At 63.8% G+C, this 56,853-nt stretch carries 53 protein-coding genes and 1 riboswitch (2 of these 54 only partly in view); of the genes, 25 read left to right on the plus strand and 28 right to left on the minus strand.

The window, feature by feature from the left end; translation table 11 throughout:
- On the plus strand, positions 1–86 hold the final stretch of the coding sequence (locus LB565_RS18905; protein ID WP_224586605.1) for a DUF2336 domain-containing protein. It extends 1,036 nt beyond the left edge of the window; only the last 86 of its 1,122 coding nucleotides appear in the window; its start codon lies beyond the left edge, outside the window; the stop codon is at positions 84–86.
- Positions 87–102: 16 nt separating this feature from the next.
- On the opposite strand, the gene LB565_RS18910 is transcribed toward LB565_RS18905, so the two are convergent.
- From LB565_RS18910 to parE, 3 genes are all read right to left on the minus strand, one after another.
- Positions 103–540 carry a VOC family protein gene (locus LB565_RS18910; RefSeq protein WP_224586607.1) on the minus strand — a complete coding sequence of 146 codons (438 nt, stop codon included), beginning with the start codon at positions 538–540 and terminating at the stop codon, positions 103–105.
- 81 nt (positions 541–621) lie between these two features.
- Positions 622–2,718 (minus strand): FUSC family protein, encoded by a 2,097-nt coding sequence (locus LB565_RS18915; protein ID WP_224586609.1) that lies wholly within the window; start codon positions 2,716–2,718, stop codon positions 622–624.
- 42 nt (positions 2,719–2,760) lie between these two features.
- Entirely contained in the window at positions 2,761–4,815 is a 2,055-nt protein-coding gene (gene parE / locus LB565_RS18920; protein WP_224586611.1) for a DNA topoisomerase IV subunit B, read from the minus strand.
- Between the two features lie 254 nt (positions 4,816–5,069).
- On the opposite strand from parE, the gene cpaB reads away from it, so the two are divergent.
- From cpaB to LB565_RS18965, 9 genes are all read left to right on the plus strand, one after another.
- Positions 5,070–5,990 carry a Flp pilus assembly protein CpaB gene (gene cpaB / locus LB565_RS18925; protein WP_224586613.1) on the plus strand — a complete coding sequence of 307 codons (921 nt, stop codon included), beginning with the start codon at positions 5,070–5,072 and terminating at the stop codon, positions 5,988–5,990.
- Positions 5,991–6,019: 29 nt separating this feature from the next.
- Positions 6,020–7,459, plus strand: a complete 1,440-nt coding sequence (locus tag LB565_RS18930; RefSeq protein WP_224586615.1) for a type II and III secretion system protein family protein — start codon at positions 6,020–6,022, stop codon at positions 7,457–7,459.
- Between the two features lie 3 nt (positions 7,460–7,462).
- Complete coding sequence (locus LB565_RS18935) at positions 7,463–7,735, plus strand: hypothetical protein (protein WP_224586617.1); 273 nt, start codon at positions 7,463–7,465, stop codon at positions 7,733–7,735.
- Positions 7,736–7,748: 13 nt separating this feature from the next.
- Positions 7,749–8,963, plus strand: coding sequence for a CpaE family protein (locus LB565_RS18940; protein ID WP_224586619.1), 1,215 nt, complete (start codon positions 7,749–7,751; stop codon positions 8,961–8,963).
- The gene (locus LB565_RS18945; RefSeq protein ID WP_224586621.1) at positions 8,960–10,381 is read left to right on the plus strand and encodes a CpaF family protein; all 1,422 of its coding nucleotides are present in this window, start codon (positions 8,960–8,962) and stop codon (positions 10,379–10,381) included. The genes LB565_RS18940 and LB565_RS18945 overlap by 4 nt, the downstream gene beginning before the upstream one ends.
- A 4-nt stretch (positions 10,382–10,385) precedes the next feature.
- A complete protein-coding gene (locus tag LB565_RS18950; RefSeq protein ID WP_224586623.1) occupies positions 10,386–11,351 on the plus strand; it encodes a type II secretion system F family protein in 966 nt (321 codons plus the stop codon).
- A 1-nt stretch (position 11,352) separates the two neighbouring features.
- Positions 11,353–12,315: a type II secretion system F family protein gene (locus tag LB565_RS18955; RefSeq protein WP_224586625.1), complete on the plus strand. Its 963-nt coding sequence runs from the start codon at positions 11,353–11,355 to the stop codon at positions 12,313–12,315.
- Positions 12,316–12,506: 191 nt separating this feature from the next.
- Positions 12,507–12,980 (plus strand): hypothetical protein, encoded by a 474-nt coding sequence (locus tag LB565_RS18960; RefSeq protein ID WP_224586627.1) that lies wholly within the window; start codon positions 12,507–12,509, stop codon positions 12,978–12,980.
- Positions 12,981–13,160: 180 nt separating this feature from the next.
- Positions 13,161–14,333, plus strand: a complete 1,173-nt coding sequence (locus LB565_RS18965) for a GGDEF domain-containing protein (RefSeq protein ID WP_224586629.1) — start codon at positions 13,161–13,163, stop codon at positions 14,331–14,333.
- Positions 14,334–14,340: 7 nt separating this feature from the next.
- On the opposite strand, the gene gcvP is transcribed toward LB565_RS18965, so the two are convergent.
- The 11 genes from gcvP to LB565_RS19015 all read right to left on the minus strand — a co-directional run bounded on the left by gcvP (position 14,341) and on the right by LB565_RS19015 (position 24,530).
- A complete protein-coding gene (gene gcvP, locus LB565_RS18970; RefSeq protein WP_224586631.1) occupies positions 14,341–17,151 on the minus strand; it encodes an aminomethyl-transferring glycine dehydrogenase in 2,811 nt (936 codons plus the stop codon).
- Between the two features lie 17 nt (positions 17,152–17,168).
- Complete coding sequence (gcvH, locus tag LB565_RS18975) at positions 17,169–17,537, minus strand: glycine cleavage system protein GcvH (protein WP_224586633.1); 369 nt, start codon at positions 17,535–17,537, stop codon at positions 17,169–17,171.
- 7 nt (positions 17,538–17,544) lie between these two features.
- Positions 17,545–18,645 (minus strand): glycine cleavage system aminomethyltransferase GcvT, encoded by a 1,101-nt coding sequence (gene gcvT / locus LB565_RS18980; RefSeq protein ID WP_224586635.1) that lies wholly within the window; start codon positions 18,643–18,645, stop codon positions 17,545–17,547.
- A gap of 149 nt (positions 18,646–18,794) precedes the next feature.
- Positions 18,795–18,881, minus strand: a riboswitch (glycine riboswitch).
- A gap of 73 nt (positions 18,882–18,954) precedes the next feature.
- Complete coding sequence (locus tag LB565_RS29865) at positions 18,955–19,089, minus strand: hypothetical protein (RefSeq protein WP_263488547.1); 135 nt, start codon at positions 19,087–19,089, stop codon at positions 18,955–18,957.
- Positions 19,086–19,553: a GNAT family N-acetyltransferase gene (locus LB565_RS18985; RefSeq protein WP_224586637.1), complete on the minus strand. Its 468-nt coding sequence runs from the start codon at positions 19,551–19,553 to the stop codon at positions 19,086–19,088. Before LB565_RS18985 ends, LB565_RS29865 begins: the two co-directional genes overlap by 4 nt.
- Positions 19,553–20,344, minus strand: coding sequence for a molybdopterin-binding protein (locus tag LB565_RS18990; RefSeq protein WP_224586638.1), 792 nt, complete (start codon positions 20,342–20,344; stop codon positions 19,553–19,555). The genes LB565_RS18985 and LB565_RS18990 overlap by 1 nt, the downstream gene beginning before the upstream one ends.
- 1 nt (position 20,345) lies before the next feature.
- A complete protein-coding gene (locus tag LB565_RS18995) occupies positions 20,346–21,218 on the minus strand; it encodes a cytochrome b/b6 domain-containing protein (RefSeq protein ID WP_224586640.1) in 873 nt (290 codons plus the stop codon).
- 99 nt (positions 21,219–21,317) lie between these two features.
- Positions 21,318–21,989, minus strand: a complete 672-nt coding sequence (locus LB565_RS19000) for a DUF1345 domain-containing protein (protein ID WP_224586642.1) — start codon at positions 21,987–21,989, stop codon at positions 21,318–21,320.
- A gap of 25 nt (positions 21,990–22,014) precedes the next feature.
- Complete coding sequence (locus LB565_RS19005) at positions 22,015–22,482, minus strand: YaiI/YqxD family protein (RefSeq protein WP_224586645.1); 468 nt, start codon at positions 22,480–22,482, stop codon at positions 22,015–22,017.
- A gap of 66 nt (positions 22,483–22,548) precedes the next feature.
- On the minus strand, positions 22,549–23,118 hold the full coding sequence (gfa, locus tag LB565_RS19010) for an S-(hydroxymethyl)glutathione synthase (protein ID WP_224586646.1): 570 nt from the start codon (positions 23,116–23,118) through the stop codon (positions 22,549–22,551).
- 284 nt (positions 23,119–23,402) lie between these two features.
- Positions 23,403–24,530 carry an S-(hydroxymethyl)glutathione dehydrogenase/class III alcohol dehydrogenase gene (locus LB565_RS19015; RefSeq protein WP_224586647.1) on the minus strand — a complete coding sequence of 376 codons (1,128 nt, stop codon included), beginning with the start codon at positions 24,528–24,530 and terminating at the stop codon, positions 23,403–23,405.
- Between the two features lie 248 nt (positions 24,531–24,778).
- On the opposite strand from LB565_RS19015, the gene LB565_RS19020 reads away from it, so the two are divergent.
- Both LB565_RS19020 and dnaE read left to right on the plus strand, forming a co-directional pair.
- The gene (locus LB565_RS19020; RefSeq protein ID WP_224586648.1) at positions 24,779–26,791 is read left to right on the plus strand and encodes an acetyl/propionyl/methylcrotonyl-CoA carboxylase subunit alpha; all 2,013 of its coding nucleotides are present in this window, start codon (positions 24,779–24,781) and stop codon (positions 26,789–26,791) included.
- Positions 26,792–26,913: 122 nt separating this feature from the next.
- The gene (dnaE, locus tag LB565_RS19025) at positions 26,914–30,438 is read left to right on the plus strand and encodes a DNA polymerase III subunit alpha (RefSeq protein ID WP_224586649.1); all 3,525 of its coding nucleotides are present in this window, start codon (positions 26,914–26,916) and stop codon (positions 30,436–30,438) included.
- A 1-nt stretch (position 30,439) separates the two neighbouring features.
- On the opposite strand, the gene LB565_RS19030 is transcribed toward dnaE, so the two are convergent.
- On the minus strand, positions 30,440–31,327 hold the full coding sequence (locus LB565_RS19030) for a DMT family transporter (RefSeq protein WP_224586650.1): 888 nt from the start codon (positions 31,325–31,327) through the stop codon (positions 30,440–30,442).
- Between the two features lie 226 nt (positions 31,328–31,553).
- Here LB565_RS19030 and LB565_RS19035 point away from each other — a divergent pair, with 226 nt between their 5' ends.
- Complete coding sequence (locus tag LB565_RS19035) at positions 31,554–32,057, plus strand: hypothetical protein (RefSeq protein WP_224586651.1); 504 nt, start codon at positions 31,554–31,556, stop codon at positions 32,055–32,057.
- A gap of 90 nt (positions 32,058–32,147) precedes the next feature.
- Here the strand turns inward: LB565_RS19035 and LB565_RS19040 are convergent, their stop codons facing one another.
- The gene (locus LB565_RS19040; RefSeq protein ID WP_224586652.1) at positions 32,148–33,476 is read right to left on the minus strand and encodes a DNA polymerase IV; all 1,329 of its coding nucleotides are present in this window, start codon (positions 33,474–33,476) and stop codon (positions 32,148–32,150) included.
- Positions 33,477–33,541: 65 nt separating this feature from the next.
- Between LB565_RS19040 and LB565_RS19045 the strand changes: the two genes are divergently transcribed.
- Together LB565_RS19045 and LB565_RS19050 are read left to right on the plus strand one after the other, a co-directional pair.
- Positions 33,542–34,117: a GNAT family N-acetyltransferase gene (locus LB565_RS19045; protein WP_224586653.1), complete on the plus strand. Its 576-nt coding sequence runs from the start codon at positions 33,542–33,544 to the stop codon at positions 34,115–34,117.
- Positions 34,118–34,215: 98 nt separating this feature from the next.
- The gene (locus tag LB565_RS19050; RefSeq protein ID WP_224586655.1) at positions 34,216–35,793 is read left to right on the plus strand and encodes a hypothetical protein; all 1,578 of its coding nucleotides are present in this window, start codon (positions 34,216–34,218) and stop codon (positions 35,791–35,793) included.
- Between the two features lie 112 nt (positions 35,794–35,905).
- On the opposite strand, the gene LB565_RS19055 is transcribed toward LB565_RS19050, so the two are convergent.
- Together LB565_RS19055 and LB565_RS19060 are read right to left on the minus strand one after the other, a co-directional pair.
- Positions 35,906–36,559 carry a hypothetical protein gene (locus LB565_RS19055; protein ID WP_224586657.1) on the minus strand — a complete coding sequence of 218 codons (654 nt, stop codon included), beginning with the start codon at positions 36,557–36,559 and terminating at the stop codon, positions 35,906–35,908.
- Positions 36,556–36,855 (minus strand): DUF3572 domain-containing protein, encoded by a 300-nt coding sequence (locus tag LB565_RS19060; RefSeq protein ID WP_040982364.1) that lies wholly within the window; start codon positions 36,853–36,855, stop codon positions 36,556–36,558. Before LB565_RS19060 ends, LB565_RS19055 begins: the two co-directional genes overlap by 4 nt.
- Before the next feature lie 240 nt (positions 36,856–37,095).
- On the opposite strand from LB565_RS19060, the gene LB565_RS19065 reads away from it, so the two are divergent.
- From LB565_RS19065 to LB565_RS19085, 5 genes are all read left to right on the plus strand, one after another.
- Positions 37,096–37,467 carry a response regulator gene (locus LB565_RS19065; protein WP_040995610.1) on the plus strand — a complete coding sequence of 124 codons (372 nt, stop codon included), beginning with the start codon at positions 37,096–37,098 and terminating at the stop codon, positions 37,465–37,467.
- Between the two features lie 31 nt (positions 37,468–37,498).
- The gene (locus LB565_RS19070; protein WP_224586659.1) at positions 37,499–38,872 is read left to right on the plus strand and encodes a PleD family two-component system response regulator; all 1,374 of its coding nucleotides are present in this window, start codon (positions 37,499–37,501) and stop codon (positions 38,870–38,872) included.
- Positions 38,873–39,863: 991 nt separating this feature from the next.
- Positions 39,864–40,118, plus strand: coding sequence for a hypothetical protein (locus tag LB565_RS19075; protein ID WP_224586661.1), 255 nt, complete (start codon positions 39,864–39,866; stop codon positions 40,116–40,118).
- 113 nt (positions 40,119–40,231) lie between these two features.
- Entirely contained in the window at positions 40,232–40,504 is a 273-nt protein-coding gene (locus LB565_RS19080) for a hypothetical protein (RefSeq protein ID WP_224586663.1), read from the plus strand.
- Between the two features lie 5 nt (positions 40,505–40,509).
- Positions 40,510–40,878 carry a hypothetical protein gene (locus LB565_RS19085; protein WP_224586665.1) on the plus strand — a complete coding sequence of 123 codons (369 nt, stop codon included), beginning with the start codon at positions 40,510–40,512 and terminating at the stop codon, positions 40,876–40,878.
- 100 nt (positions 40,879–40,978) lie between these two features.
- On the opposite strand, the gene rpmG is transcribed toward LB565_RS19085, so the two are convergent.
- The 8 genes from rpmG to LB565_RS19125 form a co-directional block, all read right to left on the minus strand.
- Positions 40,979–41,146 carry a 50S ribosomal protein L33 gene (gene rpmG / locus LB565_RS19090; protein WP_006201775.1) on the minus strand — a complete coding sequence of 56 codons (168 nt, stop codon included), beginning with the start codon at positions 41,144–41,146 and terminating at the stop codon, positions 40,979–40,981.
- Positions 41,147–41,320: 174 nt separating this feature from the next.
- Positions 41,321–41,779, minus strand: a complete 459-nt coding sequence (locus LB565_RS19095; protein ID WP_224586667.1) for a hypothetical protein — start codon at positions 41,777–41,779, stop codon at positions 41,321–41,323.
- 92 nt (positions 41,780–41,871) lie between these two features.
- The gene (locus tag LB565_RS19100; protein ID WP_095765107.1) at positions 41,872–43,047 is read right to left on the minus strand and encodes an MFS transporter; all 1,176 of its coding nucleotides are present in this window, start codon (positions 43,045–43,047) and stop codon (positions 41,872–41,874) included.
- A 20-nt stretch (positions 43,048–43,067) separates the two neighbouring features.
- Positions 43,068–43,808, minus strand: a complete 741-nt coding sequence (locus tag LB565_RS19105) for an NUDIX hydrolase (RefSeq protein WP_224586669.1) — start codon at positions 43,806–43,808, stop codon at positions 43,068–43,070.
- Between the two features lie 88 nt (positions 43,809–43,896).
- The gene (locus LB565_RS19110; protein ID WP_224586671.1) at positions 43,897–44,343 is read right to left on the minus strand and encodes a DUF983 domain-containing protein; all 447 of its coding nucleotides are present in this window, start codon (positions 44,341–44,343) and stop codon (positions 43,897–43,899) included.
- On the minus strand, positions 44,343–46,652 hold the full coding sequence (gene rnr / locus LB565_RS19115; RefSeq protein WP_411970670.1) for a ribonuclease R: 2,310 nt from the start codon (positions 46,650–46,652) through the stop codon (positions 44,343–44,345). The genes LB565_RS19110 and rnr overlap by 1 nt, the downstream gene beginning before the upstream one ends.
- Before the next feature lie 6 nt (positions 46,653–46,658).
- Entirely contained in the window at positions 46,659–49,226 is a 2,568-nt protein-coding gene (gene topA / locus LB565_RS19120; protein WP_224586673.1) for a type I DNA topoisomerase, read from the minus strand.
- Positions 49,227–49,505: 279 nt separating this feature from the next.
- Entirely contained in the window at positions 49,506–49,883 is a 378-nt protein-coding gene (locus LB565_RS19125) for a hypothetical protein (RefSeq protein ID WP_224586675.1), read from the minus strand.
- 165 nt (positions 49,884–50,048) lie between these two features.
- On the opposite strand from LB565_RS19125, the gene LB565_RS19130 reads away from it, so the two are divergent.
- The 3 genes from LB565_RS19130 to glmU all read left to right on the plus strand — a co-directional run bounded on the left by LB565_RS19130 (position 50,049) and on the right by glmU (position 52,827).
- Complete coding sequence (locus LB565_RS19130) at positions 50,049–50,795, plus strand: cytochrome c biogenesis CcdA family protein (protein ID WP_224586677.1); 747 nt, start codon at positions 50,049–50,051, stop codon at positions 50,793–50,795.
- 78 nt (positions 50,796–50,873) lie between these two features.
- Positions 50,874–51,311 (plus strand): nuclear transport factor 2 family protein, encoded by a 438-nt coding sequence (locus LB565_RS19135; RefSeq protein WP_224586679.1) that lies wholly within the window; start codon positions 50,874–50,876, stop codon positions 51,309–51,311.
- Between the two features lie 145 nt (positions 51,312–51,456).
- Positions 51,457–52,827, plus strand: coding sequence for a bifunctional UDP-N-acetylglucosamine diphosphorylase/glucosamine-1-phosphate N-acetyltransferase GlmU (glmU, locus tag LB565_RS19140; RefSeq protein ID WP_224586681.1), 1,371 nt, complete (start codon positions 51,457–51,459; stop codon positions 52,825–52,827).
- A 4-nt stretch (positions 52,828–52,831) separates the two neighbouring features.
- Here the strand turns inward: glmU and LB565_RS19145 are convergent, their stop codons facing one another.
- Positions 52,832–53,068 carry a hypothetical protein gene (locus LB565_RS19145; protein WP_224586683.1) on the minus strand — a complete coding sequence of 79 codons (237 nt, stop codon included), beginning with the start codon at positions 53,066–53,068 and terminating at the stop codon, positions 52,832–52,834.
- A gap of 117 nt (positions 53,069–53,185) precedes the next feature.
- Between LB565_RS19145 and glmS the strand changes: the two genes are divergently transcribed.
- Entirely contained in the window at positions 53,186–55,009 is a 1,824-nt protein-coding gene (glmS, locus tag LB565_RS19150) for a glutamine--fructose-6-phosphate transaminase (isomerizing) (RefSeq protein ID WP_224586685.1), read from the plus strand.
- A gap of 108 nt (positions 55,010–55,117) precedes the next feature.
- Positions 55,118–55,873 carry a DUF502 domain-containing protein gene (locus LB565_RS19155; RefSeq protein WP_224586687.1) on the plus strand — a complete coding sequence of 252 codons (756 nt, stop codon included), beginning with the start codon at positions 55,118–55,120 and terminating at the stop codon, positions 55,871–55,873.
- On the opposite strand, the gene recG is transcribed toward LB565_RS19155, so the two are convergent.
- A protein-coding gene (gene recG / locus LB565_RS19160; RefSeq protein ID WP_224586697.1) for an ATP-dependent DNA helicase RecG crosses the window boundary here: on the minus strand, positions 55,825–56,853 show its end. 1,080 nt of this gene lie beyond the right edge of the window; only the last 1,029 of its 2,109 coding nucleotides appear in the window; the start codon falls outside the window, past its right edge; its stop codon occupies positions 55,825–55,827. The two genes, LB565_RS19155 and recG, sit on opposite strands and share 49 nt — an antisense overlap.

The following is a 56,853-nucleotide window of genomic DNA, read 5'->3' on the forward strand; positions in this document are numbered from 1 at the left end:
ATCTCGCAGGGTTGGTGAAGTCGATCCATCTCGACGCGCTGCGTGAAAACGCGCGTGGGCACGCGCTGGCCATCGCCGCCGCCTAAGGACACGTATCACGTCTCAGCCGAGCTCCTGGGCGAGTCCGATAAGAAGCCCTTCAGGCCCACGGATGTAGCAAAGCCGATACGCGTCCTTATACCGGACCACTTCGCCGACGAGCTCGGCGCCGCGCTTGCGGAGCCTCTCCAGCGTGTCGTCGATGTCGTCCACGGCGAACATGACGCGGAGATAGCCCAATGCATTCACAGGGGCATTGCGGTGATCCGCCGCCACAGGGGGCGTGATGAAGCGGGACAGTTCGAGCCGGCTGTGGCCGTCGGGCGTGCGCATCATGGCGATCTCGACGTGCTGGTCGCCGAGTCCGGTGACACGCCCGGCCCATTCTCCTTCGATCGAGGCACGCCCTTCGAGTTCAAGACCGAGCTCGCGAAAGAAATCAACCGTGCTATCGAGGTCATCGACGACGATTCCGACGTTGTCCATCCGTTTGAGCGCCATGTGTCCAACCTAAAAGGTGTCGACGAGTCCAGCAAGGACCTATTCTCGGAAAGGGCCCAAACCAGACACGTCCCGAGGTGGTTAAGCGCGACCCTTCGCGAAGAAATCCGGGTAATCTTCCATCGCCGCGGCGATGATGCGCAGCGAGGCGGCGATCTGCAGTATTTCGAGCCGATCGCTGCGTTGGGCGATGCTGGCCGCGTATTGCCTCGCCACCGCGATGGTCGCGGTCTGCGGCTCGCCCGGTTGCCGAAACAGCAATTCGCGCGCCAGGCCGCGCAGGAAATTGCCGATGGACTCGACTGTTTCGTGCGGGACGGCGGAGTTCAGTTGCGCGTGGCGCAGCCGCAGCACTTCCAGCCCGACGGTGACGGCCGCGATGCTTCCGCCGAGAATGGGATCGCCCTTGCGGCCCGTCTGCTGCACCTGCGGCATCAACTGGTTGATCCGGTCATAGGCGAGGCTTTCGAAGGCCGAACGGCGGGGAATGCGCTCATGCAGGCAAAGCCGGGCCAGGTCCTCGCGCATCGCCTGCGAGATGCGCTCCATGGTGGCCCAGGGATCGGCCGGCAGCACGACGATGAAGACGCCGATGGCAATCAGGATGCCGACCAGGATCGAGGCTGAGCCGGCGAAGAACGGCCCGGGATCATAGACCATCTGCTGATGCGGGCTGAGGAAGGCGAGGAAGTTGATGGCGAAGGCGGTGGCGACGCCGACATGGCGCGGATTGGCCATGCCGAGCGCCGCGGGCACCAGGATCGGCACGACGAAAAGCGTGAACCAGCCGAAGCCCGGCAGCGCCGGCAGCGCGACCTGGCCGACAAGGAAGGCAAAAGGCAGCGCGATCAGCGTGCCGGTGAAAAAACCCCAGGCGGACTGCACGGGATCCGGGCGCGATGCGAACAGGCTGGAGACGACGGCGACCAGGATGACGGTGCCGGCCGCTTCTGACCATCTGGTCGTCAGCCAGAAGATCGCCACGAGCAACGTCGCCAGCGCCGCGCGCACGGCATTGCGCCATGCGGCCTGATAGTCGCGGTGGACAACCAGCGCCGGCTGGCCCCGCTCGCTCGATTTGCGGGAGACGGGCGAACGAAGCGCCTCCAGCCCGCGCATCACCTGCTTCAGCGCCTCGGCGAAATCGCCGGCGATGGTCAGGCGGGTGATGGTGCCGACCTTGTCTTCGCCGGCATCGTGGGAGCCCGTATCGTTCGGCTGGGTATCTGTGGGCAGGTCCGGCATCTCCCGGGCCTTGCTGGCGATCGCATCGAGCCGTGCCACCCAGGGCCCGGTATCGTCGAGCGCGCCGGGCGTCGCCGTCAGTTCACCGACGAAGGCTTTCAATTCGCTGCGCATGGGAATGAGCGCTGCGTTCTTCGGCCTGCGGTGGCTGTGCAATGCGCGCGCCGCCGAAAGCGCCCACAGAAGCTGACCGATCGTGCGCCGCACCGGATGGGCGCGGGTGGCGAAGCTCGGCGCTTCCAGCCGCGCATAGGTGCGCATCTCGGCGAGCGTCTGGGCATCGGCGATCAGCTTGCGCTGGAGCGCGGCGAGGCTTGCCGGGTCGCCGCCGGAGAAGGCGCCGCCAGCATATTCGGCGAGGTCGAGGATGCTGCGCTTCAACCTGGAAATGATGGCGTCGGCCGCGAGCTTTGGCAGGACCAACCGGCTGGTGACGCCGGCGCAGACGATGCCGAGCACGATCTCCGCGCAACGCGCGACGGCGAGGTCGACGACAACATGCGGTTGTCCGAGGGCCGGCAGGCTGATGATCATCGCCGTATAGCCGGCAAGCGCGGCGCCATAGGCTTCCGGGTTGCGCAATAGCGACGAGACCAGCGTGCAGACGCCGATCCAGAGCGCCAGCACGCTCACCAGCAGCCAGGGATTGGCGCCGAACAGCGATGTGATGCCGACGGCCGCCAGGCCGCCGGCCAGCGTGCCGAGCAGCCTGTAGAAGCCCTTTGCCAGCACCATGCCGGCGACCGGCTGCGCGACGATGAACACCGTCATCATCGCCCATTGCGGATGGTCGAGCTTCAGCGCGTAGGCGGCAAGTAGCGCGACCAGTCCGGCCGAAACCGTGCGCAGGGCAAAAATCCAGTCCGAACGGGTCGGCTGCGTCAGACCGCTTAAGGGCGTCTCGATAAGCTCTTTCAACCGCGTCCAGGTCACACCGGTTCTCCGTGCCGGAGACTGTTATGGACCGGCAGGCGATCAGATATCCAGCACGTCCGCCTCGGCGAACTCGGCGCGCTCCTGGATGAAGCGGAAGCGCGCCTCGGGCTTGGTGCCCATCAGCGCGTCGACGGCATCCTTGGTGGCCTGCTCGGCGTCGATCACGTCGACCCTCAAAAGCGTGCGCTTCTTCGGATCCATCGTGGTCTCCTTGAGCTGCGCGGCCATCATCTCGCCCAGGCCCTTGAAGCGGCCGATCTCGACCTTGCCGCGCCCGGTGAATTCGGTGCGCAGCAATTCGTCCTTGTGCGCGTCGTCGCGGGCGTAGCCGACCTTGCCGCCTTGCCGGATCGAATAGAGCGGCGGCACGGCCATGTAGAGATGGCCGCTGCGGATCAGGTTCGGCATCTCCTGATAGAAGAAGGTGATCAGCAACGAAGCGATGTGCGCGCCGTCGACGTCGGCGTCGGTCATGATGATCACGCGGTCGTAGCGCAGATCCTCGTCGCGATATTTCGAACGCGTGCCGCAGCCGAGCGCCTGGATGAGATCGGAAATCTGCTGGTTGGCGGCAAGCTTGTCGTTGCCGGCGGAGGCGACGTTGAGGATCTTGCCGCGCAGCGGCAGCACTGCCTGGCTGGCGCGGTCGCGCGCCTGCTTGGCCGAGCCGCCGGCCGAGTCGCCCTCGACGATGAAGATCTCGGCGCCGGCGGCGGCGTTCTGCGTGCAGTCGGCAAGCTTGCCCGGAAGGCGCAGCTTGCGCACCGCGCTCTTGCGCGAGACTTCCTTTTCCTGGCGGCGCCGCACGCGTTCGTCGGCGCGCGCGATGACCCACTCCAGAAGCTTAGAGGCTTCCTGCGGATTGTCTGCCAGCCAGTGGTCGAACGGGTCGCGAAGGGCGTTTTCGACGATGCGCATTGCCTCGATCGTCGCCAGCCTGTCCTTGGTCTGGCCGACGAATTCCGGCTCGCGGATGAACACCGACAGCATGCCGGCGGCCGAGATCATCACGTCGTCGGTGGTGATGATCGAGGCGCGCTTGTTGCCGATGAGGTCGGCATAGGCGCGCAGTCCGCGCGTCAGCACGTTGCGGAAGCCGGCCTCATGCGTGCCGCCTTCGGGGGTCGGAATGGTGTTGCAATAGGAGTTGAGGAAACCGTCGCCGCCGAACCAGGTCACAGCCCATTCGAGCGAACCGTGGCCGCCCTGCTTGTCGCTCTTCCCGGCGAAAACCTCGCGCGTGACCTGGAATTCGTCGCCCAGCGTCGCCTTGAGATAGTCCTTCAGCCCGCCGGGGAAATGGAACTCGGCCTTTGCCGGCGTCTGATCCTTGTCCTTGATCAGCGACGGATCGCAGGTCCAGCGGATCTCGACGCCGCCGAACAGATAGGCCTTCGAGCGCGTCATGCGGTAAAGGCGCGCCGGTTCGAAGGCGGCGCCCTTGCCGAAAATCTGCTCGTCGGGATGGAAACGGGTCTTCGTGCCGCGGCGGTTGTGGACTTCGCCGAGATGCTCCAATCCACTGACCGGGACGCCGCGCGAAAAACGCTGCCGGTAGAGCTGACGACCCCGCGCGACCTCGACCTCGAGGTGGTCGGACAGCGCATTGACGACCGAGACGCCGACGCCGTGCAAGCCGCCGGAGGTCTCGTAGACCTTGGAGTCGAACTTGCCGCCCGAATGCAGCGTCGTCATGATGACTTCGAGCGCCGGCTTCTTGAATTTCGGATGCGGATCGACCGGGATGCCGCGGCCGTTGTCGGTGACGGTCAGGAAGCCGTCGGCGGAAAGCTCGACGTCGATGAAGGTGGCGTGGCCGGCCACCGCTTCATCCATCGAATTGTCGATGACCTCGGCGAACAGGTGATGCATGGCCTTGTCGTCGGTGCCGCCGATATACATGCCCGGACGGCGCCGCACCGGCTCGAGCCCTTCCAGCACCTCGATATCGGCGGCGCTGTAGCCCTCGCTGCCGTCGCGGGTGGCGGTCGTACGCTTCGCGGCCTGCACCAGCGGATCGGCGGGCCGCGAGGGCGCGCGCACCGGCTGTGCCGGCTTTTCCATCTTGCCGAAGAGGTCGTTGCTGTCGTCCATGCTGGGCCTAGCGTCCGGTAATGCGAATCATTCCTCGATACTGCCACGCTTTTGGCGGGCGAACGAGTTCCTGTTCCGTTCAGGGATAAAACTGTCTCTTATTCCAAAACCATTCGATAACCAAGCCGGCCGAAATAGGGCGATCGGCGGGTCGCGGGATTCCTGATTCTTTAACATTAACGCCTAGCGTGAGACCCAACTAACAAAAGACCACGGGCGTCAGGGGTTTCGTTGTGAGGGGCAGGGCCATAACCATGATCGGCATCGCCGCCGTTTTCGGCGCGATCTCGATCTTTGCGGCGGATTTCTGGGTCAAGAGCCAGGCAAAGGCTCAGCCCGAGGTCAAGGTCGTGTCCGTCACCGCGCCGCAGCAGCCCAAGGTCGAGTTCAAGACCATCGTGGTGGCGCAAGCGCCGCTGCGTTACGGCATGGAGCTCGCACGGCCGCAGCTCGCCGAGATTCCGTGGCCGCAGGACTCCCTGCCGCAGGGCGCTTTCCCGACGATCGACAAGCTGCTCGCGGACGGCGGCCGGGTCGTGCTGTCGCCGATTGAGGTCAACGAACCGGTGCTGCTCACCAAGCTGTCAGGGCCGAACGGCCGCGCCACCCTTTCCAACATGCTGTCGCCGGGAATGCGGGCCGTCACCGTCCGCACGGACGAGATCGCCGGTGTCGGTGGCTTCATCACGCCGGGAGACCGCGTCGACGTCGTGCTGACGCGCGACGCCGGGGATATCCAGGAAGTGTCTAAGAATGCTCAAGGGGCTGCCGGCTCGACCGTCACGTCCGAGATCGTCGTCTCCGATGCCAAGGTGCTTTCGGTCGGACAGGGCGCCGACGAGCGCAAGACCGAGCCACAGGTCGCCAATTCCGTGACCCTCGAAGTCACCAATGAAGGGGCGCAGAAAGTGGCGCTTGCCCGCACCGTCGGCACGTTGTCGTTGTCGCTGCGGTCGGCCGCCGACGCAACCGCCAGCAATGGCGGGCTTACGACCATCTCGTCCTTCGGCGGCTCGGTTGCCGCAAATGCGCAGGCGAGCGCCGCCTCGCTCGTCAATGCGGTGACGAAGGATCAGGACGAGCCGAAATTCAGGACGGTGATCGTGACGCGCGGCGACAAGGTCGAAGAATACAAGGTTCCCTCACGGCAACCGCCGCAGGAACTGCAGCAATAGCCGGTGGGGACCGGCAGGGACAGGGCAAGATGTTCGGGTTTGATGTATTTCGGACGACCGGGGGATGGCGTCTTCTCGGCGCGATCGCGCTGGCGGCGGCAATGCTCGGCGTCGCCGCGCCGGCAAGGGCGGGCAATGACGTCGTCTATGTCTCGGCGAACAAGAACGCCTCGATCAAGGTCGCCAAGGGCAAGCCGAAGACGATCATGACGAGCGCCGCCTTCTACCAGATCGTCATCGGCGATCCGGAGATCGCCAACGTCAACCCGCTGACCGACAAGTCCTTCTATGTGCTTGGCAACAATCTGGGCACCACCGGCATTGCCCTGTTCGACCAGAACAAGCAGCTTGTCGGCACCATCGACATCGAGGTGACGCTGGATACCGACCAACTGGCCAGCACCATCCGCGCCAGCGTGCCCGACGCCAAGATCAAGGTCGGCTCGGCGAACGGGCGCGTCGTGCTGTCGGGCGAGGCCGACGATGCGGTCGCCGCCGACAAGGCCAGCAAGATCGCGTCGCGCTTTTCCGGCAACGAGGAAGTCATCAACTCGGTCAATATCTCGTCATCGCAGCAGGTGCAGCTCAACGTCCGCTTCGTCGAGATCAACCGTCAGGCCGGCCAGGACCTCGGCGCCAAATATGCCGCCAATTTCGCCTATGGCATCGGTAACCGCAAAGTCGTGCTGAACCCGGGTGGGGGAGACCTGCCGGCTGCCGGAACAGGCGAGATCATCGGCAGCCTGCTGTCGAACGGCGTTTCGATCGACATCGCCATCAAGGCGCTGGAGGAGCGCGGTCTGGCGCGGCGGCTGGCGGAGCCGAACCTGATTGCGCGTTCGGGCCAGACCGCGAGCTTCCTTGCCGGCGGCGAGTTCCCGATCCCGGTTTCCGAGGACAATGGCAAGATCAGCGTCACCTACAAGAAGTATGGCGTCGGCCTGGATTTCACGCCGACGGTGCTGAAGGACGGGCTGGTAAGCCTCGACATCGCGCCGGAAGTGTCCTCGATCGACCCGTCCGCTTCCATCCAGGTCAGCAGCGGCATTTCCATTCCGGCCTTCATCGTGCGCCGCGCCAGGACATCGGTCGACCTCAAGAACGGGCAGAGCTTCATGATCGCCGGTCTTCTGCAGTCGCAGAACGACATCACGACGTCGCGGGTGCCGGGGATCGGCAAGCTGCCGGTGCTCGGTCCGCTGTTTTCCTCGAAATCCTATCAGCGGCGCGAGACCGATCTGGTCATCATCGTCACGCCTTACCTGGTCAAGCCGGTCGATCCATCGAAGAAGATGGCCGAGCCGACCGACGGCACCCAGCCGGCAAGTCCCGCCGACTATTTCCTGAACAACACCGAGGAAGTGGACGCCTCGGCGTCCAAGCGTCCGGTGGCGCTGGCAGACGGCAGCGCCGCCCGCCCGGTAGCTGCCGCCAAGTCCGGCCACTTCCTCGATCTGCCAAAGGACTAAGCCATGCGCATCCCCGCTTGCATCGCTCTGCTCCTGGCCGGTTTCGCCGGCGGTTGCACCAGCGACGACTATGTACGCGCCGAAGGGGTGACCTTGGCGGCCGGCAACGCGCAGGCATCCAACACTGTCATGCAGATGGTCGATCCATGGAAGTATGGCGTGCAGAACACAAGGCTTCTGGTGCCTGCCCAGCGTCCGGGTCCCGGGAGCGCTGCCGTCGGCGCGAAAGCCGGCTCCGCGCCGTCGTCGACGACATCATCAACCACATCGAACTGATGGGCTGACGCCGATGGCATCTGGTACCAAGACGAAGAAGATCCTGCTCGTTTCGACGGACAGGACGTTTCTGCAGGACACGCGGACCGCTTTCGCGGCCTCAGAGGTCATCGAGCTTTTGACGCTGGAAAAGAGCGTCAACGAGCTGCGCGGCGAGATCCTCGAAGCGGCCTTCGGCACGGTCATCATCGACATGGATGCGGCCAAGCTCGAGGAAATCGAGTCGCTGCAGCGCGTCATGCGGCGGTTGGAAGGCAGCGTCCCGGTGGTCGTCGTCACGCAGGAATTCAACGCGGCGGCGGTGCGCATCCTGGTGCAGCTCAAGGTCGCCGATTTCCTGGTCAAGCCGATCACCACGGCCGACCTCGTGCGTTCCGTCATCCGTGCGCTGCAAGGGCCGGGGCGGGAAGAGAACACCGAATCGCATATCTACACGTTCATGCCGGCAGCCGGCGGCGTCGGCACGACCACGCTTGCCTTGCAGACGGCCTTCCAGCTGCATCATTCCGTGACGCGCGGCGCCTCAACATGCGTCGTAGACCTCAATTTCCAGCAGGGCGCCTGCGCCGAATATCTCGACCTCGAGCCCCGCTTCGACATCACGGAAATCGAGAACCAGCCGGAGCGCCTCGACCGGCAATTGCTTGATGTGATGCTGTCCAAGCATGCGAGCGGGCTATGTGTGCTTGCCGCTCCCACGCGTCCGTCCGAGATGCGCTCGTTCAAAACCGATGTCGTGGTGCGCATGCTCGACCTCGTGGCGGCCTATTTCGACAATGTCGTCATTGACATGCCGCGCACCTGGTTCCCCTGGACTGAGACGGTGCTGCTGGGTTCCAACAAGCTCTATATCGTCGCCGAGATGACGGTGCCCTGCCTGCGCCATACGCAGCGTCTGATCCAGGCCGTCTATGAGACAGCCGGCAAGGAAGTGAAGCCCAATGTCATCGTCAACCGCTTCGAGCAGAAGATGTTCGACAGCGGCATCAAGCAGGCCGACGTTCAGGAAATACTCGGCGAGCATTTCGTCGGCGGCATCTCCAATAACTACCGGCTGGTGCGCGAGGCGGTGGACCGCGGCGTGCCGCTGCACGCCATCGACCCCAATGCCAATGTCGTCAACGATCTGAAGAAGATCATCCTGCCGGAGGAGGCCATCCAGACCACGGTCAAGTCGAAATCGCTGTTCGGCCTGGGCAGGGGCTTACTGAAGAGGAAGGCAGGATGAACAGCCGCTTTTCCAATCTGCAGAACCGCGATGTTCGTCCGCAGCGTGCGCCGGAGCCCGCGCCCATCACGCACAATGCGGTGATCATTCCGACGACTCGCAAGCCGGCGCCGGCGAAGCCTGAAGCGGCGCCCGCAAAGAGCGCCAACAAGGTGCTGGATGCACGCGTGCGTATCCATCGTATGCTGCTCGAAGAGATCAACCTGGTCGCGCTCGAGCGGCTGCCCCGGGATGAAATGCGCCGCCAGGTGCATGAATTCGTTTCCGAAAAGACGCGCCATGAGCGGATGGCGATCAACAATGCCGAGCTCGACGCGCTGGTCGACGACATCGTCGACGAGATGGTCGGCCTCGGCCCGCTGGAGCCGCTGCTCAAGGACCCCGAGATCAACGATATCCTGATCAACGGCCACCAGAACTGCTTCGTCGAAAAGCGCGGCAAGCTGCAGCAGGTTCACATCCCGTTCAAGGATGAGGCGCATCTGCTTCGAATCATTAATAAAATCGTCGCCGCGGTCGGCCGGCGCGTCGATGAATCGCAGCCGATGGTAGACGCCCGCATGCTCGACGGCTCCCGCTTCAACGCCGCGATCCGGCCGGTCGGCGTCGACGGGCCGCTGGTGTCGATCCGCAAATTCTCCAAAAACAAGCTCGGCCTGCATAAGCTCGTCGAATTCGGCGCCATCACGCAGAACATGGCCGAGGTGCTGGCGGCGGCGGTGCATGCCCGCAAGACCACGATCATCTCCGGCGGCACCGGCACCGGCAAGACAACGATGCTCAATGCGCTGTCGGCATTCATTCCGGAAGACGAGCGCCTGATCACCATCGAGGACGCGGCCGAACTGCAACTGCAGCAGCCGCATGTCGCGCGCATGGAAACGCGGCCCGCCAATATCGAGGGCCACGGCGAACTGAAGCAGCGCGACCTGGTCAAGAACGCGCTGCGCATGCGTCCCGACCGCGTCATCCTCGGCGAATGCCGCGGCGAGGAAGCCTTCGACATGCTGCAGGCGATGAACACCGGTCACGAAGGCTCGATGGCCACCATCCATGCCAACACGCCGCGCGATGCCATCTCGCGCCTGGAACAGATGCTCGGCATGACCGGCATGCCGATGACGGTGCAGTCGATCCGCAGCCAGATATCAAGCGCCATCGAGATCATCGTCCAACTGACGCGCCTTTCCGACGGCAAGCGCAAGGTGACCAGCGTCGCCGAGGTGACCGGCATGGAAGGCGACGTGATCCAGATGCAGGAGATCTTCCGCTTCGTGCGCACCGGCATGGAAGCGGACGGAAAGATACTTGGTCACTTCGAAGCGACCGGCATCCGCCCGCGCTTCCTCGAGGACCTGCGCAATATGGGCATCGAATTCCCGGGCAGGTATTTCGAGCCCGGCCGGCCGCAGGACTAGGCCGGTGTTCGAGGGATTCAGCCCGGTCTATGTCGTCTACGCCGCGGCGGCGCTCACCGGCATCATGATAGCCGAGGGTTGCTATCTGCTCTATGCCGGACGCAGCGACAAGCGTGCGGCCATCAACCGCCGTATGAAGCTCGCGGAGAACAAGATCAGCCAGGAGCAGGTGCTGATCCAACTACGCAAGGAACGCGGGATCGACGGCGGCGCCACCATCTTTTCCCTCGACCGCTTCCGCGCCCTGCGCACGCAGTCCGGCATGACCACGCCGCTGCCGAAATTCCTGACGATCACATCGGGGATCGCTCTTGCCCTGGCGCTTGTCGCGATCTGGAAGGGCTTGTCGCTCCTGTTCGGCCTCATCCTGCTGCTCTTGCTGTTGCCGGTGCTGCCGGTCATGGCATTGCGCTCGATGCGCAAGCGCCGGCACAAGCGCTTCGGGATGCAGCTGCCCGAGGCGCTTGAATTGATCACGCGCGGCCTGAAGGCAGGCCATCCCGTGCCGGTGGCGATTGCCATGGTGTCGCGCGAGATGGCCGATCCGATCGGCACCGAGTTCGGTGTCGTCGCCGACGAGGTGACCTACGGCTCCGACCTTGTCTCGGCGCTGAACAATCTCTTCGACCGGGTGGGCCATGAGGACCTGCCGCTGTTCGTCACGGCGGTGTCGATCCAGAGCAGTTCGGGCGGCAACCTGCGCGAGATCCTCGACGGCCTGTCGGCGACGATCCGCGAGCGCGGCAAGCTGCGCCGCAAGGTGCGCGCCATTTCGACGGAAGGGCGCATGTCGGCTTACATCCTGACCGCGATCCCCGCGCTTCTGTTCACCGCCATCATGGTGCTGATGCCGCAATTCTACCAGGATGTCTGGGACGTGCCGAAGACCTGGTACATGATGGGCGGCTCCATCGCCTGGCTGCTGCTCGGCAACGCCATCATGTTCAAGATGTCGAATTTCAGGTTCTGAGATGGAAGACGTCGTCCGCTTCCTCGCCTCTCTCGCGCCGACCTCGCTGGTGCCGGTCGCCGTGCTGCTCCTTGTGTTGGGCGCCGGTGCCGTCGCATGGCCGCTGGTGCTCGCCAAGGGCGATCGCGGCGAGGTCAAGCGACGGCTGAAGGTGGAGACATTGCAGCCGGCCGAGCAGGCGGAGCCCGCACCCAAGAAGAGCACCAATGTCGTGCGCGAGAAGGCGGTGAAACGGGCGCAGGAGTTCTATGCCAAGAGCGATCCGGAAAATGTCGCCCGGCTGCGGATGAAACTCATCCAGGCCGGCTACATGGAGCCGCGCGCCGTCGGCATGTTCTTCCTCATCCGTTTCGCCACGCTCGTCGGCGCGGCGCTCGGCTCATTCCTGATCAACCACTGGGCCGCCAGCGCCGACTCGACCATGACCAGCCGCTGGACCTTCATCATCCTGTCCGGCGCCGGCGGCTATTTCCTGCCGGGCCTGGTGCTGACGCAGAAAATTCGGGACAAGATGCGCGAATACCGCAACGGCTTTCCCGATTTCATGGATTTGATGATCGTCTGTTCCGACGCCGGCATGAGCATGGAGGCCGGTATCGAACGGGTCTCCAAGGAGCTTGCCAGGACCTATCCGTCGCTCAGCCAGAACCTGATCCTGGTGTCGCTGGAATTGCGGGCCGGGCGCAGCCTCGACGATGCGCTGAAGGCGCTTGCCGACCGCCTCAGCCTCGACGAGGTCCGCTCCTTCGCGACGCTGCTGCAGCAATCCAAGGAGCTCGGCACCAGCCTGTCGGGCTCGCTGCGCGTCTTTTCCGACGAAATGCGGCACAAGCGCATGTCGCTGGCCGAGGAGAAGGCGCATGCCCTGCCGGCCAAGATGTCGGTCCCGGTGACGGTCTGCATCCTGCCGGTGGTGCTGATGGTCGCCATCATACCGATCATCGTGAAGCTGAGCACACACTGAGGTGTGTCGATATTCAGGCGAGGCCGGCCTGGTCTGAATATCAACATGCCTCAAAGCCGACGCGAGCGCTGGTTAACGCATCCTTGGCGCGCAACCTAATTTTAGCTGCATTTCGGCACCGAAGCTTAATCGCTTTCCTGTAGTTTTTTTCCTGAAGAACGACCCGGCAAATCGGGCGATGGGGCAGGGGCATGCGTCAGAGACTTCCCAAGGCAGCGACGGCATTGGCGGCCGTCTTGATGATTACCGGCTGCACGACGAACAACAACGTCGACACGACCAAGACCACGGCGATCCAGCCGGTGGCCAAGGATGTCAGCGCCAACGACCTGGTCGAAGGCAAGGCGCAGTTCCGCGAGGCGAATTTCGGCCTTGCCGAACAGCATTTCCGCAAGGCGGTCGAGCTCAAGTCCGACAATGCCGAGGCCTGGATGGGGCTTGCCGCATCCTATGACGAGCTTGGCCGCTTCGACTTCGCCGACCGCGCTTACGCGGAGCTTCTGAAGGTCGCCGGTCGCAAGCCGCAGATCGTCAACAATATGGGTTATTCGCAGCTTCTGCGCGGCAACAAGAAAAGGGCGCGCGCGCTGCTGCTCGAGGCCAAGGCCGGCATGGCCGACCAGACGGTGGTCAATGCCAATCTGGCGCTGCTCGACAAGGGCTGAACCGTCAGCGGGTTCGCGCATTCCGTGTATCATCGCGGGATTTCGCCTCACATGTCGACGCTTTGTAAACCCTGTGTCGAGGTAGCGCTGGGCATCGGCCGAAAACGGTTTGCGCCAGCCGCCGCCAGCCTACATTGAGGGGACCCGGGCACCGGCTACGCTAGAGGCAGTTCTTCACGGATGTTGGATTTCAGTTCGCTTCTGCTTGCGGCGGCGCTGTCGGGCATATGCCTCAGCATCACCATGTTCGCGATCTGGCTCACCGCGCCGAGGGCGCGCTTCGTCCTTACGGTCGCCTGCGGCATTCTGGTGCTCGTCGCCCATGTCGTCGGCTTCTGGCGCTATAGCAAGGATGCCGATCCCTGGCTGTGCCAGATCGTGCTCGCGCTGCTGACCCTCGGTTTCCTGGTCCTCTGCCTGTCGGCCATGCAGTATCTCGGCTTTCGCGACTACCGCCGCGTCGTCGTGCCGACGCTGGCTGCGATGGCTGCCTGCGCGATCGTCACCTTTCTTGGTTTCGACGGCATCGGCTTCCAGATCACCTATGCGGCCGTGACGGCGCTGCTCGCGGCGATCGGGACGATGTTCTGGATGAAGGGGGATCACGACCGCCGGATCCTGCTTGTCGTTTCGTTTCTCAGCGGCGCCTGCGGCTTGTCCTTCGCGCTTTGCGGCCTGACGCTGCTGATGCAAGGGCAGTGGGTGCTGGGTGCGGCGCCCGACAATTGGGCGGAGCGGTTGAACTCCGTCGTCGCGGTCGCCTGCATGACAGGTCTCGGCGCGCTGACGCTTTCGCTGCACCATCTGCAGGCGCAGATCGAGCTCAAGGCCGAGACGATGACCGATCCGCTGACCGGCCTGATGAACCGCCGAGCGCTCAACGAGCTTTACGGCGACCGCAGCTTCGGTCCATTCATGGCGATTGCCATGTTCGATCTCGACCATTTCAAGATGACCAACGACGTCTTCGGCCATCCCGTCGGCGACCAGGTGCTTTGCCGCTTCGCGGCGGTGATCAAGAAATACGGCAGGTCAGGAGTCGACGCCTTCCGCTTGGGCGGCGAGGAATTCGCGCTCGTCATGTCGCGCATGACGCCGGAAAAGGCGCATGACATTGCAAGCCGGATCGGCGTCGCATTCGGCACGGAGGTCGTTCCAACCCATCGCGGCCCGCTGCGTAGCAGCGTCAGCGGCGGCATGGGATTCGGTTCGGCCGCGGGCCAGCCGCTCGACGAGGTGCTGGCGCAGGCCGACGCCGCGCTTTATGCGGCCAAGCGTGCCGGGCGCAACCGCGTCATTGCCCAGGTCGCAGCGGACCAGCCCGACGCAGGGCCGGCCCTGAAGACTGCCTGAGCAAACGCTACTCCGCCGCGCCGAGATATTCCGAGAGCGGCGGGCAGGAGCAGACCAGGTTGCGGTCGCCGGCGACGTTGTCGATGCGCGAGACCGGTGGCCAGTATTTCGCCGCCAGATCGGTGTCGCCCGCCGGATAGGCCGCCTCCAGCCGTGAATAGGGATGCTTCCACTCGCCGGCGAGCGCTTCCGCCGCGGTGTGTGGGGCGTTGACCAGCGGGTTGTCGGTGGACGGCCACTCGCCCTTCGCCACTTTTGCCGCCTCGCCGGCGATGGCGATCATCGCCTCGCAAAAACGGTCGAGCTCACGCTTGGGCTCGGACTCGGTCGGCTCGACCATCAGCGTGCCGGCAACCGGGAACGACATGGTCGGCGCATGGAAGCCGTAGTCGATCAGGCGCTTGGCGATATCGTCGACGCTGATGCCGGCGCTCTCCTTGAGCACACGGGTGTCGAGGATGCACTCATGCGCGATGCGATCGCTTCGGCCCTTGTAGAGCAGCGGATAGTGGGGCGCGAGGCGCGTCGCCACGTAATTGGCCGAAACGATCGCCGTCTCGGTCGCCTGCTTCAGGCCAGAGCCGCCCATCATGCGGATATACATCCAGGTGATCGGCAGGATCGACGCGCTGCCGAAAGGAGCCGCCGCCACGGCATGCGCCGAACCCTCGGTGACATGGCCCGGCAGATAGGGTTTCAGATGCGCCCTGACGCCGATCGGGCCGACACCCGGGCCGCCACCGCCATGCGGGATGCAGAAGGTCTTGTGCAGGTTCATGTGGCAGATGTCAGCGCCGATGTCGCCGGGGCGGGCGAGGCCGACCAGGGCGTTCAGGTTGGCGCCGTCGAAATAGACCTGGCCGCCATGCTCGTGGATCAGCGCGCACAGATGGCGCGCGCCTTCCTCGTATACGCCATGCGTCGAAGGATAGGTGAACATCAACGCCGCGAGGTTCTTGGAATGCTCGTTGGCCTTGGCGCGCAGATCGTCCATGTCGATATTGCCGTCGTCAAGGCAACGCACGACGACGACGCTCATGCCGGCCATCGCAGCACTCGCCGGATTGGTGCCGTGCGCGGAAGACGGGATCAGGCAAACGGTGCGGTGGCCCTCGCCGCGCGCGCGATGGTAGGCGCGGATGGCGAGCAGGCCGGCATATTCGCCCTGGCTGCCGGCATTGGGCTGCAGGCTGACGGCGTCGAACCCGGTGATCTCCGACAGCCAGGCCTCCAGGTCGCCGGCCATCTTGCGATAGCCCGCCGAATGGCGGGCCGGCGCGAAGGGATGCAGGTTGGCGACGCTCGGCCAGCTCACCGGCATCATCTCGGCGGCGGCGTTGAGCTTCATGGTGCAGGAGCCGAGCGGGATCATGGCGCGGTCGAGCGCCAAGTCCTTGTCGGCCAGCCGGCGCAGGAACCGCATCATCTCGGTTTCGGAATGGTTGTCGTGGAAGACCGGCTGGGTCAGGAATTCCTTGCCGCGAGGCTTGCCGGGCATGGAATTGCCTTCCGCAGCGCCGGGCTTGGCGCCAAAGAGGTCGGCGATCGCCTTGAGATCGGCTTCCGTCGAGGTCTCGTCGAAGGCGATGCTGACGCGGTCGGCATCGATGACGCGCAATAGCCGGCCGGTCTTCTCGGCGGCTTGCGCGATCGAAGCGGCCCTGCCCTTCACCTCGGCCGTCACCGTGTCGAAGCGGCTCGAGCCGAGCACCGAAACGCCTGCTGCCGTGAGACCCGCGGCAAGACGGTCGGCAAGGCTGTGGACCTGCCCGGCAATCGCCTGCAGGCCGGCGGGGCCGTGCCAGATCGCGTAAGCCGTCGCCATGTTGGCCAGCAGCGCCTGCGCGGTGCAGATGTTGGAGGTGGCCTTGTCGCGGCGGATATGCTGCTCGCGCGTCTGCAGTGCCAGTCGGTAGCCCGGGCGGCCCTTGGTGTCGGTCGACTGGCCGACAAGGCGGCCGGGCATCAGCCGGGTCAGCCTGTCGGAGACGGCGCAATAGGCGGCGTGCGGACCGCCGAAGCCCATCGGCACGCCGAAGCGCTGCATCGGACCGACGGCGATGTCGGCGCCAAGCTTCGCCGGCGCATCCGTCAGCGTCAGCGCCAGCGGATCGGCGATGAAGACGACCAGCGCGCCGGCGGCGCGGGCCTTCTCGATCGCCGCCTTGTGGTCGCCATAGACGCCGAACGTGTCCGGCCAGGAGACGAGCAGGGCGGCGGTGTTGTCGTCGATCGTCTCGCCATCGACCTCGATGCCGAGCGGCTCGGCGCGGGTGCGCACGACGTCCAGCGTCTGCGGATGCGGCGTGCCTGCAAGCGCCACCTTGGTGCGCTTGTCGCGATGGTGGCGCAGCGCGATGCCGACGGCTTCGGCGACGGCGGTGGCTTCATCGAGGAGAGAGGCCGACGCCACCGGCAGGCCGGTGAGCTCGGTGACCAGGGTTTGGAAGTTGAACAGCATTTCCAGGCGGCCCTGGCTGATCTCGGCCTGGTAGGGCGTGTAGGCCGTGTACCAGGCCGGGTTCTCGAAGAGATTGCGCTGGATGACCGGCGGCACGAAGACGCCATGATAGCCGGCGCCGATGAAGCTCTTCAGCACCGTGTTCTTCGCCATGATCGCAGACAGTTCGGCCAGCGCTTCCGCTTCGCTCGCCGGAGCGGGCAGGTCGAGCGGTTGGTCGAGGCGGATCGATCTCGGCACGGCCTGGCTGATCAGCGTTTCGACGGACGGAACGCCGAGCACGGCAAGCATGGCTCTGACATCATTGACGCCGGGGCCGATATGGCGGGCCGAGAAGGGAGTAAGCGCTGCGGTCATGTCTTTATGTCCTGATATCAGCCGATATGGGCTTTGTAGGCGGCCTCATCCATGAGGCTGTCGAGCTGGCCTTCGTCGGCCAGCTTCATCTTCCAGAGCCAGCCGTCGCCGGTCGCGGCCGAATTGACCAGCGAGGGGTCGGCCGATAGCGAAGCGTTGGCCTCGGTGATCTCGCCGTCGACCGGCGCGTAGACGTCCGATGCCGCCTTGACTGATTCGACGACCACGGCCGTATCGCCCTTGGCGAGCTTGCGGCCGATCTCCGGCAGCTCGACGAAAACGAGGTCGCCAAGCTGTTCCTGCGCATAGTCGGTAATGCCGACAGTGGCGACGCCACCTTCGACGCGGAGCCATTCATGGTCTTCAGTGAAATAGGTCTTTGCCATCTGGAAATCATCCTTTGCGGTAGCGGTGTGGGGTAAAGGGCAGGGACGCGACGTCGACCGGGATTTTCGCCCCGCGGACATCGGCGAAGAGTTTCGTGCCGCCTTTGGCCAGCGCGGTGTTGACGTAGCCCATGGCGACCGGGTGCCCCGTCGAAGGGCCGAAGCCGCCCGAAGTGACGTGGCCAGCCGGATTGCCGCCGGCATCGAGGAGCGCCGCGCCGGCGCGAACCGGCTGGCGACCGTCGGGCTTCAGGCCGACGCGCTTCTGCGACGGCCCGCGTTCGATGATCGAGCGCAGCGCGTCGGCACCGATGAAATGGCCGGTAGCGCGAACTTCCCTGGGAATCGCCCACATCAATCCCGCGCTTGCCGGGTCGATTTCCGGCGTAAGGTCCTGGCCATGCAGACAAAGACCGGCTTCGAGCCGCAGGCTGTCGCGCGCGGCAAGGCCGATCCACTGCACGCGCTCATCCCCCAGCAGTGTCGCGACCAGATCCCGCGCGTCCTTCTCCGGCAGGCCGATCTCGAAACCGTCCTCGCCGGTGTAGCCGGAGCGGCTCATGAACCAGTTTTGACGCGGCTCGATGCCGTGCATGAAGAGCAGCGAGCCGGTTTCGATGCCGGCTCGGGACAGCGCGGCCCACGCTTCCGGACCCTGGATTGCCAGGAAGACGCGGTCGAGCGGTTCGATCTTGGCATCGAAATCGGCGGCAAGCGCGCGCAGATGCTTCTCGTCCTCCACCGCGTTGCCGGCATTGGCCACCACCATGAAACGGTCATCGCCCAGGCGCGTCACGATGAGGTCGTCAATGATGCCGGCAGCCTCGTTGAGGAAGAAGGTGTATTTGGACTGGGAAATTTCCGGAGCGCCGGCATCGAGCGGGCAGGCGCGGTCGAGAAGCGCCGCTGTACTCGAACCGGAGACCTCGAACAGCTTCATATGCGAGATGTCGAACAGGCCGGCATGCTCGCGCGTGTGAAGATGCTCCTTCATCACGCCGGGCGAGTAGGTGAGCGGCATCGACCAACCGGCGAAGGCGCCGAAACGCGCGGCTGCGGCCTGATGCAAATCCTCAAGGGGTAGGTGTCTGGTGTCTTCGCCTGTCATGTCTTCTCCAGAGTCGCACGCCAATCGACCGCCATTGGCGGCCTAGTCGTGCCCCTCTGTCTGAAGCCTGAGAGACTCGCGCCCCGTAACTCTGTCGGCAGCGCTTACACCTTCGGCGCGGGAAGATTCCCGACTTTCCAGAGTTGTCTTTCCCGTGCACGGTTCTTTTGCCTGAGAGATTTCGGGCGATTTCCCCTTCGGCGACAGCGTGCGCTGTTCTCTCCCGCAAACAGGAAGGACTCAGTCGCCTGAGCCCTCGACGCGCCATCCATAGCCCGTCGGCGACACCTTGTCACCTCCATGCGACATTTAATGCGCGCCGAGACGATCGATGCCGGCGATGCCGAATGGCTGGCCGAGCGTGTTGGCGGCGGCCAGCAGCCGCTGCGCGACAGCGAGCGCGTGCTGCCGACGCTGATCAGGCAGGCTTCGCCGGAAATTCATCCGCCGCTGAAACCGCTGCTTGAGAAAGTGGCCTGGGCGTTTCCTGCAAGTGTCTTGCAAAGGATGATGTTGGAATGGCCTTCGGGCCAGCCGGTCAGTTCGGCCATGCGCTCGAAGCCGGCCTTTTCGTACAGGCCAGGCGCCTGGAAGTCGTGGGTCGAAACCCATATCCGCAGCGAGCCGCGCGCGGCTGCCTCGGCGACGAAGGCATCGAGCAGTTTCCTGCCGTGGCCAAGGCCCCGGTAGGCCTCGTCGACCCACATCAGCGTGAGTTCGGCAATGCCGGCCCAGGAATAGCCGGCGGCCGCCCCGACGGCGCGGCCTTTCTCATCCCGCAGCGCAAAGACGAGGGCACGGTCGTCGCCACGACCGGTCAGCCGCCGGTTGTCGTTGTCGAGATGCTGCGCGATGGCGTCGAGCCCGGCCGCCGCAAGATCATGCTCGGCCTGCAGGCGAGGACCCATCAAATTCCGCCATACCAGTCGTAGCCATTGTCTTCCCAATAACCGCCGCGGCCGCCGCCGACATTGGCGAAACTGTCGACCAGCTCGATCTTGGAGAGGTATTTCGGCATCTTGTAACCGAGCTGGCGCTCGACCCGCACACGCAGCGGCGCGCCGTTCTCGACCGGCAACGGCTTGCCGTTGAGGCCATAGGCCAGAATCGTCTGCGGATGGCGGGCGTCGATCAGGTCAATGGTGCCGTAATACTTGATGTCGCCGGACAGGCTTTGCTCGATCGTGTCGAGACAGTGGAACATGACGTAGCGGGCCTGCGGCTTGACCACCGCCTGGTCGAGCACCAGCGACAGCGGCGTGCCGGTCCATTTGGCGATGCAGCTCCAGCCTTCGACGCAGTCGTGGCGGGTGATCTGCGTGCGGCTCGGCATGTTCTGGAGCTGCTCGCGGGTCAGCGACAGCGGTTTTTCGACAAGGCCGGTAACCTCCAGCCGCCAGTCGGCGAAATTGTTGACGAGCAGACCTTTGTAGGTGTCGTCATCGGGCGCCGTGACGCCGTTCGGCCGCTGCGGCTGGCGGATGTCGGCTTCGGTGAATTCCGGCGCCAGCGCGTCGCGGCCGGCGAGCAGGCGCTGGGCGCGCCAGGTCAGGCCATTGGCGTTTTCGAGGAAGCTGCGCAGGCCGCCGCCGATGCCGAGGCCGCTGTCGAATACGTCACAACCCGACAGCGCGATGCCCGACAGGCCGAGGCTGCTGGCGGTCAAGAACTTGCGGCGGCTGATCTCAAATTTTGCCATGTCAAGCGCTCCTCTCGGTCGGCTCAGCGTGCTTCGCAGGCGGGTCGGTGCGGTACCAGCCGGTGATGATCGAGCGCAGCTCGTTGATCGGGCCGGCAGCCAGGATCATCAGGATGTGAACAATGAAGAAGAGGACGAGCAGCACCATGACGGTGAAATGGATGCTGCGCGCCGTCTGCCTGCCGCCAAGCACTTCGTTGAGCCAGGGCAGCACCGAATCCATGCTTGGCGACATGGCGAGGCCGGTGATGATCATCAGCGGCAGAAGCACGAAGAGCACGCCGCCATAAGCCATTTTCTGCAGCGTGTTGTATTCGCGGGTGTGGTGAAACTTCAGCTTCGCGTGGTCAATGACGTCGCGCGGCAGGCGCTTCAGGTCGTCCAGGCGCGGGGCAAGGTCGCGGCGGATATGGCCGTTGACCAGCCCGGCGATCAGCCACACCAGCAAGGTCGTGGTCAGGATCCAGGCGAAGAAGAAATGAACGACGCGGGCGGTACCGAGATCATAATAGGAGGGGATCGTCGCCCAGGAGGGGAAGGCGCGTGGCGTCTCCTGGCCGGGCGGGCCGGACCAGCCGAGCACGCCGGTGGTGTCGAAACGGTGGCCGAAAATCGCGGTGAAGCCGCGCGGGCCGTTGTTGGTGTTCTCTGCACCTATCTCGAGGATGGTGTTGTTGAACCCGAAGCCCGACTGCTTGCCGATATAGAGCTGCGGGCGGGCGTTGAAGATCTGCAGGCCGGAGAGCAGCATGAAGAACAACGAGATCGCCCACAGCCAATGCGTCAGCCGCGTCCAGCGCGACTGCCGGTAGATGAGGGTCGCATCCTTCGCGTTCGCTCCGGCGGCGGATTGGCTTGTGGCAGCAGAGTCCAATTTTCGTCCTCCAGCCGCATGACGCGCGGCGTCGCAGATTACCGTCTTCTCCCCAATACGTCGCCGGCCAAGGCGATGTTTCGTGCGATCACGAATTTATTACGGGGCGCCCAGGCTGACCGCGAGATTGACCGCCGCGGCGAGGATCACCGCGTTGAAGAAGAAGGTCAGGACCGAATGCACAAGCACGACAAGGCGCATTTGCGAGGTTGTGATGGCGGTGTCCGCCGTCTGGGCGGTCATGCCGATGACCGTCGCGAAGTAAAGGAAATCCCAGCCTTCCGGCCGTTTTTTGCCGGGGAAGTCGAGGCCGCCGACAGGCATCTTCTTCCTGGTGGCGGCATCGATCTCGTCGCCGTCCTTCCAGTAGACATGCGCGTAATGCAGCGACGCCATGGCATGGATGGTAAACCAGCCGAGCGGGATCGACAGCACGGCGAAGCCGAGCTGCAAAGGTTGCACGCCGTTCTTTCGATTGATGAGCAGAAACAGCGAGATGATGGCGGCACCGACGACGAAGAGCGTGACGGCGAAGATCAGCAACACCGGCAGGTCGGTGGCGCGGGCGTTCTTGCTGAGATAGCGGCCGGTGAGCTTCGGCATCTGGAAGAGCACAAGAGCGATATAGGTGGCGAAGAACACGTTGGCGCCGATGGAGTAGGGGAGCGGCGCGCGCAACAGCAGTGCGAGCAGCAGCGCGACGATGCCGATGGCCGCGGCGAGGGCGAACTGCATGTGCCGATGCATCGGCGTCTTGAGATCGTCACCCATGGCCCGAGGCCCTTGAAGATTTGGATCAGTCCGGTGTGACGGATTTGAGCGCGCGCCGCAAGATGCGGTCGAGCTCGCCGAGGAACTGCGACCTGTCCTTCGGCGTGAAGGAGGCGTTGAAGCCGCGGCTCTCGCCGGTCTCGCGCAGATGCTGCCTGAGGTCGCGCATGGCCACCGCCATGCCGATGGTCTCCGGCGTGAAGGGGCGGCCGGTGGGGCCCAGCACATGCGCGCCGAGAGCCACCGTGCGCGCGGCAAGCGGGATGTCGGCGGTCACCACAATGTCATTGGATCTTGCATTCTCGACGATCCAGTCGTCCGCAGCGTCCGCGCCTTTTGAGACGACGATGTTGCGGATCATCGGATCGCGCGACGGCCGCAACCCGCCATTGGAGACATAGGTCACGATGACGCCATGGCGCTCCGCCACTTTCTCGACCTCGGCTTTCACCGGGCAGGCGTCCGCGTCGACATAGATGATGGGCTCGTGCATCGTCACTTCCAAACAAATATGGGGCCGGCGTGTCAGCCAGCCCCATGGCAGAAATCGCAGGATTTGTCAGGCGGCCAAGGCTCCCGACCTCTTCGCCGTCCAGGTGGCCATATAGTCCATCAGGCCGGGATTGAGGCAATCATAGGGCTCGAGCCCGATCGACTTCAGCTGGCCGCGGATGCCATCCATGCGGCTCGGATCGACGCCGGATTCGATGATCGACGACACGAAAGCGGCGAAGCCCGGCGGCGACCAGCCATCCTCCTCGAAACGCTCGGGATGGATGAAGGACAGGCCCTTGAAGGGATGGTCGCGCTCGACCGGGCCGTACATGTGGACGCCGCAGCCCGTGCAGGCATGGCGCTGGATCAGCGCCGAAGGATCGACCACCTTGAGCTTGTCGCCGTTTTCGGTGACGGTGACATCGCCGGTGCCGGCGACGGCCACCACCGAAAAGATGGCGCCTTCCGGCTTCCAGCACTTGGTGCAGCCGCAGGCATGGTTGTGGGCGATCTGGCCCTTGACCTTCACCTTCACCGGATTGCTGGTGCACAGGCAAACCAGCGTGCCGCCGGAGAAGGATGCGCTCTCCCTCGGCAAGCCGTTGTCGATCGAATGATGCAGTTTTTCAGCCATTCCTGTTTCCTCCCATGTTTTTTGGTCATGCCGACCCAGTGTCGATGACCATCTCCCTTTCCATGAAGTGCACCTTCAGCAGTTGGTGCACCTCGCTCAAGCTCCTCCTCAAGAACCTGCTATGCACGAGATAGGCGATTTCGTCTTCGCGCGATCGATCTCCTCCAGTCGATTTCGACGTGCTTATTCTCCTGAAAACTGCGCCCACAAATCCTTGCCGAAGTTCTGTATCCGATCGATCGCCGACTTCTCGTGGTCGACGAAGCGAATTCGAACTTCCTTCACTAGTAAACCACGACGCTGCGGATCGACTTGCCCTCGTGCATGAGGTCGAAGCCCTTGTTGATGTCCTCCAGCTTCAGCGTATGGGTGATCATCGGGTCGATCTGGATCTTTTTCTCCATGTACCAGTCGACGATCCGCGGCACATCGGTGCGGCCGCGCGCGCCGCCGAAGGCGGTACCCATCCAGGTGCGGCCGGTGACCAGCTGGAAGGGCCGCGTCGATATCTCCTGGCCGGCGCCGGCAACGCCGATGATGACCGACTTGCCCCAGCCGCGATGCGAGGCCTCCAGCGCCTGGCGCATCACCTTGGTGTTGCCTGTGCAGTCGAAGGTGTAGTCGGCGCCGCCGATCTGGTCGGCGCCGCGCTTGGTCATGTTGACCAGGTAAGGCACGATGTCGCCGTCGATCTCCTTCGGATTGACGAAATGCGTCATGCCGAACTTCTCGCCCCAAGCTTTCTTGTCGTTGTTGACATCGACGCCGATAATCATGTCTGCGCCGGCCAGGCGAAGACCCTGGATGACGTTGAGGCCAATGCCGCCCAAGCCGAAGACCACGGCGGTTGCGCCCTGTTCGACCTTGGCGGTGTTGATGACGGCGCCGATGCCGGTCGTCACGCCGCAGCCGATGTAGCAGATCTTGTCGAAGGGGGCGTCGGGGTTGACCTTGGCGACCGCGATCTCCGGCAGCACGGTGAAGTTGGAGAAGGTCGAGCAGCCCATGTAATGAAAGAGCTTGTCCTTGCCCATCGAGAAGCGCGAGGTGCCGTCCGGCATCAGGCCTTGCCCCTGCGTGGCGCGGATGGCGGTGCAGAGATTGGTCTTGCGCGACAGGCAGGACGGGCACTGCCGGCATTCGGGCGTATAGAGCGGGATGACATGGTCGCCTTTCCTGACCGAGGTCACGCCCTTGCCGACATCGACCACGATGCCCGCGCCTTCATGGCCGAGGATCGCCGGGAACAGCCCTTCCGGATCGGCGCCCGACAGAGTGAACTCGTCGGTGTGGCAGATGCCGGTCGCCTTGACCTCGACCAGCACCTCGCCTTCGCGCGGGCCCTCGAGGTCTACCTCCATGATCTCCAGCGGCTTTCCAGCGGCAACGGCTACGGCGGCACGCGTTTTCATGAGGCACTCCTCCCAAGCGATCTGTAAGTTTCAGCTGACGGCAAGCTGTCGGCAGCGAATGCCGGCCTGCCGCCCCTTTGGTGTTGGGGTGACATTAGCGAGTTCCGCGCCGGCGGCCAACGTCTCTTGCGACGTTTTTCGGCGCGGTTCCTGCAATTGGCGCCAGCCGTGGGAGCCGGCCGTGGGCTCTTGAGGCGCACCGGAATTGTCCATAGAACTGGACCGCTTCGCCGGAGGACGACATCCGAATGTTCAAGAAGATCCTGATCGCCAATCGCGGCGAGATCGCCTGCCGCGTGATCAAGACGGCGCGCAATATGGGCATTGCCACCGTTGCGGTCTATTCGGATGCCGATCGCGATGCCGTGCATGTCGAAATGGCCGACGAAGCAGTGCATATCGGGCCTTCGCCGGCGGCACAGAGCTATCTGCTGCCAGAGAAGATCATCGCCGCCTGTAAGGAAACCGGCGCGGAAGCCGTGCATCCGGGCTATGGTTTCCTGTCGGAGCGGGCCTCTTTCTGCGAGGCGCTGGAGAAGCAAGGCATCGTCTTCATCGGGCCGAAGCCCAAGGCCATCAAGGCGATGGGCGACAAGATCGAATCGAAGAAGTTTGCCAGCCAGGCCAAGGTCTCGACCGTGCCCGGCTGGCTGGGCGTCATCGAAGACGCCGACCATGCCGAAAGGATCGCCGGCGAGATCGGCTATCCGGTGATGATCAAGGCCTCGGCCGGCGGCGGCGGCAAGGGCATGCGCATCGCCTGGAGCAAGGCGGAGGTGCGCGACGGTTTCGAGCGGGCGCGCTCGGAAGCAAAAAGCTCCTTTGGCGACGACCGCGTCTTCATCGAGAAGTTCGTCGTGGATCCCCGCCACATCGAGATCCAGGTGCTGGCCGACGCGCATGGCACCGCCCTTTACCTTGGCGAGCGCGAATGCTCGATCCAGCGCCGCAACCAGAAAGTGGTCGAGGAGGCGCCGTCGCCATTCCTCGACGCCAAGACCAGAAAGGCCATGGGCGAGCAGGCGGTGGCGCTGGCGAAAGCCGTCGACTACCAGAGCGCCGGCACCGTCGAGTTCATCGTCGATAAGGACAAGAACTTCTATTTTCTTGAGATGAATACGCGATTGCAGGTCGAGCACCCGGTGACCGAACTGGTCACCGGCATCGACCTGGTCGAGCAGATGATCCGCGTCGCTGCGGGCGAGAAGCTCGGCATCAGGCAGAGCGACGTGAAGCTTAACGGCTGGGCGGTGGAAAGCCGCCTTTACGCCGAGGATCCCTTCCGCAACTTCCTGCCGTCGATCGGTCGGCTGACGCGCTATCGGCCACCGGAGGAGGGTACGTTCGGCGGCACCGTCATCCGCAACGACACCGGCGTCACCGAAGGCTCGGAAATCGCGATGTTCTACGATCCGATGGTGGCCAAGCTCTGCACCTGGGCGCCGACAAGGCTGGAAGCCATCGACGCCATGTCGGAGGCGCTCGACAGGTTCGTCGTCGACGGCATCGAGCATAACATCCCGTTCCTTTCGGCGCTGATGCAGCATCCGCGCTGGCGCGAGGGGCGGCTGTCGACAGGCTTCATCGCTGAGGAGTATCCGGACGGTTTTTCGCCGGTCGCGCCGGATGGCGAGGAGAGGGCAGTATTCGCCGCCGTCGCAACGGCGATCGAACTGCTGCGCCGCGACCGGCTCGACCGCCTCAGCGGCCGGCTGGCGCCGCATTCCGGACATCTCAAACGCGATTGGGTGGTAAAGATCGGCGCCGACTATCTGCCGGTCGAGATCGTCGACGGCATGGTTTCCATCCCGATGGAGGTCGATCTATCGATCGACGGCGGCAAGCCGTTGACGGTCGCCTCCGACTGGCGGCCGGGCGACGCGATCTGGCAGGGCACGGTCGGCGGCAACAGCATCGCAGCCCAGATCCGTCCCGCGCTGAACGGGCTGCGGATTGCTTGGAAAGGCATGTCGGTGACGGCCCGGGCCATGCTGCCGCGCACGGCCGAGCTTGAAAGGCTGATGCCGGAGAAACTGCCGCCGGACACCTCGAAGATGCTGCTCTGCCCGATGCCCGGCCTCGTCGTCTCGATTGCCGTTGCCGAGGGCCAAGAGGTCAAGGCCGGCGAGACGCTGGCCGTGGTCGAGGCGATGAAGATGGAAAACGTGCTGCGCGCCGAACGCGATCTCACCGTGGCAAAGCTCAACGCCAAACCGGGGGACAGCCTCGCGGTCGATGCCGTGATCATGGAGTTCGCCTGAGAAGAGGCGGTACCGGGTCGCAAGCCTGTGCCCTGTGGGTCATTTGTGCTGGACTGGCATGGCCCCGTCCGGGACAATACATCTGCATGGATCTTGAGTCTTTGGAACAGCGCGACAAAAACATGGCGGATGAACGACTTCCACGCGACCCGTTGCAGCGCGAAGCAGCCGTGAAGGCCGCGCGGCCGGAAGCGGCGGCGCGCACCTTTATCCATCTGCGCGTGCATTCGGCCTATTCGCTGCTCGAAGGCGCGCTGCAGCTTGGCGCGATCGTCGGCCATGCGGTCAAGGACGAGGCGCCGGCGATCGCGGTCACTGACACCAACAACCTGTTCGGCGCGCTCGAATTCGCGCAGAAGGCGGTCAAGGACGGCATCCAGCCGATCATCGGCTGCCAGATCGATCTGGCCTTTTCCGGCGAGGCGAGCGACGGCCAGCGCGACCGTCGCCGGCATGGGCCGGAGATGTCGCCGGTCGTGCTGATCGCCGCCAGCGAGGCTGGCTATGCCAATCTCGTGCGGCTGATCAGTAAGGTCTATCTCGAGACGCCGCCCGGCGAGCCGGTGCACCTGACCAGCGCCACGCTGGAAGGCTGGTGCGACGGGCTGATCTGCCTGACCGGCGGGCCGCGCGGTCCGATCGGCAGCGCGCTCAAAGCGGACCGGCGCGACCTCGCTGAACAGCGGCTGCTGTTCCTCAAGGGCCTGTTCGGCGACAGGCTTTATGTCGAGTTGGAGCGGGTGGCCGGCTACGACCGCATGGTCGAAAAGTCGACGGTCGACCTGGCCTATACGCACGACCTGCCGCTGGTCGCCACCAACGAGGCGTTCTTCTCAAAGCGCGATGACTACGAGGCGCATGACGCGCTGATTGCGATTGCCGAAGGCTCGGTGGTCGCCGCGGACAATCGCCGGCGGCTTTCACCGGACAATTTCCTGCGCGGCCAGGCCGAGATGGCACGGCTCTTCTCCGACCTGCCCGAAGCGATCGACAACACGGTCGAGATCGCCATGCGCTGCTCCTATTATCCGAAGAACCGCAGCCCGATCCTGCCGCGTTTCACCGGCGCCGACGCCGCCGACAAGGATGCGGCCGAGAAGGCCGAGGCGGCAGAGCTTGCCCGTCAGGCGCGAGAGGGTCTGGAGGCGCGACTCGCCAAGCACGGGCCCACGCCCGGCTATACGGTCGAGCAGTATCGCGAACGGCTCGAATTCGAGCTCGGCATCATCGAGAAGATGAAGTTTCCGGGCTACTTCCTGATCGTCGCCGACTTCATCAAATGGGCGAAGGCCCAAGGCATTCCCGTCGGGCCGGGGCGCGGTTCGGGCGCCGGCTCGCTGGTCGCCTATTCGACCACCATCACCGACATCGACCCGCTGCGTTTCTCGCTGCTGTTCGAGCGCTTCCTCAACCCGGACCGCGTCTCGATGCCGGACTTCGACATCGACTTCTGCCAGGACCGGCGCGAGGAGGTCATCCGCTACGTCCAGCAGAAATACGGCCGCGATCAGGTCGGCCAGATCATCACCTTCGGTACGCTGCAGGCGCGCGCGGTGCTACGCGACGTCGGCCGCGTGCTGCAGATGCCTTACGGCCAGGTCGACAAGCTCTCCAAGATGGTACCGCAGAACCCGGCCAACCCGGTCAAGCTGGCCGACGCCATCGCCAACGAGCCGCGCTTCGCCGAGGAGGCGGAGAAGGAGCCGATCGTGCAGACGCTGCTCGACACCGCGCAGAAGCTCGAAGGCCTCTACCGCCATGCCTCGACGCATGCTGCCGGTATCGTCATCGGCGACCGGCCGCTGTCGGAGCTGGTGCCGATGTATCGCGATCCGCGCTCGGACATGCCGGTCACCCAGTTCAACATGAAATATGTCGAGCAGGCGGGGCTGGTGAAATTCGACTTCCTCGGCCTGAAGACGCTGACCGTGCTGGAAACGGCGGTGAAGCTCATCCGCCGGCGCGGCGTCGACATCGATCTCGCCACGATACCGCTCGACGATCCCGACACCTACGCCATGCTGTCGCGCGGCGAGGTGGTCGGCGTGTTCCAGGTTGAAAGTGCCGGCATGCGCAAGGCGCTGATCGGCATGCGGCCGGACTGCATCGAGGACATCATCGCGCTGGTGGCGCTCTACCGTCCCGGTCCGATGGAGAACATCCCGACCTACAACGCCAGAAAGCATGGCGAGGAGGAGATGGCCTCGATCCATCCCAAGATCGACCATCTGGTGAAGGAAACGCAAGGCGTCATCGTCTACCAGGAACAGGTGATGCAGATCGCGCAGGAGCTTTCCGGCTATTCGCTCGGCGAAGCCGACCTTCTGCGCCGCGCCATGGGCAAGAAGATCCGCGCCGAGATGGACAAGCAGCGCGAGCGCTTCGTCTCCGGCGCGGTCGAGCGCGGCGTCTCAAAGCCGCAAGCCGATTTCATCTTCGACCTCCTGGCCAAGTTCGCCGACTACGGCTTCAACAAGTCGCACGCCGCGGCCTACGCGGTCGTTTCCTACCAGACCGCCTATCTCAAGGCGCATTACCCGGTCGAGTTCCTGGCGGCGTCGATGACGCTCGACATGAGCAATACCGACAAGCTGGCCGATTTCCGCCAGGACGCCATGCGGCTCGGCATTGAGGTGGTGGCGCCGTCGGTGATGACCAGCTTCCGACCCTTCGAGGTTGGCGAGAACAAGATTTTCTATTCGCTGGCGGCGCTGAAGGGCGTCGGCGACGCGGCGGTCGAGCACATCGTCGAGAAGCGCGGCGAGAAGCCGTTCAAGAACCTTGCCGATTTCTGCGAGCGCGTCGATCCGAAGATCGTCGGCAAGCGCGTCTTCGAAAGCCTGATCATGGCCGGCGCGCTCGATTGCTTCGGCCACGACCGCGCCCAGATGATGGCCGGCGTCGAGCGCATGATGGGCCTCGCCTCGCTGGCGCAGCAGAATGCCATTTCCGGCCAGGCCGACATTTTCGGCGCATCGCTCGGGAGCCAGTCGCAGGCGCTCAACCTGCCGGCGACCGACCCTTGGCTTGCCGCAGACCGGCTGCATCGCGAGTTCCAGGTGGTCGGCTTCTATCTCTCGGCGCATCCGCTGGACGAGTACAAGGCTGCACTCCAGAAGATGCGGGTGCAGAACTGGGCGGAATTCTCGGCCGCGGTCAAACGCGGCGCCGCGGCCGGGCGTCTCGCCGGCACGGTCACCTCCAAGCAGGAGCGCAAGACCCGTACCGGCAACAAGATGGGCGTCGTGCAGTTTTCCGACACGACCGGACAGTATGAAGCTGTGCTGTTTTCCGAAGGCCTGGCGCAGTATCGCGACATGCTGGAGCCCGGCAGTTCGGTGGTGATTATGGTTGCAGCCGAAGACAGGCCTGAGGGCGTAAACCTGCGCATTAACTCGGTGCAATCACTGGACGATGAAGCCAGCCGCATCCAGAAAGCGCTACGCATCTTTGTCAGGGACGATGGACCATCATCGATTATTCAATCGCAGCTCAAGCAGCGTGGCGACAGTCAAGTCAGCATCATCGTTCTCAAGGGAGAGGCGCAGGGCGAGATTGAGATCGGCCTGGGTAATTATCGCGTCTCGCCGCAAATCGCCTCCGCCATGCGCGCGGTACAGGGCGTGGTGGACGTGGAGTTGGTCTAGCTCAGGGCGTAGCCGCCTCCGCCTCTGCCACCCGCGGCGTCTTCTTCTGCAGGTTGAGCAAATTGCCGGCGAGGATCAGGGCCGCGCCGCCGGCGGTGAAGACGTCGACCTGCTCACGATAGAGCAGCCAGCCGACCAGCGCCGTCAGCGGCACGCGCAGGAAATCCATCGGCGAGATGATCGTGGCATCGGCGTGGACCAGCGCGCGGGCCAGGCAGAAATGCGACGACATGCCGGTGAAGGCGATGACGAAGATCCATGGCCAGAGCCCGGGCGAAGGGTTGTGCCAGCTATAAAGAGCCGGGATCAAGCCAACCACCGACTGGATGATCAGCATCCAGAAGATGATGCGCACCACGCTTTCGGTCCTAGTCATCGACTTCACCAGCACCATCGAGATGCCGAAGCAGACCGCGGCGCCGAGCACGACGAGGTGGCCGGGATCCATCGAGCCCGCGCTGGGGCGCACGATGATCACCACGCCGATCAGGCCAAGCGCGATCGCCGTCAGTTTTGACCGGGATAGTCTTTCCCCCAGAAAACTGACCGCGAGAATCGCCGTCCAGATCGGCGTCGTGAACTCGATCGAGATCAGCACGGCGAGCGGAATGAGCGTCAGCGCGTAGAGCCACGCGGCCTGGCCGGCGTAGTGGATGACATTGCGGGCAATGTGGGCGAAAGGGCGCCCGGTACGCATTGCGGCGAAACCGCCATTCATCACCACCAGCGGCAAAAGGATGAAGAAACCGATCACCGAGCGCAGTTCCAGCACCTGGAAGACGTTGAGCTCGGCCGTCGTCTCGCGGCCGGCAACCGACATCGCCAGCATCGAGGCGATTGACAGAGCCATCCAGAATGCAGCTTTTGGGATCGAGGGAGCGGGCGCCATTTGGGCGCCTATGTCGCAAGCCTGGGCTTGGGCCGCAACCGTTAGCGGCGGCATTCCACTGGACCAGCCAATCGGGATATCAAAAAACCGTCATAGCGACGGCGGAACCTTGCCGTCGCAGCGTCCGTTAAGTCCACGCTTCCGTCGTCCTTCGGAAGATGCCGGCCGAAACGGTGTCATACTTTTCCTGGAATTGTTCTAGTGATCGCGAGAGGGGAACGCCTTGATGAAATCGACTGCCGCCTTGCTGGTCGCCGCTTGCCTTTTGTGCTCGACGGGCGCGCGTGCCGACGAGGCCGCTTTTCTGCGCTCACTGCAGGGAAAGTTTTCTGGCAAGGGCACCGTCAGGATCAGAACCAACACCCCGGTGATGAACATCAACTGCACCTTCACCTCGGACGCGACGGCGAACTCGCTGTCGCTTGACGGCACCTGCCGCGCACTGCTGATCATGTCGCGGGAAATACGCGCCGACCTGAAGGTCAGCGGGGCGAGCTACACCGGCACCTATATCGGCTCGCGCAGCGGGCCCGCGGGGCTGAGCGGAAGCCGCACGGGCGACGCGATCAATCTCGACATCCACTGGGCGAAAATCGTCAATGGCGACCGCGACGCGGAACTGACGGTCGAGAAGGTCGGGCCGGACAATATGCGCATGACGGTGACCGACATGGATCCGGCGACGGGCAAGATGGTGGTGACGAGCCGGATCGATCTCACGCGCAGCTGACCTTTGCTTTGACGCGATTCCGGACGGGTAGGCGACGGCGAAGTCGCCGCGCCTGACCGCTTCACACTTTTCCTGGAATTGCTCTAAACGTCACTCTTCCAGCGGCTCGGGCGGATTGGCGGCGCGGCCCTTGCCGAAGGTATAACCGGTCTCGACGGCTTTCCTGCCGAACTTGTCGCGCAACGTGTCCATCGCGCCTTCGGCAAGCGCGCGCTTGCGCGACTGCAGGTCGACCAGATCCGGCGGATCGGCCTTTTCATCGTCGGAGAGGTCGCTGACGCCGATGCCGAGCAGGCGGAATTTTGTGCCGTCTGCCTCGCGGCGCAAAAGGTCTAGCCCGGTCTGGAAGATGCGGTCGGCCAGGCGTGTCGGATCGCCGAGCTGGCGGTTGCGGGTCCGGGTCTTGAAATCCTGCGTCTTCAGCTTCAGCACCACGGTGCGCCCCGCAATGCCCGATTTCTTCAGCCGCGCTGAGACTTTTTCTGACAGGCCGCGCAGCACCGGCACCAGCTCCGCCAGAGCGGCGATGTCGGTGTCGAAAGTGGTTTCGGCCGACACGCTCTTTGCATCGCCGTCGGGGTCGACCGGGCGGTCGTCCTCGCCGCGCGACAGCCGATAGAGCCGGTCGCCCATCACGCCATAGCGGCGCATCAGATCGCCGCGCTCCATGCGCTGCAATTGCGCGATCATGCGGATGCCGTCGCGCTCCAGCGTCGCGGCCAGCGCCTTGCCGACGCCCCAGATCATCGTCACCGGCTGCGCGGCGAGGAAGCTTGGCGCCTCGGCTTCGCCGATTACCGAAAAGCCGCGCGGCTTGCGGAAATCCGAGGCGATCTTGGCCAGGAACTTGCAGTAGGAGAGGCCGGCCGAAACGGTGATGCCGATTTCCCTTTCCACCGTCTGCGCAAAGCGCGCCAGCACCAGCGCCGGCGGCATGCCGTGCAGCCGCTCGGTGCCGGCAAGGTCGAGAAAGGCTTCGTCGATCGACAGCGGCTCGACCTGCGGCGTCAGCGCCTGCATCAACGCGCGGACCTGGCGTCCGACGCCGACATATTTTTCCATATTGGGCGGGATCACCACCGCTTCCGGGCAGAGTTCCAGCGCCTTGAACATCGGCATGGCCGAGCGAACACCCTGGATGCGGGCGATGTAGCAGGCGGTGGAGACGACGCCGCGCCGACCGCCGCCGACTATGACCGGCCTGTCCTTCAGCGCCGGATTGTCGCGCTTTTCGATCGCCGCGTAGAAGGCGTCGCAATCGATATGGGCGATCTTGAGCCGGTAGAGCTCTTCATGGCGGACAAGGCGCGGACTGCCGCAGCGATCGCAGCGGCGCGTCTGCGAGCGCTGGAGCGCCAGGCAGTCACGGCAAAAACCGTGTTCGGGATTGTTGACAGGAGCCGCCATCGCTGCGAACATAAAGAGAACAAACGCAATGGTACGACAGCGCAGCGCCGGCAACAAGCTTGGCCTGGGGAGAACGCATGAGCACGACCATAGCACCGCTGACCCCTGAGCGCTGGTCCGATTTCGAGGACCTCTTCGGCAAGCAGGGCGCCTGTTACGGCTGCTGGTGCACGCATTTCCGGCTGGCGCCGGCGGAACGCCGCGCCAGCGACAAGGAGCGCAACAAGGACCTCATCAAGGCGCGAATCGAGGCCGGTCCGCCGCCGGGACTTCTCGCCTTCGAGGACGGCAAGGCCGTCGGCTGGATGCAGGTCGGCCCGCGCGCCGACATCCCCGAGTGGAACAATCAGGGCAGGGGCTCGGCGCCGGTCGATCGGGCCGATGCCGACGACCCGACGGTCTGGGCGATCTCCTGCTTCTTCGTCCGCGTCAAGGCGAGGGGACGAGGCATCACGCATCGCCTCGTCGAGGGCGGCATCGCCTTCGCCCGCGAGAACGGCGCGAGGCTGCTGGAAGCCTGCCCGATCGACCTGTCGCGCGATTCGCGCTCGATCGGGCTTTTCGTCGGCTCGTCGCGGGTGTTCGAGAAGGCCGGCTTCGAAAGGCTGGTGGAACGCAAGCCCGGCCGGCCGCTGATGCGCTTGGTGCTTTAGCCGGATGCGCTTTTGGCCTACAGTCGGCGTCTTGCGGCTGTAACGCTTCTTGCCTACCAGAAGCATAAATCATTCTTCCGGGACCACGGAGAACCAACGTGAAGCGTATTTTGCCACTTGCCTTTGCCCTTGCGCTCAGCGCGCCCACCTTTGCGCAGACTGTGGACAGCCAAGGCGCCAAAGATCTGTCCGACAATCTGGCGCGCTATTTTGGCAAGCAGGCCTTCGACAAGGGCGTGCTCAAGGTTTCGGTCGAGGGCGACGCCTACAAGATCGCGCTCGACATCAAAGCGCTCGTCAACGCGCTGCCGGAGCAGAAGCTCCTGAAATTCGACATGGCGCCATACGCGCTGATGGTGAAGCCGCGCAGCGACGGATCATGGGATGTCTCGTCGAATTTCTCGCAGGGCGCTTCCTTCGAATTCGACGGGCCGGAGGGCCGTCAGAGCATGGAGTTCACGATCAAGGACGGCAAGTTGACCAGCGTCTACGATCCGGCCCTTGCGGCCTTCACCAGCGCTACCAGCTCATTGGCCGGGATGACCATGACGTCGCGGGAAGCCAAGCAGCAGGCCGACGTCTCGACCGGCGCCGGTACCGCCACCGTTACCGCGACCAAGTCCGCCAATGGCGGCGTCGACTTCACCGCCACGCAAAAAGTCTCGAACTTTGTCGAGATGATCAAAGTCGATGATCCCGAAAAAGGATTGAACTTCCCGCTCACCCTGAAGACGCCGGAACTGTCGGTGGATGCGAACGGCAAAGGTGTGCGGACGAAGCCGCTGCTCGACCTGCTTGCCTTTGCCGTGGCCAATGAGGACCAAGCAAAGCTCAAGGCGAACCAGGCCGAGTTGAAATCGCTCATGCTGGCTGCGCTGCCCATCTGGGAAAGGATCGAGGGCAATTACGGCTTCAAGAATTTCGAGGTGGAGAGCCCTGTCGGCAAATTCGGGGCCACGCAGTTCAGCACCGCATTCGGCATGGACGGCGTCTCCCAGAACGGCAAGGTTGATTACACGATCAAGGCCACCGGTCTGACAATCCCGCATCAGACCCTGCCTGAATGGACGGTGCCGCTGTTGCCCACGGACATCGACCTGAATTTCGGCGGCGCCAATATCGATCTCGACACGATGGCGAAAAAGGCGATCGAAGCCTTTGATCTCAATAAGAATCCGCCGCTCTCGGATGAATTCGGCAAGGCTCTGGTCGCCGATTTCAAGGCCAAGGATCCGAAGGTCGTCATCGGACACAGCACGGTGAAGAATGGCGACATCGAGCTCGCGATGGAAGGCGAGATGACGTTTCCCGGCGAAAAACCGGATGCGAGCGTCACCGTCGACGTCGCCGGCTACGACAAGATCGTCGACGCCCTGAAGGAAGGGGCCAAGAGCGATGAGCAAATGGCGCAGGCCTTCCCGTTTGCACTGGCCGTCAAAGGCTTCGGCAAGACGCTGCCGGACGGTCGCCTGGAGTGGGTGATCAACACCAAGGCCGACGGATCCCTCACGGTCAACGGCGCGATGCTGAAGGGGCCGGATGCCACCCAGGACGGCAGCTCCGGCCAGGATGACAATTCAGGCGATGACGGCGCGAACGGAACCGACAACTCAACCGGCGGCGACAATTCGGATGGCGGCGACAATGGCGGGGCCGGCGCGAAGCTGCAGCCCTGAACGCTCGCACTAAAGCGCGTCGCGATCTTTCAGATTCGCTCCATGCGCTTAGGGTCTTGATTTTACGCATGTCTTTATCCCGAAACCGGTTCCCACTTTCGGGAGACATGCTTTAAAGCCCGAGAGCGCTCGCGATCTTTGGTGCTGCCTCACGCCAGTCCTCGACCGAGATGATGTCTTCCGGCGTCGGCGGCAGGAAGGCGCGCAGCGAATTGTCGGCCATCAAATGGAAGAGGTACGCGTCCGCGATGGAATTGCGCGCCGAGATCAGGTTGGAGGGCTGGTCGTCGACGAAGGCGACCGGCCGACTTTTAAGGCCGCGCAGTTTGGCAATGGCCGGTCCCTTGGCCATCTCCGTCGTCAGAAGCGGATAGTTGAGCCCCAACGCATCGAGATGCGCGCGGCGCACGGCGCGGTGCTTGTGCGGCATGGCGGTCAGCATGACGATCTCGGCGCTTCGGCCGAGCATCGCCAGCGCATCCGCAGCGCCCTCGGTGATGCTTTGCCAATCCGCCTGGGCGTCGAAGAATTCGCCAAGCAGCGCCGTCACTTCCGGCTGTTCGATCAGACGCCCGGTCGCCGTTTCGGCGATGTTGCCGGTGAGGCGGAAGGATGCCAGCGTCAGTCCGAAGCCGCGCGTTTTCAGGAAATGGGGGAAGGGCCGGACGAATTCGAGCACGACATCATCGACGTCCAGCACGAGCAGCGGGCGATCGTCGGCGGCAAGCTCTTCGATCTGCCGCGCCGTCTCGGGATCGTCGCTCATGTCGAACGCTCGTGATCGTCGTTGCCGAGCGGAAGGGCGCGCAATGCCTTGCCGACGGCGGCCGGAGGCGTGCCGGTCTCCTCGGCGAAGCGCAGCAGCGTCGGCTCATGAGCAAGGATGAATTGCAGGACGCCGGCAAGGAAGCCGGGCTCCGCGGCAGCCCTGCGGATCGAGTTTGCCTCGATGCCGGTGATCGCCAGAAAGCGGGGCAGAAGCTCCGGATCGGCGGCGACGAAGCCCAGCGCCTTGACAGCAATGGTTTCCGCTTCCTCGCGCATTGACGCTGCGTTCGCCATCACTACCTTTGGAATTGTGGATTTTTTCGAGTCTCCTTCCGCAGTAACGGCAAGCGTCGCTTGCGGCAAGCCTCCGCTCTCTCCCGTACAACGTCCGAAGGTGGAATTGGTGCAGCTTTCCAACCTTCGGTTTCCGTTTCGTCAATCATATTGGGCTAGAGTGGAAAAGGGTTGGGTGCGGTCCGAAGGGGACGCATTGCGACGGCCCTCGGTTTCGAGGGCGGTCGGGACGGAAAACTGATGGCTAAGAAGGTTATGATCGTCGAGGACAATGAGCTTAACATGAAGCTCTTTCGGGACCTCATCGAAGCCAGCGGTTACGATACGGTTCGCACACGCAACGGGCTGGAAGCGCTGGATCTGGCGCGCCAGCACCGGCCGGACCTCATCCTCATGGACATCCAACTGCCCGAGGTCTCCGGCCTGGAAGTGACGAAATGGCTGAAGGAAGACGACGAGTTGCATTCGATTCCGGTCATCGCCGTTACCGCTTTCGCCATGAAGGGCGATGAGGAGCGCATTCGCCAGGGCGGCTGCGAGGCCTATATCTCCAAGCCGATCTCGGTCCCGCGCTTCATCGAGACGATCAAATCCTATCTGGGCGACGCCTGATGCCCGAGACCAGCAGAACCGGAGTTTTGAGATGACTGCGCGGATCCTCGTCGTCGACGATATCCCCGCCAATGTGCGGCTGCTGGAGGTTCGGCTGCTTGCCGAGTATTTCGAGGTGCTGACGGCCAATAACGGCCCGGATGCGATCGAAACCTGCGAGAACGGCAAGGTCGATGTCGTGCTGCTCGATGTGATGATGCCGGATATGGACGGGTTCGAGGTCTGCAAGCGCCTGAAGAGCGATCCAGCGACCTCGCATATTCCCGTCGTCATGATCACCGCGCTCGACCAGGTTTCGGACAGAGTGCGCGGCCTCGAGGCGGGCGCCGACGATTTCCTGACCAAGCCGGTCAACGACCTGCAGCTGATGACGCGCGTCAAGAGCCTCGTCAGGCTGAAATCGCTGACCGACGAGCTCAGGCTGCGCGCCTCGACCACGCGCAACATCGGCATCGAAGAGCTTCTGAGCCGCGATTTCACGACCGAAGACGCCAAGCCGAAGGTGCTCCTCATCGACGAGCGCAAAACTTCCGTCGAACGCATCCAGAAGATGTTGCGCAACAGCGCCGAGCTCGACGTCGCCACCGATCCGAATGCAGGGTTCTTCCAGGCGGCAGAGACGCCTTACGAGTGCGTGCTGATCTCGACCGCCTTCTCGGACTTCGATGCGCTGAGGCTCTGCTCGCAGCTGCGCTCGCTCGACCGCACCCGCTTCCTGCCGATCATGCTGCTCGCTGACGAAGGCGAGGAGGGCCGCATTCTGCGCGGCCTGGAGCTCGGCATCAACGACTACCTGATCCGGCCGATCGACCAGCATGAGCTGACGGCGCGCCTGCGCACGCAGGTGCGGCGCAAACGCTATAACGACCAATTGCGCGCCAGTGTCGCCCAGACCATCGAGATGGCTGTAATCGATGGGCTGACCGGGCTGCATAACCGGCGCTACCTCGACAGCCATCTGCAGACGCTGTTCGATCGCGCCGTGGCGCGGCGGCGGCCGCTGTCGGTGATGATCACCGATCTCGATCGCTTCAAGTCGATCAACGACACTTATGGCCATGACGGCGGCGACGATGTGCTGCGCGAATTCGCCAGGCGGCTGCGCAAGAATGTGCGCGGCATCGATCTCGCCTGCCGGTTCGGCGGCGAGGAGTTCGTCGTGGTGATGCCGGATACCGATGGCGCGGTCGCCGAGAAGGTGGCCGAGCGCATCCGCGCCGAGATCGCGCAGGCGCCTTTTGCGGTCGGCAACGACGGCAAGACGATCGAGGTCACGGTCAGCGTCGGCGTGTCCTCGCTGCTGAAAGGAACCGACAGCGTCGCGGCGCTGATGAAGCGCGCCGATCTTGCGCTCTATGAAGCCAAAAGCGGCGGTCGCAACCGGGTCGTCGCCAAGGCCGCCTAGGCTGTGTTGATATTCAGGTGATGCCGGCCTGCGAACGATAGTTTCCTGCGCTTCCGGTGCTCACGTACTTTTAAATGCGCTCCGCTCCGGCCTTCGCCGGCCGAAGCCCTCACAAGTGTCTCCGCTCTATGAAGGCTATGGCCGGCGTAGGCCGGTTCTCAGAAACCAAAAACGCGTCGCGATCTTTCAGACCCGGCACGCGCCTGTCTTTGTCCCGAAACCAGTTTCCACGTTCGGGAGACATGCTCGGCAAAAAAGGCCGTCGATTCCCGGCTGTCCCAACAGGGTTACGAGTTTACCTTAACCCAAGCGATTCGCGAGCGGTGGTTAAGAAATGGTTGATTTTTATAAGGTCTTGCGCAAATCTGCGACGCATAGACAGACGACGAGGCCGGCGCGAGGGTAGACTAACCGGCTCGATCCAAAAATACCCCATGATGCTCAGGTCCGCCGCATCTCCTGGGTCCGTGGGGTCGGCCGGCCGGCGCTGGCACATAGTGGCCTCCTCGTACCGCTGCCAACCGCCGACCGGCCCCCGATTTTCCAAAGACGACATCAGGTTTCCAGCCAAAGCCCGGTATTCCGGGCCTTCGCAGACTTGAAACGCGCCGTCGTTGACGGGGCTATGAAGAATTGCCCGATCGGATAGATCGAAGACCGCGCGGGGTCACGCCCGGTCGCCGCTGAGTGGTGTTTTTGGCTGATAGACGCCAGGCAGCCTCACGCCCTCTCACAATTTGGGCGCGACAGCGACCGAGCCGTTCGACCCGTAGTATGCCCGATCCGCTCCCCGAACCAGGCATCCCGCTGATATCGGACCACTCACAATGCGGTATTGAGCCAATCGCCATCGAGACGCGGGCACACGCAAATCTAGGTTTCTTCAAGCCGGCTAATCGTTTGATCCACGTCAATGAGCGCCGGGTCCTGCCTCTCTATAATGGCAAGCTAAATTAGCAAATAAGGAGAGGGTAAGGGAAGGAGCCAGTCGATGGAAATCACCACTCGCGATCTCATGACGGTGCTGCACGGAATGGGTTTCGGTGCCCTTTTCATGCTCGCATTTTCCGGCGCGATTGCCGGTCTCTACAGAATGTCAGCGCCAGGGGCGCCGCCAATGAGCACAAGGGAACAGTCTCTGCTCAACTTTTGGCTTGTTGCGATGGTGGTTCTCTCCTGGCTCACGGTGTTCTCCGGCGCCTACAGCGTCTATCCATGGTATCGCGCCATTCCGCCTGCCGGGTAACCGATCTTTCGAACTATCCGCGCAGCCTCCTCCTGTCGAGCCCAAGAACATCTGAGTGGCATTCCCTCGGCATGGAATGGAAAGAGCATGTCGCTTGGCTGGCGCCAATCGCAATGACCATGGTCGCCTACGTCACCATGAAATATGGACGGGCGATCGTTCAGCATCGGAACATGCGTATCTCGGTCTTGGCTTTCGCGGTCGCGGCGTTCGTCGCGACGGGCGCAGCCGGCGCACTGGGTGCGTTCCTCAACAAGTACGCTCCCGTCCGCGGCGGCCAATCGATCGTGTTGATACAAGGAGAGCAGCCGGAGGGTGCCCAAGCGCCAGCCCAGACACCTGGAGTGCAGCCGCCGGCCGCGCAGCCAGAAGGAGAACAGCCATGACTATCTTGCAGAAGCCGGTCGTCGGCCGAAGTCAACCCGTTGAAACGATCCCCGAAACCATACCCAATGGTCCCGGCGCGGCGGCCATTCTGGCTGCCGGCATCGGCTGCGCTGCCATCGGCATCCTGGCGCTCGCCGGCGACGCATCGAAGGCCATCAACGGCTTGCTGACCTTCTATAAGCCGACAGGAGCTCTCTCCGGCGTGACGACCGTGGCCATCATCGTCTGGCTGGCGGCATGGTTCATCCTCGCCGGTCGTTGGGGAAACAAGACGGTGGCGATGAGCAGGGTCAATATCGCCGCTTTTGCGCTGCTCCTCGTCGGCGTGCTCCTCACTTTTCCGCCGTTCATGGATTTCGTGCAAGGGAAGTAGGGGCCAAGCCAGCAGCATATGCTTGGGTTGCCGCGACCCACAAAAGCCAAACAAAAACGCCGCCCGGTGGGCGGCGTTTTGGCATTTCAGGATGACCAGATTACTTGATCTTGGTTTCCTTGAACTCGACGTGCTTCTTGGCGACCGGATCGTATTTGCGGAACGAGAGCTTGTCCGTCTTGGTACGGCTGTTCTTGCTCGTGACGTAGAAGAACCCGGTGTCGGCGGTCGACAGAAGCTTGATCTTGATATTTGCGGCTTTGGCCATGATGTTCGTCCGTTAATGTTCGTGGAGTTTTGGCCGCTGGAGCACGGGGAAAACACCCGGACGCGGGAAACTTGGCGCGACACATAAAGAACGCGCCCAGAAAGTCAAGCCCGAGCCCTTCCTTACCTCATTTAAGCATGCTTACCTCATTTAAGCATGGCTGATTTCACCGCTTCAGGCGTGCTCTCCGATCACCTGCCCCGCCTTTTTCCAGTCGCCCGTGGTGTTCCACCAGCGGTTGGGATTGGCGCGGTCGTCAAGACCCTTGGAACGGCTGGCGAGCAGCGGCTGGATGCGGATGACGGGCTCCTGATAGGAATGGGCCTGGAATATCGCCTCGGCGACACGGGCGGCGAGCGCCTGGTCGTCGGCGATCTCGAACGACACTTCGACGGTGCCGGGCCGTCGGCGAAGTTCGGTCTCCGCGCCGGCCGCGGCGCCTTCGAGCGGCCGGTAGCGCTCGATGCCTTGCGCCGATTGATAGGCGTTGGCGTCATACTTGCCCATGCGCAGCGGCGTGATCGCCACTACGGCCTCCATGATACGCTCGACATCGGCGGCCGGCGCCTGGAATGTGACGAGCAGAAGCAGTTCCATCCTGAGGGATCTGGTTTCAAAGCCGCTGTCGACCATCGCAATTCTCCTACCTCGCGTCAGAGGCAGGTTATAGCGGGGTGCTGCTGACATGGTGATGTCAGGATGCCCGATACTTCAGCGGCATTTGCCTACAGAATCTTGCGCACCAGCCTGACCAGGATCAGAGCCATGTAGGCGGCGAAGAAAAAGGCCAGCGACCAGCCGAAGCCGGATGGGCCGAAGGCATCCATGCCGATGCCGATCGCCTGCGGACCCAGCACCATGCCGACACCATAGCAAAGCACGAAGGCGGCATTGGCCGATGCCAGTTCATGGCCGGAGAGCTGGGAACCGAGATGGGCAAGGCCGATCGTGTACATGGCGGCGACGACACCGCCCCAGACGAACAGAAGGGCCGCCATCAGATGCCAGTTCTGCGCGAAGAAGGGCATGAAGACCGTGCCGATGAGCCCGACCGTCGCGCAGGCCAGAAGCAGGTAGCGGCGGTCCGAGACACGGTCGCTGATCATGCCGATCGGGATCTGCAGGAGCACGTTGCCAAGCCCGATCATGGTCAGCAGAAGCGCTGCGTCCGCCTCGGAATAGCCGATCCGGCTGCCATAGACGGGGAACAGCGAGAAACCGCCGGTCTCGACCGCGCCGAAGACAAGCACGGCGAAGGTCGCCGTCGGCACCAGCCAGATGTAGCGCAGGAAGTGGCTGGTCTCGCTGTCGGCGACGATGCTCGGGCTCTCGTTGCGGGCCGCAAGCACCGGAATGGCGGCAAGTGTCACCAGCGCTATGGTGACGCCGAATGGCAGGAAACCCGAACTGCCGAGATGGGCGAACAGCCAGGGTCCGGCGGCAAAGCCGAGTGACAAAACGGTGGCGTAGATGCCAAGCACAAGGCCGCGCCGGTTCGGCGGGGCGGAGGTGCTGATCCAGAATTCCGACAGGATGAACAGCACCGTCAGGGAGATGTGCAGGGCGACGCGGAGCGGAAACCACATCCAGAAATCCGGCGCAAAATGGAAGCCGACGAAGGCGAGCGCCCCGATGGCGATCATCAAAAGCATCGTCCAGGCGACGCCGAGCCGCATGGCAAGCGGCGTGGCCAAAGGCGCGCCGGCGATCGAGGCGAGGCCGGCGACGGCGGTGTTGAGGCCGATCATCGAAGCCGAATGGCCGCGGCTTTCCAGAATGACGCTGAGCAGCGGCATGCCGAGGCCGATGGCGATGCCGACGACGCTGATCGAGGAGATCGCCGCGACCATCGGCAGCCAGTGTACGCGTTCGTCGCCCTGTTGTTGGGTATCGACCGTCATGGGATCAAAATGCTCTGCTTCTAAAGGACTTCGCGGACAAAGTGGTTGCGGACGAGCCGGAAGAACGGCACGGCGCCCCCCGGCCGCAGCAAGGGATCGTCGGCAAGCCGACTTTCCAGTTCTTCCAGGATCATGCCGGTAATGTCGGGGATATCGGCCTTGCGGGCATCGGCAAGCGGCAGCCAGACGAGTTCCTCCAACTCGTTGGTCGGACCGCCGCCGGGCAGTTCCACGGCAACGTCGTGGCGCCAGGCGCTGAAGAAACGCGTGTCGAAACGGCGCACGCGATTGGGCGGAGTGATGGCGCGGGCGATGAAGCGGAGCACGTCCAGCGAGGGGACCACGCCATGTTCGGCGAAACCCTGCCAGTCGCGCTTCGCGGTCGAGAAGGCGCCCTTACGGCCGATCAGCAGGCCGGCTTCCTCATAGGTCTCGCGAATCGCCGACAGGGCGATTGCCCGCGCCCGCGCCGCGCTGGCTTGGCCGGGGCCGGCGACCAGCTTTTTCTCTTCTTCGCCGCGCAGAGGCGCGCCGACAGGAATGCGGCTGTCCGCGGGATCGGTGCGGCCGCCGGGAAAGACGAATTTTCCGGGCATGAACGCGTGCCCGGCATGGCGCCGGCCCATCAGCACCAGGACGTCCTGGTCCCGGCGATCGAGCAGAATGAGGGTCGCGGCATCACGCGGACGCAGCGCCCGGCCGCTGCGCACGGCCAAGCCTTTATCGAGCTTGTCGACATCCGCCTTGGTCATTCCTTCCATGCGCCCGACCTAGCGGAAACTTCCTCGATGTGAAAGTGGCTTGCGCGTCGCGGCTTTTGAACCAGGGCGAACAGCGGTGCGACCTGGCTTATGAAAGGCTCTCGAATTCGTCCTTCTCGTCGCCGAAGCCGTGCATATAGAGTGCCCATTGCAGGCCGATGACGGCGCCCTTGACCGGCTGCAGCAGCGCGACGGCCAGAATAATGGTCAGCGGCACCCAGATCAGCGCATGCTGCCAGGTCGACAGCGTGGTGGTCGCCTCCACCGCCATGAAGGAGCCGACCACGATGTGGCCGACAATGACGATGACCAGATAGGCAGGCAGGTCGTCCGCGCGGTGGTGGTGCAGTTCCTCGCCGCAGACCTCGCATTTGTCTGCGGGCTTCACAAACGCGCGGAACAGCTTTCCCTTGCCGCAATGGGGGCAGCGACCGAGCAAGCCGCGCTTCATCGCCGTCCACAGCGGACGCGCGACGCGGCCCGAATGGTGCTCACCGCCGAAAACCTGTTCTTCCACTTGGAAGTTACCTGGCATTACCGTCTCCTGCCGCGCGGACCGACGCGCGATTGCGACGCGCGGGCGCGGCCCTTGGCCTTGTGGAACGACCGCCTCGAGCCGGGCAGGGGCTTCGGGTCGGTCAGCATCTCGAAACGCATCGCGCCGGCCATCGGCGCGACCTCGACCAGCCGAACCTCGACACGATCGGCAAGCTGATAGCCTTTGCCGGTGCGTTCCCCGAAAAGCGATCGGGCGGTTTCGTCGTAGATATAGTAGTCGCCGCCCAGAGTTGACACCGGAATAAAGCCGTCGGCGCCATACTGCGGCAATTGGACAAAGAGTCCCGCCTTGGTGACGCCGGAAATACGCGCGTCGAAGGTGTCGTTGATGCGCTCGGCGAGATAGGCGGCGATCAGCCGGTCTACCGTATCGCGCTCGGCTGCCATGGCGCGGCGTTCCGTGGCCGAGATCAGCGCGGCGACCTCTTCCAGCCGGTCCGCCTCCTGCTGCGTCAGGCCGCCGGGACCGAGACCAAGCGCCGCGATCAGCCCGCGGTGTACGATCAGATCGGCATAGCGGCGGATCGGCGAGGTGAAATGCGCGTAACGCCTGAGGTTGAGGCCGAAATGGCCGATGTTCTTCGGCGAATACTCCGCCTGGCTCTGCGAGCGCAGCACCACTTCGTTGACCAGCGCCTCGTTGTCGGCGCCGCGCACCCGCTCAAGAATGCCGTTGAACTGGCTGGGCCGCATCTGCGCGCCGCGCGCGAGCGACAGGCTGAGTGTTTGCAGGAATTCGCGCAGCGATTCCTGTTTGGCGAGAGACGGCGCGTCATGAATGCGGTAGACGAGGGGCTCTTTCTTGCCCTCCAAGGTCTCGGCCGCCGCGACATTGGCCTGGATCATGAACTCCTCGATGAGCTTATGCGCATCGAGGCGCTCCGGCACGATGACGCGGTCGACCGTGCCGTCGGGCTTCAGCAGGATCTTGCGCTCCGGCAGGTCGAGTTCCAGCGGCTGGCGGGAGTCGCGGCCGCGCTTCAGCACGGCATAGGCGTCCCAGAGCGGCTTCAGGACGCCATCGAGGATCGGCCGCGTCTTGTCGTCGGGAATGCCGTCGATCGCGGCCTGCGCCTGCGGATAGGCGAGCTTGGCGGCCGATTTCATCATGACGCGGTGGAAGGAGTGCCTGAGCTTGCGGCCTTCCGAGGAGAGGGTCATGCGCACGGCGATGGCCGGACGATCCTCGCCCTCGCGCAGCGAGCAGAGGTCGTTGGAGATGCGTTCGGGCAGCATGGGCACGACGCGGTCCGGGAAATAGACCGAATTGCCGCGCTTCAAGGCTGCGCGGTCGAGCGGCGTGCCGTAGCGGACATAGGCTGCGACATCGGCGATCGCTACCGTGATCACAACGCCACCGGGATTCTTCTCGTCCGTGTCGGACGTGGCGAAGACCGCGTCGTCATGGTCTTTCGCATCGGCCGGATCGATGGTCACCAGCGGCAGGTCGCGCCAATCCTCGCGGTGATCGAGCGTCGCCGGTTTCACCGCTTCGGCCTCGGCAATCACGTCCGCCGGGAAGACATGGGGAATGTCCTGGGCGTGGATGGCGATCATCGAGACCGCCTTTTCGCTGCTCAAGGATCCCAGCACCGCCAGCACTTTTGCCCTGGGCAGTCCGTAACGGGATGCCCGCGCCGGCTCGACCTCGACGAGGTCGCCGTTCCTGGCGCCGTTCTGGAATTCCTTGTCGACGATCAGCTCCGGCTGGCGCCGTTCGACCGGTTCGATGCGGAAAGTACCGTCTTTCAGCACGCGGAAGACGCCGAGCACCGCGTCGCTGCGCTTCTCGAAGATCTTCATCACCCGCCCGGTATAGGCAGGGCCCGACGGATCGTCGGTCGGGAAGGTTTTTGCGAGCACACGGTCGCCGATGCCGGGCACGGGGCCGCTGGCGCTGCGCGAAATGCGGATGGCAATGACGGGCGGAGAACCGGCGCCGGTATATTCGCTCGGATTGGCCAGGAGCACGCCGTCGTCGTCGCGGCCGAAAATATCCAGCACGGCGACGTGTGGCACGGCGCCGGCGCGGCTGAGGCGCTTGCGCTCCTTGGTTAGCAGACCCTCGTCCTGCAGGTCGCGCAACATGTCTTTCAGCCAGACACGATCCCCGCCGCGCAGCGCGAAGGCCTTGGCGATCTCGCGCTTGCCGGAGCGGTCCGGATTTTCGGCGATGTAGCGCAGGATCTCGTCACGCGAGGGCCGGTAATCGTCCTTGACCACCTTGGCCCTGGTGTCGGCGTGGCGCGGATCGCCGTGGCGTCTTGCGGAGATCCTGCGCGCCACGTCCTGCTACCCCTTCTTCGCCGCCCTGCGGAAGGGCTTTTTGCCGCCTCCGCCCTTGGCTTCCTTTTCGGCGATAAGGGCGAGCGCCTCTTCCATCGTCACCGATTGCGGGTCCTTGCCCTTGGGCAGCGTCGCATTGACCTTGCCGTAATTGACGTAGGGACCATATTTGCCGTCGCGCACAACGATCTTGCCGCCGCCATCGGGGTGGTCGCCAAGCTCTTTCAGGGCCGCCGGCGTGGCGCCATTGCGGCCGCCCTTGCCCTTCTGCTGCTTCTCGGCGATCACCGAGACGGCGCGGTTCAGGCCGATCGAGAACACGTCCTCGATGCTCTCCAGATTGGCGTAGGTGCCGTCATGCAGCACGAATGGGCCGTAGCGTCCGAGGCCGGCCGAGATCATCTTGCCGGTTTCGGGATGTTTTCCCACATCGCGCGGCAGGGCCAGCAGCGCCAGCGCCTTCTCGTGGTCGATCGACTCGGGCGTCCAGCCCTTGGGTAGGCTCGACCGCTTGGCCTCCTTGCCTTCGCCGCGCTGAATATAGGGGCCGAAACGGCCGCTCCTCAGCGTGATTTCCTCGGCTGTGTAAGGATCCTTGCCGAGCAGCTTGACGCCGTCCTCGCCATTGCCGTTCTCGCCATTGGGATTGGCGGCGTCGCCGAGCTGGCGGGTGTAGGAGCATTCGGGATAGTTCGAGCAGCCGACAAATGCGCCGAACTTGCCGAGCTTCAGCGAGAGATTGCCGGTGCCGCATTTCGGGCAGATGCGCGGGTTGGAACCGTCCTCGCGCTCCGGGAAGACCAGGGGCGCGAGCTCTTCGTTGAGCGCATCGAGCACGTCGGCGACGCGCAGTTCCTTGATGTCGTCGACGGCGCCGGAGAAATCCTTCCAGAAGTCGCGCAGGACGTCTTTCCAGGCGAGCTTGCCGTCGGAAATCTCGTCGAGTTTCTCCTCGAGCGAGGCCGTGAAGTCGTACTCGACATAGCGCTCGAAGAAACTTTCGAGAAAGGCCGAGAGCAGCCGACCCTTGGCCTGCGGCACCAGCTTGCGGCGGTCGATGGTGACGTAGTCGCGGTCCTCGAGCGTCTTCAGGATCGCGGTGTAGGTCGAGGGACGGCCGATGCCCAGCTCTTCCAGCTTCTTGATCAGCGACGCCTCGGAGTAGCGCGGCGGCGGCTCGGTGGTGTGCTGGGTCGCGTTGATCGCCTGACGGGCAAGCTGCTCGCCGGAGCGGATCTCGGGCAGGCGGCGGCTCTCCTCGTCCTCGGCGTCCTCGTCCTTCTGATCGGTATAGGCGGCAATGAAGCCGTCGAAGCGGACGACGGAGCCGATCGCGCGCAGTTCCGCGGTGCGGGCGCCGTTGACCGCCTCGATCTCGACCGTGGTGCGTTCGATCTCGGCCGGCTGCATCTGGCTGGCGATGGCGCGCTTCCAGATCAGCTCGTAGAGCCGGGCCTGGTCGGCATCGAGATATTGCCGAACGGAAGCCGGCGTGCGCTTGAAATCGGTCGGCCGGATCGCCTCGTGCGCTTCCTGGGCGTTCTTGGCCTTGGTGGTGTAGAAACGCGGCTTTTCGGGCAGGTATTTCGCGCCGAACTCACTGACGATGGCGCTGCGGGCGGCCTCGATCGCCTCAGGCGCCATCTGCACGCCGTCGGTTCGCATATAGGTGATGAGACCGGCGGTCTCGCCGCCGACATCCATGCCTTCATAGAGTCTTTGCGCCACCTGCATGGTGCGGTTGGCCGAGAAACCGAGGCCTGACGAGGCGGCCTGCTGCAGCGTCGAGGTGGTGAAGGGCGGGCCGGGATTGCGTTTTGTCGGCTTGGCTTCGACCGACAATGCCTTGAAGGTCGCGCCTTCGAGCATAGCCTTGATGTCGTCGGCCTGCGCCTTGTTGGCGATATCGAGCTTCTGCAGCTTCTTGCCGGCGAAGGCGGTCAGCCGCGCCTCGAAACTGTCGTTGCGCGGGGTGCCGAGGATGGCTGCGATCTGCCAGTATTCCTCGCGGATGAAGCGCTCGATCTCGGATTCGCGGTCGCAGACTAGGCGCAGCGCCACCGACTGCACACGGCCTGCGGAACGGGCGCCCGGCAGCTTGCGCCACAGCACCGGCGACAGCGTGAAGCCGACGAGATAGTCGAGCGCACGGCGGGCGAGATAGGCATCGACCAGCGGCGCGTCGATCTGGCGCGGATTAGCCATGGCATCGAGCACCGAGGCCTTGGTGATGGCGTTGAAGACGACGCGGCTGACCGGCTTGTCCTTCAGCGCGCGCTTCTGCTTCAGGACTTCGAGCACGTGCCAGGAAATCGCCTCGCCCTCGCGATCCGGGTCGGTGGCGAGGATCAGCCCATCGGCATCCTTGACCGCCTTGGCGATGTCGGCGAGGCGCTTGCCGGACGCGGTGTCGACCGACCAGGACATGGCGAAGTCCTCGTCGGGCCGCACCGAGCCGTCCTTGGCCGGCAGATCGCGGACATGGCCGAACGAGGCCAGAACCTTATAGTTCTTGCCCAGATATTTGTTGATTGTCTTCGCCTTGGCCGGCGATTCGACGACGACGACGTCCATGAGGTCTCTTAATCAGCTGTGAGGTGGCGGAAGAACTCCGCGACGCACGACGAAATCCCACTCTTTTCGTCGCTCACATGGCCGTGCTTTTGCAATCGGTCAAGGGGAAGCGGCCAATTTGGGACGAGGCCGCGGACGATACACTCTTAGAGTGTATGGCAAAGATCACATTTTTTGGGGATGGATGTCTGCGCGCCTCGAACCGGGCGGACGACCGGTAAAAGACGACTGGCTGCCGGATCAAGGCAGCCGGCAGCCGGAGCATTCAACAGCGTTGCCTCAGTCGGCCTTGACCACGTGCCAGGCGCCGGCGACGCCTTCGCCGGTCATGTCGCCGGCCTTCTTGTCCTTGACGAAGGTATAGACCGGCTTGCCGTCATAGGCCCACATTTTGGTGCCGTCTTTGCGCTCGACGATCGTCCATTCGTCGTCCGCCTTGGCGCCTGCCTCGGCCTTCAGCGGCGGCCAGTTGGCGGCGCATTTGTCATAGCATTTGGACTTGCCCTTCTCATCCTTGTCGAAGGTATAGAGCGTCATGCCCTTGGCGTCGGTATAGATCTTGGTGCCGCCCGCTTCGGCTTCCTTCCAGGCTTCGGCGGCCTGGGATGCGGCGGTGCCCAGCAGTAGCGCGGCAAACCCGAGTGCGATTGCTTTCACGATAGTCTCCCTGAAACAAGCGCACGGCAGTCGCGCGCTTGTCCGGTCAACGCATTGGGATGCCTGTTTCTTCCTGCGGCGAAGCGGCGACGTGCCACACAATGGTGATTGGCAGGGGCGTGCCCGCATCGCTATATCGACGCCAGCACAATCGGGACTCATTGGATGGCATTGGACATCGGCTATGTCAGCGCGGTCGGGGCAGGGGCGATCTCGTTCCTGTCGCCTTGCGTGCTGCCGCTGGTGCCGCCCTATCTCTGCTACATGGCCGGCGTTTCCGTCGACGATTTCCGCGGCAATCAGAGTGTCACGGCAAAGGAGGGCGCGCGCGGAGCGCTGCTTTATGCCTCTTTGGCCTTCGTGCTCGGCTTTTCCACCGTGTTCGTAGCGCTCGGCGCGGGCGCCTCGACCATCGGGCGGCTGCTGCGCGTCTGGCAGGAACCGCTGGCGATGGCGGCGGGCGCGCTGATCATCATCATGGGCCTGAACTTCCTTGGCATCCTGCGCATTCCGCTTTTGTCGCGCGAGGCGCGCTTCCAGTCGCAGGGCAAGCCGGCCAGCATGATCGCGGCCTATGTCATGGGGCTGGCCTTCGCCTTCGGCTGGACGCCCTGCATCGGCCCGGTGCTGGGGCCGATCCTGACTTTGGCCGGCGGGCGCGAGACCGTGGGCGAAGGCGCGCTTCTGCTTGCCGCCTATTCACTTGGCCTCGGCATCCCGTTCCTGATCGCGGCGCTGTTTTCCGGCGCCTTCATGCGCTTCCTCGGCAAATTCCGCGTCCATCTCGGCCGTGTCGAGAAAGCGATCGGCGCTCTGCTGGTCGTCGCCGGCGTGTTTTTCCTCACCGGCGGTGTGCAGAGCGCGTCCTACTGGCTGCTGGAGAATTTTCCGGTGCTTGGAAGGCTGGGATAACTGCTGCCGCCGCCCCGGAACGACGGCTGAAAGCTGGGCGTTAGAAGCTTGTGCGCAAATAGTTGCAGCGAGGCGGAAATGATAGCCAAGGCGGACGTGCAGAAATTCTTCAAGACCTATGAGAAGGTCTACAACGATGCGATCGCCGATAACGTCGACATGGACGATGTCGGCGCACTGTATTCGACCGGCTTCGTCTCGGTGACGCCGGCCGGCATCATGGCGGGCGAGAACGGCCAGCAGCTGAAAGACACCATGAAGAAGGGTTTTGAGGCCTATCGCGCGCTGGGCAGCAAAAGGATGACCTGCAAGGATGTCTCGGTGACCCCAATCGATCAGGATCATTGCGTGGCCAAGGTGCAATGGTCCGGCGACTACGAGCGCAAGGAGAAACGCCCCGTGACCATCGACTCCGAGGTCGACTATCTCGTCGAACGGCGCGATGGCAGCTTAAAGGTGTTCGGCTGGATCTCCGGCGATGAACAGGCGGAGTTCAAGAAGCACGGGCTGTTGTAGGAGCGGCTGCCCGATTTCACCGCATACCTACTGATTAAAAGTCAGCTGCTCGACCTATCTCACCGGAATTTAACCGCATTGGTGCAGAATGGCCTGCGCTGTTAACATGCGTTGATTCAAACCTTTTTCATACGGTTGCCCATCCATGAGCCAGAGATCCTGCCTGTCCGTCATCCTCGCTGCCGGCGAAGGCACGCGCATGAAAAGCGCGATGCCCAAGGTGCTGCATGCCATTGCCGGCCTGCCGATGGTGGCTCACGTCGTGAAGGCCGCTGAGGCTGCCGGCGCGACCGGCGTGGCGCTGGTGATCGGCCACGGGGCGGAAGAGATGCGCAAGGCGGTGCAGAAATTCGCGCCAAAGGCGGAGACTTTCGTGCAGGAGAAGCGGCTCGGCACCGCGCATGCCGTGCTCGCCGCGCGTGAAGCGATATCAAAGGGTTATGACGATATTCTCGTGATGTTCGGCGACACGCCGCTGATCGATGCGCAGGCTCTGGCCGCAGCACGGCAGAAGCTGGCGGAGGGCGCCGCCGTCGCGGTCATCGGCTTCCGTCCGCCAAGCCCGGCCGGCTACGGCCGGCTGATCGAAAGGGACGGTCATCTCATCGCGATCCGCGAGGAAAAAGACTGCTCCGACGAGGAGAAGAAGATCGGCTTCTGCAACGCCGGCATGATGGCTGTTGCGGGCAAGCATGCGCTGCGGCTGCTCGACAAGGTCGGCAAAAAGAACGCCAAGGGCGAATTCTACCTCACCGACATCGTCGAGATCGCCGGCGCGGAAGGGCTCGACGTGGTGGCGACGGAAGCGAGTTTCGAAAGCGCGCTCGGCATCAACAACCGGGCCGAGCTCGCCGAAGCGGAAGCGATCTGGCAGGCGCGCCGCCGGCGCGAGGCGATGCTGTCCGGAGTTACGCTGATCGCGCCCGAAACCGTCTATTTCTCGCACGATACCGAGATCGGCACTGATACGATCGTCGAGCCGAATGTCTGGTTCGGGCCGGGCGTTAAGATCGCGTCTGGCGCCAAGATCCATGCTTTCAGCCATATCGAGGGCGCAACGATCGCATCAAGTTGCGATGTGGGGCCGTTCGCGCGGCTCAGGCCGGGCGCGGATCTTCGAAACAAGGCAAAGGTCGGCAATTTCTGCGAGGTCAAGCAGGCGACGATCGAAGAGGGCGCCAAGGTCAACCACCTGACCTATATCGGCGATGCACGCGTGGGTGCCGCGGCCAATATCGGCGCCGGCACCATCACCTGCAATTATGACGGCTACTCGAAATTCTTCACCGATATCGGCGAGGGCGTCTTTGTCGGCTCGAATTCCTCGCTGGTGGCGCCGGTCTCGATCGGCAAGGGCGGGTACATCGCTTCCGGCAGCGTGATCACCGAAAGCGTGCCCGACGATGCGCTGGCCTTCGGCCGCGCGCGCCAGAAGACGATCCCCGGCAAGGGCAAGGAATTGCGCGAGCGCTTCGCCTCGGCCGCCGCGGCGCGGAAGAAGGCTGCGGCGGAATAGCGCTTCAGGGACTGAGGATCAGGAAGAACAGCGGCAGCGCGGGCCGCGTCTCAATGCCGGCTTGCGCGATCCAGCGTGGATCGTCATTTGGAGGATGACGCACCGCCGCGGCAAATGATACTCGCCACCGCAGCAGCACCTTATAGCGGAGACGAACGGCAATGCGCGTGCACGCTCCGGCGCTGAAGCGGCCGAAAAACCGAGCAATTGCGGTAACTGGATCGCAATGGCCCTCTGCCATGGTGGTCCTCGAACAGGGTTCCGGTTGACACGGAACGAAACGCAAAGTGACTTTCGCCACGGCCCGGCAATCCATAGATAACGCTGGGTTTTTTGCTGGGAATCGGGGGCAAGCGCCATGTGCGGTATCGTTGGAATCGTGGGCCGAGAGCAGGTCGCGCCGCTCATCGTCGACGCGCTGAAGCGGCTTGAATATCGCGGCTATGACTCGGCCGGCGTTGCCACCATAGAGAGGGGCGAGCTCGGCCGCCGCCGCGCGGAAGGCAAGCTCGTCAACCTCGAACGCCGGCTGAAGGACGAACCGCTCGACGGCACTATCGGCATCGGCCACACGCGCTGGGCGACGCACGGCGTGCCCAATGAGACCAACGCGCATCCGCATTTTTCCGAAGGCGTCGCTATCGTCCACAACGGCATCATCGAGAATTTCGCCGAATTGCGCGACGAGCTCACCCGCGACGGCTACTCCTTCTCCTCGCAGACCGACACCGAGGTCGTCGCACATCTGGTGGCGCGCGAACTCGCCAAGGGACTGAGGCCGGTGCAAGCCGCGCATGCGGCGTTGAGGCGCCTCTCGGGCGCTTTCGCGCTGGCGATCATGTTCAAGGGCGACGAGGACCTGATCGTCGGCGCCCGCAACGGCCCGCCTCTGGCCGTCGGCCATGGCGAGGGCGAGATGTTTTTGGGCTCCGACGCCATCGCGCTGGCGCCTTTCACCAATGCGGTCACCTATCTGGAAGACGGCGACTGGGCGGAAGTGCGCCGCAACGGCGTCACCATCTATGATATCGACGGCAACAAAGTCGACCGCAAGCGGCAGCAGTCGCTGTCGACCAGCTTCATGGTCGATAAGGGCAATCGCCGGCATTTCATGGAAAAGGAAATCCATGAGCAGCCGGAGGTGATCTCGCACACACTGGCAAATTACGTGGATTTCGTTTCCGGCAAGTCGAAGCCGCTCGACCTGCCCTTCGACTTCGCCAGGATCGGCCGTCTGGCGCTTTCGGCCTGCGGCACCGCTTATCTGGCCGGGCTGATCTCGAAATACTGGTTCGAACGCTATGCGCGATTGCCGGTCGATATCGACGTCGCTTCCGAGTTCCGCTACCGCGAGATGCCGCTTTCGGCCAATGATGCCGCCTTCTTCATCTCGCAGTCGGGCGAGACCGCCGATACACTGGCCTCGCTGCGCTATTGCCGCAAGGCCGGCATGAAGATCGGCGCTGTCGTCAATGTGCGCGAATCGACCATGGCGCGCGAATCCGACGTCGTGCTGCCGACGCTTGCTGGGCCGGAGATCGGCGTTGCCTCGACCAAGGCTTTCACCTGCCAGCTATCGGTCTTGGCTGCGCTCGCGGTCCGCGCGGGCGTGGCGCGCGGCACGATCTCGCCCGATCGGGAAAAGCAGCTGGTGCGCCAGCTTTCCGAGGCGCCGCGCTACGCCACCCAGGTGCTGAAGCTCGACGAGCAGATCGAGCGGATCTCGCGCGAGCTCTCGCGCTACAAGGACGTGCTCTATCTCGGCCGCGACACCAACTTCCCGCTGGCCATGGAAGGGGCGCTGAAGCTCAAGGAAATCTCCTACATCCACGCCGAAGGCTATGCCGGCGGCGAGCTCAAGCATGGGCCGATCGCGCTCATCGACGAGAACATGCCGGTGATCGTGATTGCGCCGCATGACCGCATCTTCGAAAAGACCGTCTCGAACATGCAGGAAGTGGCGGCGCGCGGCGGCAAGATCATCCTGATCACCGACAAAAAGGGCGCGGCGCAGGCCGGCATCAAGACGATGGAGACGATCATCCTGCCCGAGGTGCCGGAGATCATTTCGCCGATCATCTACGCGCTGCCGATCCAGATGCTGGCCTATTTCACCGCCGTTTTCATGGGCACCGACGTCGACCAGCCGCGCAATCTGGCGAAGTCCGTGACGGTGGAGTAGGCAGGGGTATGCTGCCTCAGCAGGAGGCCGCTCTTTAAAAACTTCGCAGTTCCAAACCGGCTCGCGGTTCACTAATCTCAGCGTTGCAACCTGCGCCGCGGTGAACTCATGTCCGACGCCCTGAAGACCTCTGGCATGACCCGGCTAAGGAACTATTTCCTGACCGGCTTCATCGTCTGCGCGCCGCTGGCGATCACGGTCTATATCGCCTGGTCGCTGATCGGCTGGGTCGATTCCTGGGTAAAGCCTTATATCCCTGCCCGCTACAATCCCGACAGCTATTTGCCGTTCCCGGTTCCGGGCTTCGGCCTGATCGTGGCGCTGGTGCTGATCACGCTGATCGGCTTCCTGACGGCGAACATCGTCGGCCGCGCCATCGTCAATTTCGGCGAGCGACTGCTTGGCCGAATGCCGCTGGTGCGCGGCATCTATGGCTCGCTGAAGCAGATTTTCGAGACGGTGCTGTCGAACAAGGGCGACATGTTCCGCCAGGTCGGCTTGGTGGAATATCCGCGCAAAGGCGTCTGGTCGCTGGTCTTCGTCGCCAGCGACAAGGAAACGGAGATCAACCAGAAGCTCGACCAGGAAGGCGATCCGCTGATCGCGGTCTTCATGCCCTGCACGCCCAACCCGACCACCGGCTTTCTGATGTATGTGCATAAATCCGAGATCGTGCCGCTCGACATGTCGATCGAGGACGGCGCCAAGCTGATCGTTTCTGCCGGCATGGTGGCGCCGGAGGTCAAGGCCAAGCTGGTGACGCTGAATGGCGAGCCCGTCGAAGGCGGCCTCGCCAACCCGGCGATTGGCGCCGCTCAGCCGGCGCGCAGCAGCCGCACCGCCTCGTCGCGGCCGAACAGGTAAAGCAGCAGCCGCAGCGCCTCGCCGCGTTCGGATTGCAGTTCCGGGTCGCGCGACAGGATCAGCCGTGCGTCGTCCCGCGCGGCTTCGAGCAGATCGGCATGGAACTCGAGGCGCGCCACCTGGAAGCCTGGCGTGCCGGACTGGCGGGTGCCCAGCAACTCGCCTTCGCCGCGCAGCTTCAGGTCCTCCTCGGCGATACGGAAGCCATCCTCGGTCTCGCGCATGACCGAAAGCCGGCGCTTTGCCGTCTCGCCGAGCGGCTCCTTGTAGAGCAGGACGCAGGACGACGGCTTGTCGCCGCGCCCGACCCGGCCGCGCAACTGGTGCAACTGGGCAAGGCCGAAGCGTTCGGCATGCTCGATGACCATGATCGTGGCATCGGGCACGTCGACGCCGACCTCGATGACGGTGGTGGCGATGAGGATGCGTGTTTCGCCCTGTTTGAAGGCGCGCATCGCCTCGTCCTTTTCCGCACCCTTCATGCGGCCGTGTACGAGGCCGATCCGATCGCCGAAGAGCGGTTTCAGCGAAGCAAAACGGTCCTCCGCTGACATCAGCTTGATCTCTTCGGATTCCTCGACCAGCGGACAGATCCAGTAGATCTTCTGGCCATCGGCGACGGCATCGAGCATGCGTCCGACCAACTCATCCAGCCGCTCCATCGGCAAGGTGACGGTGCGGATCGGCCGCCGGCCGGCCGGCTTCTCGGTGAGCTTCGAGACGTCCATGTCGCCGAAGGCGGTCAGCACCAGCGTGCGCGGGATGGGGGTCGCCGTCATCACCAGCATGTCCGGCGCGTCGCCCTTGGCGGTGATCGCAAGGCGCTGGTGGACGCCGAAGCGGTGCTGCTCGTCGACGACGGCCAGCGCCAGGTCGTGAAACGTCACGCTTTCCTGGAACAGGGCATGCGTGCCGACGACGATGTCGATCGCGCCCCCGGCGAGACCTGCAAGCGTCTCCGTGCGTTCGCGGCCCTTCTC

Source organism: Mesorhizobium sp. CA14, from assembly GCF_020165195.1.
Lineage (GTDB): Bacteria > Pseudomonadota > Alphaproteobacteria > Rhizobiales > Rhizobiaceae > Mesorhizobium.

Bases quoted from the DNA above. Each gene is read 5' to 3' on its own strand.
- LB565_RS19065 (WP_040995610.1), top strand. From the start codon at position 37,096: ATGGCTAAGAAGGTTATGATCGTCGAGGACAATGAGCTTAACATGAAG.
- LB565_RS19000 (WP_224586642.1), bottom strand. From the start codon at position 21,989: ATGGGTGACGATCTCAAGACGCCGATGCATCGGCACATGCAGTTCGCC.
- glmS (WP_224586685.1), top strand. From the start codon at position 53,186: ATGTGCGGTATCGTTGGAATCGTGGGCCGAGAGCAGGTCGCGCCGCTC.
- LB565_RS19155 (WP_224586687.1), top strand. From the start codon at position 55,118: ATGTCCGACGCCCTGAAGACCTCTGGCATGACCCGGCTAAGGAACTAT.
- LB565_RS18960 (WP_224586627.1), top strand. From the start codon at position 12,507: ATGCGTCAGAGACTTCCCAAGGCAGCGACGGCATTGGCGGCCGTCTTG.
- LB565_RS18955 (WP_224586625.1), top strand. From the start codon at position 11,353: ATGGAAGACGTCGTCCGCTTCCTCGCCTCTCTCGCGCCGACCTCGCTG.
- LB565_RS18990 (WP_224586638.1), bottom strand. From the start codon at position 20,344: ATGGCAAAATTTGAGATCAGCCGCCGCAAGTTCTTGACCGCCAGCAGC.
- LB565_RS19055 (WP_224586657.1), bottom strand. From the start codon at position 36,559: ATGAGCGACGATCCCGAGACGGCGCGGCAGATCGAAGAGCTTGCCGCC.
- LB565_RS19045 (WP_224586653.1), top strand. From the start codon at position 33,542: ATGAGCACGACCATAGCACCGCTGACCCCTGAGCGCTGGTCCGATTTC.
- LB565_RS18930 (WP_224586615.1), top strand. From the start codon at position 6,020: ATGTTCGGGTTTGATGTATTTCGGACGACCGGGGGATGGCGTCTTCTC.
- LB565_RS19145 (WP_224586683.1), bottom strand. From the start codon at position 53,068: ATGGCAGAGGGCCATTGCGATCCAGTTACCGCAATTGCTCGGTTTTTC.
- topA (WP_224586673.1), bottom strand. From the start codon at position 49,226: ATGGACGTCGTCGTCGTCGAATCGCCGGCCAAGGCGAAGACAATCAAC.
- LB565_RS18985 (WP_224586637.1), bottom strand. From the start codon at position 19,553: ATGGGTCCTCGCCTGCAGGCCGAGCATGATCTTGCGGCGGCCGGGCTC.
- LB565_RS18940 (WP_224586619.1), top strand. From the start codon at position 7,749: ATGGCATCTGGTACCAAGACGAAGAAGATCCTGCTCGTTTCGACGGAC.
- LB565_RS19110 (WP_224586671.1), bottom strand. From the start codon at position 44,343: ATGCCAGGTAACTTCCAAGTGGAAGAACAGGTTTTCGGCGGTGAGCAC.
- LB565_RS19040 (WP_224586652.1), bottom strand. From the start codon at position 33,476: ATGTTCGCAGCGATGGCGGCTCCTGTCAACAATCCCGAACACGGTTTT.
- LB565_RS19105 (WP_224586669.1), bottom strand. From the start codon at position 43,808: ATGGAAGGAATGACCAAGGCGGATGTCGACAAGCTCGATAAAGGCTTG.
- LB565_RS18910 (WP_224586607.1), bottom strand. From the start codon at position 540: ATGGCGCTCAAACGGATGGACAACGTCGGAATCGTCGTCGATGACCTC.
- LB565_RS19080 (WP_224586663.1), top strand. From the start codon at position 40,232: ATGACCATGGTCGCCTACGTCACCATGAAATATGGACGGGCGATCGTT.
- gcvH (WP_224586633.1), bottom strand. From the start codon at position 17,537: ATGGCAAAGACCTATTTCACTGAAGACCATGAATGGCTCCGCGTCGAA.
- LB565_RS19100 (WP_095765107.1), bottom strand. From the start codon at position 43,047: ATGACGGTCGATACCCAACAACAGGGCGACGAACGCGTACACTGGCTG.
- LB565_RS18935 (WP_224586617.1), top strand. From the start codon at position 7,463: ATGCGCATCCCCGCTTGCATCGCTCTGCTCCTGGCCGGTTTCGCCGGC.
- parE (WP_224586611.1), bottom strand. From the start codon at position 4,815: ATGGACGACAGCAACGACCTCTTCGGCAAGATGGAAAAGCCGGCACAG.
- LB565_RS19095 (WP_224586667.1), bottom strand. From the start codon at position 41,779: ATGGTCGACAGCGGCTTTGAAACCAGATCCCTCAGGATGGAACTGCTT.
- gcvP (WP_224586631.1), bottom strand. From the start codon at position 17,151: ATGACCGCAGCGCTTACTCCCTTCTCGGCCCGCCATATCGGCCCCGGC.
- LB565_RS19020 (WP_224586648.1), top strand. From the start codon at position 24,779: ATGTTCAAGAAGATCCTGATCGCCAATCGCGGCGAGATCGCCTGCCGC.
- LB565_RS29865 (WP_263488547.1), bottom strand. From the start codon at position 19,089: ATGAATTTCCGGCGAAGCCTGCCTGATCAGCGTCGGCAGCACGCGCTC.
- gfa (WP_224586646.1), bottom strand. From the start codon at position 23,118: ATGGCTGAAAAACTGCATCATTCGATCGACAACGGCTTGCCGAGGGAG.
- glmU (WP_224586681.1), top strand. From the start codon at position 51,457: ATGAGCCAGAGATCCTGCCTGTCCGTCATCCTCGCTGCCGGCGAAGGC.
- LB565_RS19135 (WP_224586679.1), top strand. From the start codon at position 50,874: ATGATAGCCAAGGCGGACGTGCAGAAATTCTTCAAGACCTATGAGAAG.
- LB565_RS19005 (WP_224586645.1), bottom strand. From the start codon at position 22,482: ATGCACGAGCCCATCATCTATGTCGACGCGGACGCCTGCCCGGTGAAA.
- LB565_RS19035 (WP_224586651.1), top strand. From the start codon at position 31,554: ATGAAATCGACTGCCGCCTTGCTGGTCGCCGCTTGCCTTTTGTGCTCG.
- LB565_RS19130 (WP_224586677.1), top strand. From the start codon at position 50,049: ATGGCATTGGACATCGGCTATGTCAGCGCGGTCGGGGCAGGGGCGATC.
- rpmG (WP_006201775.1), bottom strand. From the start codon at position 41,146: ATGGCCAAAGCCGCAAATATCAAGATCAAGCTTCTGTCGACCGCCGAC.
- LB565_RS19060 (WP_040982364.1), bottom strand. From the start codon at position 36,855: ATGGCGAACGCAGCGTCAATGCGCGAGGAAGCGGAAACCATTGCTGTC.
- LB565_RS19070 (WP_224586659.1), top strand. From the start codon at position 37,499: ATGACTGCGCGGATCCTCGTCGTCGACGATATCCCCGCCAATGTGCGG.
- LB565_RS19075 (WP_224586661.1), top strand. From the start codon at position 39,864: ATGGAAATCACCACTCGCGATCTCATGACGGTGCTGCACGGAATGGGT.
- LB565_RS18945 (WP_224586621.1), top strand. From the start codon at position 8,960: ATGAACAGCCGCTTTTCCAATCTGCAGAACCGCGATGTTCGTCCGCAG.
- LB565_RS19015 (WP_224586647.1), bottom strand. From the start codon at position 24,530: ATGAAAACGCGTGCCGCCGTAGCCGTTGCCGCTGGAAAGCCGCTGGAG.
- LB565_RS18965 (WP_224586629.1), top strand. From the start codon at position 13,161: ATGTTGGATTTCAGTTCGCTTCTGCTTGCGGCGGCGCTGTCGGGCATA.
- LB565_RS19030 (WP_224586650.1), bottom strand. From the start codon at position 31,327: ATGGCGCCCGCTCCCTCGATCCCAAAAGCTGCATTCTGGATGGCTCTG.
- cpaB (WP_224586613.1), top strand. From the start codon at position 5,070: ATGATCGGCATCGCCGCCGTTTTCGGCGCGATCTCGATCTTTGCGGCG.
- gcvT (WP_224586635.1), bottom strand. From the start codon at position 18,645: ATGACAGGCGAAGACACCAGACACCTACCCCTTGAGGATTTGCATCAG.
- dnaE (WP_224586649.1), top strand. From the start codon at position 26,914: ATGGCGGATGAACGACTTCCACGCGACCCGTTGCAGCGCGAAGCAGCC.